The organism is uncultured Algibacter sp. (assembly GCF_947487575.1).
Taxonomy (GTDB): domain Bacteria; phylum Bacteroidota; class Bacteroidia; order Flavobacteriales; family Flavobacteriaceae; genus Algibacter_B.
Map to the genome: position 1 here is coordinate 230,685 of NZ_CANKXG010000002.1, position 57,671 is coordinate 288,355.

A 57,671-nucleotide genomic window follows, 5' to 3' on the forward strand; every position below is an offset into this window, starting at 1 on the left:
ATTATTTAGTGTATGCCTATATACAAAAAGGAGATAATTCAAGTGCTGAAGAACAATATAGTATAATAAAGAATAAAAAAGTTTTTTATCCTATGATGCTAACCGCTGTAACTTATCCTTTAACAGCTATTCCTGCAAGACTAGCCTTAGAAAACAAAAATTGGGAACGCGCTGCTCGTCTTACTTTACAAGATGTAGAACTAGATTGGGATAAATTTCCGTGGCAAAAAGCTATACATCACTTTGCAGTAGCAATGGGAGCAGTAAATACAAATGATTTTAAAACTGTTGAATCTGAAATTGAAATATTGAAAAGTTTACATAAAAACTTAATAGACCAAAATGATAAAACAAAAGCCATTCAAGTTAAACTAGTTGAAATACAAATTAAAACAACACAAGCTTGGCTAAGTTTTAGAAAAAATGATTCAAAAAGTGGCCTTGCATTAATGCAAGAAGCTACCGAAATAGAACGACACACAAGCAAACACCCTGTCACACCCGGAGATGTACTCCCAGCCATAGAATTATTGGGTGATATGCTTTTAGAAATGAATAAACCAAAAGAGGCATTAGCAGCCTATGAGGAAGATTTAAAAGGACGCCCTAACAGGTTTAATGGTATTTACGGAGCAGCAATAGCTTCAGAACAATCTGGTGATTTAGGTAAGGCAACTGGTTATTATAATCAACTTATTGAATTAACAAAAGATTCGAATAGTAATAGACCAGAAATTGAAAAGGCAAAAGCATTTATTAAAAACCATGCCATTTAATTTTTAAAATGATTTCTAAATTTTTAAACAAAAGCACGTTAACATTATTAGTTTTAGCATTTTCTTGCAATACATTTTCAAAAAAACAATTACCAGTTTATAATCCTTCAGATTTAAACCCTGAATTAGTTGACAAAAGTCTTCTAAATAAAAATGAAAATCATTCAGTAGCCAATTTCAGTTTGATTAATCAAAACGGAAACAGTATTACTCAAGAAACCTTTAAAGACAAAATATACATTGCTGATTTCTTCTTCACACGCTGCCCAAGTATTTGCCCAATTATGACGAATAATATGTTGAAAATTCAAAATGAATTTATTAACCATGATGATGTTATGCTACTATCATTATCAGTAACACCAGATATTGATAGCATTTCTGTATTAAAGGAGTATGCAAATAACAAAGGCGTTATTGATTCAAAATGGCATGTAACTACTGGAGATAAAAAACACATATACAACTTAGCTCGTAAAAGCTACTTTGCCGTTGTTGAACAAGGAGATGGTGGCTTACAAGATTTTATTCATACACCAAACTTCATTTTAATTGATAAGAAAAAGCAAATTCGAGGCATTTATGACGGCACCGATGATGATGATATTAAACGTGTTATTAACGACATTAAAATTCTAATAAAATAAGATAAACTTCCTACTTCTTGTTTCGGTCTTCCAACTTAAAAAATTATCTTTGACTATATTTCTTTTCTAAATGAACGATAGCCTTATTCTCATTATATCCATTTTAATTGCTGCTACCATTGGTGGCTATTTAGGTATGCTTTTCACAAAACTTAAAACTAAAAGTGAACAAAGTACACTTGAAGAACGCCAAAACCAAATGCAATTAACTATTGAAGAGTTAAAGCAAAATTTAACTAAAATTGAAAATGAACGTGAAGACATTCGTCGCGAAAAAGACTTTTTAAATACAGAATTAGCAAGAAAAAATTCTGAATACGAAAACCTTCAAGAACTCAATCTAAAACGTGATGCAGAACTTGAAGAACGCCAAGAACAACTTCGTAAAGATTTTGAGTTGTTAGCCACTAAAATACTAGATGAAAAGTCTGAAAAATTTACACTTCAGAATAAAGAAAACATTAAAAACATATTAAATCCGCTTCAAGAAAAAATTAAAACTTTTGAAGAAAAAGTTGATTTAACTCAAAAGGAAAGCATCAGTATGCATTCGGCTTTAAAAGAGCAATTATTAGGTTTAAAAGACTTAAACCAACAAATGACAAAGGAAGCTACAAACCTCACAAGGGCATTAAAAGGTGATAGTAAAATGCAAGGAAATTGGGGAGAATTAGTTTTAGAACGCGTTTTAGAAAAATCTGGTTTAGAGAAAGATAGAGAATATTTTGTGCAACAAAGTTTCACAAGAGATGATGGGTCTCGTGTTTTACCAGATGTTGTTTTGAATCTTCCTGATGGTAAAAAAATGATTATTGACAGTAAAGTGTCTTTAACTGATTATGAGCGTTTGGCAAATGCTGAGGAGGATGACAAACAGCAATTTCTAAAAGCCCATGTTAATTCTATTAGAAAACATGTAGATCAACTTTCAGATAAAAATTATCAGGATTTATATGATATAGAATCGCCAGATTTTGTACTCATGTTCATCCCTATAGAGCCCGCTTTTGCCATAGTTGTAAATGAAGACAATTCAATTTACAACAAGGCGTTTGAAAAGAATATTGTAATTGTCACGCCTTCTACATTATTAGCTACATTACGTACTATAGACAGCATGTGGAATAACGAAAAACAACAACGTAATGCTATTGAAATTGCGCGACAAGCAGGAGCGCTTTACGATAAATTTGAAGGCTTAGTAAGTGATTTAACTGGTGTTGGAAAAAAGATAGATGCTGCTAAAAACGATTATTCTTCAGCAATGAATAAATTAGTTGACGGCAGAGGAAATCTCATAACAAGTGTTGAAAAACTTAAAAAGATGGGAGCTAAAGCAAAAAAATCACTCCCCGAGGCTATTATTAAACGTGCAGAAGAGGACGAATAAAATAACATTCTATCTCACTTTTAATTTACCTGTTGTTATTTTAACAGTTCCATCCAGAATATTTATTAAAATTACTTTTTTTTACAAAATATTTCATAACTCAATAAAAATAAATAAAGCACTAAAGTGGACATAAAATATATTACTACATTAGGGCTCATTTGTAGTTTGTTTCATTTTTAAAATAAAGGCTCATGTTTAAGCACGCCAAAGACTCTCAAGTATCTATTACAGAACTCATGTTACCATCACATTCAAATTTTAGCGGAAAAATTCATGGCGGTCACATTTTAAATTTAATGGATCAAATAGCATTTGCTTGTGCTTCAAAACACTCCAGGAATTATTGCGTAACAGCATCTGTAAATAAAGTTGATTTTTTAAACCCTATTGAAGTTGGTGAATTAGTAACTCTTAAAGCATCAGTTAACTATACCGGAAGAACCTCTATGGTTGTTGGCTTACGAGTTGAGTCAGAAAATATTCAAACAGGAAAAATTAAACATTGTAATTCATCTTACTTCACTATGGTTGCCAAAGATAAAGATGGAAAAAATGCTAAAGTTCCAGGTTTAATTTTAGATACAGAACAAAGTGTTCGCCGTTTCGCAAGAAGTATAGCTAGACAAGAACAAGCTAGAAAAAGGTCATCAAAATTTAGGGCTTCTGAGTTTAAAATTGAAGAACATATAGAGTTTATTAAAACTCAAAATGCCAAAATTGATTTTAATCATTAACAAAAAAATTATAAAAAAAGCCGCATAAAGCGGCTTTTAATCAAATATTTTACTGAAGTATTATTTACTCAAGTACATTTTACGTCTTGAATATAAATCGTAAAACTCATCATCTTTTAAGCTATCGATAAAAAGGATACTTTCACCAGTACTTTTCATTTCTGGTCCTAAACGCTTATCTACATTCGGGAATTTGTTAAAAGAGAATACAGGTTGTTTAATTGCATAACCATCTAACTGAGGATTGAAATCAAAGTCTGTTACCTTCTTTTCACCTAACATCACTTTAGTAGCATAATTTACATAAGGCTCCTTATAAGCTTTAGCAATAAACGGAACCGTTCTAGATGCTCTTGGGTTTGCTTCAATAATATATACCGTATCATCTTTAATAGCAAACTGGATATTAATTAAACCAACTGTATTTAATGCTTTAGCAATAGTATGCGTATGATCAATGATTTGTTGCATTACTAAGTCTCCTAAATTAAAGGCTGGTAATGTTGCGTTAGAGTCACCTGAATGTACACCACATGGCTCAATATGTTCCATAATACCAATAATATACACATTACCATCAGCATCACAAATAGCATCTGCTTCAGCTTCAATAGCACCATCTAAATAATGATCTAAAAGGAGTTTATTATTTGGCATTCTTCTTAATAAATCAACAACATGCTCTATTAAGTCTTCTTTATTAATTACAATTTTCATCCCTTGACCTCCTAATACATATGATGGTCTTACCAAAATTGGAAAATCCAATTCTTCAGCTAGAACTAAAGCTTCATCTGCGTTTTCAGCAATTCCAAATTCTGGATAAGGAATATTATTTTCTTTCAACAACCTTGAAAAGCTTCCTCTATCTTCAGCTAAATCTAATGATTCAAAGCTTGTGCCTATAATTTTAATACCGTATTTAGTTAACTTTTCAGCAAGTTTTAAAGCTGTTTGTCCTCCTAACTGTACAATAACACCTTCTGGTTTTTCATGACGGATAATATCATAAATATGTTCCCAGAATACAGGCTCAAAGTATAATTTATCTGCAGTGTCAAAATCTGTAGAAACCGTTTCAGGATTACAGTTTATCATAATAGTTTCATAACCACATTCAGCAGCTGCTAATACACCGTGTACACAACAATAATCAAACTCAATACCTTGTCCAATTCTATTAGGACCAGAACCAAGTACAACAATTTTCTTTTTATCAGTTACCACACTTTCATTATGTGTGTATTGTTCTCCTGAAGCTGTTTCAACTACATTTTCAAAAGTAGAATAATAATATGGTGTTTTTGCTGTAAACTCAGCAGCGCAAGTATCAACTAATTTAAATACACGTTGTATATTAAACTCATCTCTCTTATTATAAACCTGACTTTCTAAACAACCCAACATATGAGCTATTTGGCGATCTCCATATCCTTTTTGTTTCGCCTCAAGAAGTAAATCTCTATCTATATCATCAATAGTGTAATTTGAAATCTCTTTTTGAAGTTGAAAAAGTTCTTCATATTGTTTAAGATACCACATGTCAATTTTTGTGATATCATAAATTTGACTTAATGGAATACCAATTTCAATAGCATCATAAATTGCAAAAACACGATCCCAACTTGCATGGGTAAGTTTTTCTATTATCTGGTTATAATCTGTATAACCTTTACCATCAGCACCTAAACCATTTCTTTTAATTTCTAGTGATTGCGTTGCTTTATGAAGTGCTTCTTGAAAAGAACGTCCAATACCCATAACCTCACCTACGGCTTTCATTTGAAGCCCTAATGTTCTGTCTGAACCTTCAAACTTATCAAAATTCCAACGTGGTATTTTTACAATAACATAATCTAAGGTTGGCTCGAAAAGTGCTGAAGTAGACTTAGTAATTTGATTATCTAATTCATCTAAAGTATAACCTATAGCTAATTTAGTTGCAATTTTAGCAATTGGATATCCAGTTGCTTTACTTGCTAATGCTGAAGAACGTGATACACGTGGGTTAATTTCAATAGCTATAATATCTTCTTTTTCATCTGGACTAACTGCAAACTGCACATTACAACCACCTTCAAAATCACCAATACTACGCATCATTTTTATAGCCATATCGCGCATCTTTTGATACGTTTTATCGCTTAAAGTCATTGCTGGAGCAACTGTAATAGAATCTCCTGTATGAATTCCCATAGGATCCATATTCTCGATAGAACAAATAATTACAACATTATCATTTTTATCACGAAGTAACTCTAATTCATACTCTTTCCAACCCATCATCGCTTTATCAATCATTACTTCGTGGATTGGAGAAATCTCTAATCCTCTACGTAATAATTTATCATAATCTTCTTCTTCATAAACAATTGCAGCACCAGCACCTCCAAGTGTATAAGAAGCTCTAATGCATAAAGGAAAACCAAACTCTTGAGCAATTTCTTTTCCTTTTAAGAATGATGTTGCAGTAGCTTGTGGCGCCATATCAACACCTATTTTTCCCATCAATTCTCTAAACTGCTCTCTATCTTCTGTTATGTTAATGGCATTAATATCTACACCTATTAATTCAACATCAAAGTCTTTCCAAATGCCTTTTTCATCAGCTTCAATACATAAATTTAATGCAGTTTGCCCACCCATAGTTGGTAATACCGCATCAATTTGTGGGTGTTCTTTTAAAATTTTAATAATAGATTTTGTATTCAAAGGCAATAAATAAACATGATCGGCCATTGAAGGGTCAGTCATGATTGTTGCTGGATTTGAATTTATAAGAATAGTTTCAATCCCATCTTCTCTTAAAGAACGTAAAGATTGAGATCCTGAATAATCAAATTCACATGCTTGACCTATTACTATAGGTCCTGAGCCAATAATTAGTATCGATTTTAGTTTTGGATTTTTCGGCATTTTTTACTGGTTATATGTTGTATTTAAATGTGTTGCAAAAATAGTAATCAGCAGATATAAAAAAAGGCATTACCGTTAAGTAATACCTTTTAATTATCAACAATTGTTAATCATTATTTTTTATGTCTAGTTTCTGTTGAAACAGATAATTTTTTTCTTCCTTTAGCTCTTCTACGCGCTAATACCTTTCTACCGTTAGCAGAAGCCATTCTTTCTCTGAAACCATGTTTGTTTCTTCTTTTTCTCTTTGATGGCTGAAACGTTCTTTTTGGCATTTTCTTATGTTTTTAAATCTGTGTTGTAATTTTAAAAATAGATGGCTTGTTAAAACCGAGGGCAAATATACAAACCCTTTATTACTTTGCAAATCATTTTTTAAAAAATATTTGAAATATTTTTCAAGGCTAATAAACTCACGCCAGACCTTTATTTATTTAGGATAATCAATTATTTTGTTAAATATCCTTATATCTATTTTAATAAAAATTTAGTTTCTTTGCAGTCTTAAAACTTTAAAGCGGTTTATTTCACATACAAACCGTACTTTTTATCAATTGAAATTTTAAAATATGTACAATAAAACTATAAAACTAATCATTGCGGCTGGAATAATTGCTTTTGCTATTTACCAATTTACCGAAGGCTATATTGGTAACGGCATTGCTCTTATATTTTTGTCTTTAATTTTTATATTCCTATATTTTAAAAACGAATTTATTCTTTTAGCCTTTTTAAGACTAAGAAAACAAGATTTTGAAGGCGCTAAAAAATGGTTAAACAGAATTAAGAATCCTGAAGCTGCATTAGTTACAAAACAACAAGGTTATTACAACTATTTACATGGCATTATGGTCTCTCAAGACAATATGAATGAAGCCGAGAAATATTTCAAAAAAGCTCTTTCATTAGGTTTATCAATGGATCACGACGTAGCTATGGCTAAGTTGAATTTAGCAGGCATTGCTTTTTCTAAGCGTAGAAAGCAAGAAGCGCAAAAATTATTATCTGAAGCCCAAAAATTAGACAAACAAGGCATGCTAACCGATCAGATAAAAATGATGAAACAAAACATGAAACAGGCCGCAGGACCTAATCAACATTACGGCGCAGGAGGTTCTGTAAGATCTCAAAAAAGACGCGGCAGGTAATAGAATATGGGTGTTACCCAGAAAAAGGGTCGGGCTTTCACCACTCGCTTCCTCCTACATAGGCAAGCTAAAAAGGCCATTCAATCCATAACGCACTCACTCATATGGCTTACTCAATATTTAATAGATACTTAGCACTTAGCATTTAGCAGAAAAAGTAAAATTATGTTACCTTTTTCAGTAAAGGACAGAGCTTGTGCAACGGTTACCAGTGTTGTGCGTAGTTCCTATTCGTACAGATTATAGTATGCGTGAACTAAAGGCATTCCACCAGTATGTATAAAAACTATTGTTTCATCTTTTTTTATTTTATTCTCTTTAATATATTCAATTAATCCAGCCATTGCTTTACTCGTATATACAGGACAAAGAAAAAGTCCTTCTAATTCGGCTAACATTTTAATTGCTTTAACTCCATTTTCTGAAGGAACTCCATATGCTTTCCCTACAAATTTGGTATTTAACTCGAAATCAATAGTTGTGTCAAATTTTGGTTTAACATTTTCAATTATTTCGTTTGTTAGTTATTTACAACGTTTTCAATTGTCAGGTCTTTGTGTAACACACTAAAACCAATCACTTTTGTTGAAGTTTTGGCAATAGCAAAACCAGCGATAAGCCCTGCCATTGTTCCACCACTACCGGTTGGTGTTATAACATAGTCAGGCACTGTTCCTTCTACGTTTTGAAATTGTTCAATAATTTCATTGGCACAATCAAAGTAACCTAAAGAGCCTAATAAGTTTGAACCACCAAAAGGAATTAAATAAGCTTTGTTTCCTTTTTTGTTTACATTATCAGCAATTTTTTTCATTTCAATTTAAAAGTCATCTTCTGCGTCAATAGTAATTATATTAGCATTCATTAACTTCATCAAGAGAGCATTCCCATTTTGATTGAAGGTTGTGTTCTGTTCAGGAATCATTGCTTTACAAACAACAATTGATTTTAACCCAAGTTGACAAGCTGCTCCAACAAGTGCACGAGCAGCATTAGATTGAAAGTGTCCCGCAATTATTAATGTATCTGCTTTTTTGTTAATTGCATCTGCTATAATTCGTTCATATTTTCTTAATTTATTTCCACCACCTCCGCGACCACTTTCATCATCTCTTTTGATATAAATTTTTGGACCTAATTTATTTGATAAATTTGGCAGGAATTCCAAAGAAGATTGCCTGTTTAGTAATTTGACTTTATTTTTCATTGATTTTTTTCGGAATTACAGATAACGTTCTGCATGGTTAGTTGCGTGTTTCAGTAACTAATTTAACAAACATTCATGAACCAGAGGAATTTCCGAAGGAAATTTCGAGTAAACTTGAGCCAAGCAATTAATTATATACGCGCTAGAATTAGTAAGATAGGTAATCAGAAACTTCGGAATTTATTATTTATGTGCAGTTTTAATGCTTGTAAATATAATAAAGCATGTCAAGAAATATATGAGTGATTAGTAACCAAAGTAAAGAGTAAAAAATAGCACTAATAGCGGTTTGTAATAAGCTTTTAAAACAGGCTTTTGCAATAGCTAAATCAGGATTAATATATGATGATTCTTACAGAAGTGCTTTAGTGAAAAATTAATGAGTTTTTACTTGTTTCTTACCACAGTACTTTGTTTGCACACGTTTTTATTCCACTTTTTTATATTCATAATGCTTGTCAAAAAGTCCGCCTTTATTTTTATAAATCAGTTTGTTTTTGTCAATTTCGACTATGATATAATTCCGATTTCCAATAGTCAGAATTGAGTCAGTCAATTTATAAGTCGAGTTATACTCGTTTCCCTTTTGGTTAATAAAAATTGATTTGTCGATATTAAAAGTCAGAGTAGTTTCCGATTCCGTTTTTTCGTCCGATTCCGATTCCGATTCCGAGTTATTTTCCGTTAGTGGCTCAATATCGTCAGGAAGAGAGTCCGATTCTGCAATTAAAATCCATTTTCCGATTAGTTTTTTTTCAGATTCAGATTGAGCTGTGCAAGAATTAATTCCTAAAATCAAAGACAGAATTATTAATGTTCTCATAATAGTTTTTTATTATCAACTTTTGGTGTAAAAACCCCAAACACAATTAGAAAATTCGCCAGCAACAAATTCAATTTTTTTATTAGGTAATTCAATCCAAAACTTATTGAATGATTTTGTTTCCCCATAATTTGGGTCTTTAACTATTACTGTCTCATAGTCAGATTTCCATTTGTATTCCCAAACATTTATTCCTTCAATTTCGCAATAATCTCCATCATAGGCAGTTTTAAAATGTTTCCAATCGTTGTTCATTCTCAAATGTTTGCTAACGTGTTTGTGTATGATTTCGTTGCGTGTTTCAGCAACTAATTTAGCAAATACAAACCAAATAGAAAATCCGCGAGGATTTTCGTAAGTAGGCGAGTACTAGCAATGAATTATACACGTTGTTAGGGCAAGTTTTTTTTATTCATTTTCATCGTTAATCTATTTCCATCTTCCGCAACAAGTCCTTCTAGATTTATTCCATATTTGTCATAAATAATATCCATAAATATTTCTCCGTTTGCCTCTTTAATTACTTCCGCTTTGTTTAAATTTATTGCTGGACAAAAAAGAACTCCAAATTTTCCTTCGGGAAAGTGTATTGCTATTGCTGGTTTAAGAAGGTTAAATGACCTCATATATAAAGCAAGAAAAGCACCTTTCTCTGGTCCTCCAAATGGGATGATTTGACTTTGATTGTTTTTAGAAATTGTTATTGTTCCTGGTCGAAATGATACGTCAGCATTCATTTCATAAATGAAACACTGTTTTTTTACGTTTTCTTGATAAACCGTTTCTATTGACAAGCAAAAATCGGCAACATCTTCAATTCTCTCATTTTTAATTACTGATTTAAACGCACTATTTATTTTGGAAGATTCTTTTTTATCAGATTCAGTAGAGTGATAATATTCTTGGAATTTGTTAAATGCTAATTGATTTCCTATCCAAGCATTTTGTTGATTTTGTTGAGCAGTTTTATTCGAAATCTTGATAATTACTGGATTTCCGTTTTCAAGAGAAGCAATTATAAAATCAGTTTCGTTATTAGATTCAATATTTGCTTTTAAACACTCAAGGACTAATTGTTGCAGATTTGCGATTTTATTCGAATAGAATAATTCAAGAATTTTTTCCGCAAAATGGATGTTTCCTGCGAAACTTAAACTCAAATATGGATTCAGAATTAATGATTTCAGATTTCCTGCAAGCGGATTATTTCGTACAGCATTTTTATCGGTAACTTTTGAATCAGATACGATATAAATTTTTTCCTTTATTTGACGACATATGATTAAAGTCACTCGGTTTCTCTCAAATTTGCCCTAACTAGTTATACAATAACTTCTATTCATTATATCCCATAAATAAATCGGGATAAGGTACCTTTTCGCAGATATTATCCCGCAATATATTTTTCATCTTTCTATCAAAATAAAAAAACGTTTATTTCTCTAATTATAATACCCTTCTTTAGGAATCTCAACTAAATAAGCCTTTCTTGATTTATTATTAAGATGTGGCTCACGTAACCAAGGGTTGTGAAGTTTTAATAGTTTATAATTTATTCCAAAACGTTGTGCAAACTTAGTAAAGTCTGTTACCGCAGTATCCACCTCAACTTTATATGTTGGGATGTTGGTATATAAATCTTTATCTCTAAAATTGAAACCGTATTTTTTTGGGTTTGATAAAATCTCTTTTAAAGCCACAATTCTAAATAAATAGCGCCCCGTTTCTTCGCCTAAAAGCAAATCGTAATACTCAGAAACGCCCTGTTCTTTTAAACGTCTTGAAACTCCTGCATTACCCGCATTGTAAGCAGCTGCAGCCAATGTCCATGACCCCAATTTGTTTTTAGCCTCTAATAAGTACTTGCAAGCCACCTCGGTAGCTTTTTCTAAATTATAACGCTCATCTACATTTTTGTTTACTTCTAAACCATTCTCTCTACCAGTTGCTGGCATAATTTGCCAAACACCCCTTGCTCCTGCTGGAGACACCGCATTTGTTAAACCACTTTCAATAACTGCTAAATATTTAAAATCGTCAGGAACACCGTGTTTAGCCAAAATAGGTTCAATAACTGGGAAATATTTTTTTGCTCGTTTAAACATTAACAATCCATTTGATTGCCAATATGTGTTAACCAATAACTCTCTATCCATACGTTCTAAAATATCTGGATTTTCAAGCGGCATAGCCTCGCCAGCAAAATTCAAATTGTCTGGAACTTGTAGCGCATAAACGTTATAATCATTTATTAATTTTGTTTCGAAATTTTCATCTGTAGGTGCATCTTGTAGGGCATAAATAAATAAGGTGCATAAACTTAATAGTCCCACAAACGCCAATGCTTTCTGTATAATCTTCATTTTAATAAGTTTTTTTATAAAATTAAAAAAAATAGCTTACTTACCTAAAATTAGCTTAGGTAAATTTTCGTTAAACCATTTATATTTATTGATAATTGCAATATGAGTGCCGTTTTTTAAAACAATAGGGTTTTTAATATATTTTATTGGAAACACGGGGTCCTTATCGCCATGAATATGAATTATATCGGGCAAAATTTCTGTCTGTTCCCAACATACCATTTGTTTTATTGCCCAGCTCAAATATTTACTATCGTTAACAGATAAATACTTTTTATAGAGTTCTAAACGCTTGGTCATAGTTGCACCAAAAGCATATTTCTCAAAAACATCAATTTTACTTGCCAATTGTGTTGGCACCAAGGCATATGCTTTGGTAGTTTTAGCCAAAAGCATCTTTTTTGGCAACTCACCCATAGACTTTACACTAGATACAATAATAAGTTTTTTGACTCTAACATGCTTACTCATTTCTTGCACCATAACACCACCAAATGACACACCTAATAAAACAATATCATCATGTTTTATAATTTTAGATAATCTTAGCGCATAGTCACTTAAACTTTCATTATCTAAGGGAATTATCCATTCAAGCAAATGAATTTTAAACTGATTTTCAGGCAATTTAATATGCTCAAAAATTTTAGGACTTGCAGCCATTCCTGGCATTAAATAAACATGTATTATCTCTTGAACCATAAGGCATTAACCTTAAATTTACTTTAATCTAACAATTATTTTTTGTATTTTTGCACAAAGTTAGAGAAATAGTACTCACTATTTTTAATTTCCTAAGAATTAAAACAAAAATAACATGGTTGAAGCTGCAGAATTAATTGACAATGATTTTCTACGTCAATTTGAAATTAAAGTTGATGATGATTTAGCAATAATTGAATACTCTTTACAGGAAAGAAAGATTTTTTTAACCAAACTAATTATTCCAGAAAGTATTACAGATGAAGATTTTAAAAAAGAATTTTTATCTCTTGTTTTTGAAGAAATAGCATCACGCAACTTAAGTGTTATGCCTACTTCTCCTTCAATAGCAAAATTTGTAAGAAGTAATAGAAAATATAAACGCATGCTACCTGTAGGGGTTAGAATATAGTTTTCTTTCAATAAAATATAAAAGCCAAAACTTTAAAGTTTTGGCTTTTATATTTTATTAGATTTTTTTTATTGTTTAATGTAAACTAAAGTTAAATCTTTCGTTGTTATCACTTGAGTTAAATTTTCATTATAAATTTTAATTCTATCTTCAAATACAAAAGAAATTTGATTGCCTTCAATTTGTGCTTGACTCTCACCGATTATAATAATAGAATCATTTACGGTATAAGATGTTGCCAAACTTATTATACCCTCATCACAAGACACATTAAAACTATATTCACTTGTCGAATTGTCTAATACAGAAATATCTAAATCAGGATTAAATGTTGTGTTTAATGATACCACTCCTTTATTATCAAAAAATAGCGTTTCATTTCTTGAACAATCTATTTCATTTAAAAGATTAGTACTTATTGTTCCATCATTATTAATATCGAAACCTTCTTCAACATGCCAAGCAGTCAGTTTCCAAACACCAGTAATAGATGAGTCATTTGAATCTATTGAATCGTCTGTAGAACAACTAGAAAAACACACTAGCGCAAACGCAAAACATAGGTTAATAAATATTTTATTCATATTGGGGCATGATTTAATCTATGCTAAAGTATATGCAGAAGCTTAATTCCACACAATAAATAAGTTAAAAGACTAAATTTCAGGGTTTATTCGTCGAAAATTAGAATTAACTACCTTGAAAAACTTCTAAAAATTCAAACCTCACTATGCCATCATTGTCAATTTGAGAAAGTTCAACGTGATGTAATGTATTTACCAAATTAGGATTCCAAGGTGTTTTAACTTTAACATAATTTTCAGTAAAACCATGAATATAACCTTCTTTATTTTCGCTTTCAAATAAAACGGTTCGAGCTGTTCCTATTTGACTTTCGTAAAAAGCGCGACGTTTCTTAACGGATAAGCCTCGTAACATTTTACTTCGTTTACTTCTCACATTTTTAGGTACTACACCATCCATATTTGTAGCTTCAGTATTATCACGCTCTGAATATGTAAAAACGTGTAGATATGAAATATCTAATGCGTTCAAGAAATTATACGATTCTAAAAAGTGAGCATCTGTTTCTCCGGGAAAACCTACAATAACATCCACACCAATACAGGCATGAGGCATTACCTCCTTTATTTTGGCAATCCTATCTACATACAATTCGCGCATATATCTACGCTTCATTTTTTTAAGAATATGGTTACTTCCAGATTGTAAAGGAATATGAAAATGTGGAACAAAAGCTCTAGATTTTGACACCAAATCTATCGTTTCATTTTTTAAAAGATTAGGCTCTATAGATGAAATTCTTAATCTTTCAATACCATCCACATTATCTAATTGAGTAACTAAATCTAAAAAGGTGTGTTCGTGCTTTTTGTTGCCAAACTCGCCTTTACCGTAATCTCCAATATTAACTCCTGTTAAAACAATTTCTTTAATGTTTTGTTTTGAAATAGCTTGAGCATTTTCTAAAACATTTTTCATGGTATCACTTCTTGAAATACCACGCGCTAGAGGTATTGTGCAATAGGTACATTTGTAATCGCAACCATCTTGTACTTTTAAAAATGCACGAGTCCTGTCTCCTATGGAGTAACTACCAACATAAAAATCAGCATCTTCAATTTCGCAGGAATGAACTTCTCCAAAATCATTTTTGGAAAGGTCATTTAAATAGTCAGTAATCTTAAATTTCTCAGTCGCCCCTAACACCAAATCTACGCCATTAACATCGGCCAACTCTTGTGGTTTCAATTGGGCATAACAACCAACCGCTGCAACAAAAGCATCAGGATTAGCTTTTTGCGCTTGCTTTACAATTGTTTTAAATCGCTTGTCTGCATTTTCGGTAACCGAACAGGTATTAATCACATAAATATCTGCATTTTCAGAGAAATCGACTCTATCAAAACCTTCAGCATTAAAATTTCTGGCAATGGTAGAAGTTTCTGAAAAATTCAGTTTACAACCTAATGTATAAAATGCGACTTTTTTATTCATTGTACTTTCATTTCCGTGAAGACGGAAATCTCATTATATTTACCTTCTTTGACTAAAAGATTGCAAATTTACAACTAATAAGTTACATGATAAAACCAATTTCAAGACAAATAATTAGCTATTTATCAATTAGTTGTATGTTTTTTTTGTTTTTTTCTTGTGAAAATAATTCAAACAACAATAGAGACCATCTTGTTTTTCGATACAACGAATTTGCGAACATAAACACTTTAGACCCTGCCTTTTCTAGAACACTTCAAGACAATTCGGTTTGTAATCAGTTATTTAATGGATTAGTGCAACTGGATAGCGATTTAAATATATTACCTTCTATTGCTAAAAATTGGACTATATCTGAAAGCGGGCTTACATACACTTTTAATTTACGAAACGATGTTTACTTCCATAAACACAAATTATTTGGTAAAGACTCAACTAGAACTGTGGTTGCTAATGATTTTACATACAGCCTAAACCGCTTAAGAGACGATAAAATTGCAGCCCCTGGTAGCTGGGTTTTAAACAAAGTTGATAGTTTTAAAGCTGTTAACGATACTATCTTTAAAATTACTTTAAAACAACCTTTTCCTGCTTTTATTGGTTTATTAAGTATGAAGTATTGCTCTGTCGTTCCCAAGGAGGTTGTGGATTATTATGGAACTGATTTTAGAGCAAATCCTATTGGAACAGGTCCTTTTAAATTTAAGCGTTGGGAAGAAAATATCAAGCTTGTTTTTAGGAGAAACAATCAATACTTTGAGAAAGATGATACTGGAAAATCACTGCCATATTTAGAAGCGATAGCATTAACATTTTTGCCAGATAAACAAAGTGAATTTTTACAATTTGCCCAAGGTAATATTGATTACTTACAAGGCCTTGACGCCTCTTACAAAGATGAATTACTGACTGCTGACGGTAAACTTAGGAGTAAATATGCTGAAACAGTTGATATGATTCGAGGGCCATATTTAAATACGGAATATTTAGGATTTTATTTAGATTCTGAGACACCAGAAATACAATCTCCATTAATACGAAAAGCTATAAATTATGGTTTTGACCGAAAGAAAATGATGATTTATTTACGAAATGGTATTGGGAATCCCGCCAATGGTGGTTTTATTCCAAAAGGACTTCCTGGTCATGATACATCTATTGGATTTAGTTACCAACCAGAAAAAGCAAAACGATTAGTTGAACAGTTTAAAAATGAAAGCGGTATAGCAAACCCTGAAATTACCTTAGTAACATCGAGTAATTATTTAAGTTTTTGTGAATTTATACAGCGTGAACTTGAAAAAACAGGTTTAACAATTAATGTTGATGTCATGCCTGAAGCGACGTTAAGGTCTGCCAGATCAAACGGGAAAGTTGATATGTTTAGAAGCTCTTGGGTTGCTGATTATTTAGATGCCGAGAATTACTTATCTATTTTTTATAGCAAAAATTTTGCGCCTGGTGGCTCGAATTATTTCCATTACAAAAGCCCAGTATTTGATAGTTTATATAACAAAGCGTTTACGGTTACAAATATTGAAGAACGCAAACATTTATATACCACCATGGACTCTTTAGCTATGCAAAAAACAATTATGGTGCCTTTGTTTTATGATGAAGTGGTGCGGTTTACTCAGAAAAATGTAAAAGGCTTAGGTACAAATCCGATTAATTTATTGGATTTAAGATATGTGAGGAAGGATTAATTTTCTTCTATGTTTTTGCCTATATCTTGGATTTCGTCTTTTATAACTACAACAGATTTTTTCCAATTTTTTTCCAATAAAATATAAAAACCCCAAACACCTAACAGACCTAATGGTAAAGCCAATAAGTTTATTCCATAGGTGCTTTCCCAATTGAAACCCCAATCGAAAACATAAATATCTAAAATAACAATTAGCGCAAGAAAAACATTTCCGATAACGTAATAGGTTACAACCCCTAAAATAGCATAAAGCCATTTGTTTTTGCTGTAATCAACAGATAAGTCGTAAAATCGTTTTCCTATAAAGTAGATTAATAATATTCCTAACATAATTTTTTTGTTTTTATAAACTATAAAATGGCTTTAGTACACTAGCGTTGTTTTACTATTTTAACCTTAAAAACCGCGGGTTAGCGCGTTAGGGATTGAAGCGGCATCCTTTTTTGCCATTAAAAGCAAAAAAGATATAGCGAAAAAGCCCGACCCTTGTGGTAACGCCAAAATTTTAATCTCTTCTGTACTGTTTAGTCTGTTCGAAAATATGTTCTAGTATGGCTTTATCTTGATCCGAAAATTCAATTTTGCGCCTTGCCATAACCACTTGGGCAACCTCGAATGCTTTTTTGGTTAAGTATGTTGTAAAGCCACCGTTACCACCCCAACTAAAACTAGGCACAAAATTGCGCGGAAAACCGCTACCAAAAACATTAGCGCTTACACCAATTACGGTACCTGTATTAAACATGGTGTTTATGCCACATTTACTGTGGTCGCCCATCATGAGGCCACAAAACTGTAAGCTAGTTTTTGCAAAACCCTCTGTTTGATAATCCCATAAACGGACTTCAGCATAGTTGTTTTTTAGGTTTGAAGTGTTAGTATCTGCACCTAAATTACACCATTCGCCTAATACAGAATTACCTAAAAAACCGTCATGCCCTTTATTGGAGTAACCAAAAATAACTGAGTTATTTACTTCGCCTCCAACTTTACTATACGGCCCTACGGTTGTTGGCCCATAAATTTTGGCACCTAATTTTATAGTTGCGCTTTCGCAAAGTGCAAATGGACCACGAATAATAGCGCCTTCCATAATTTCGGCATCTTTACCAATATATATAGATCCATTGCTAGCATTAAGTGTTGCGAATTCTAATTTTGCTCCCTCTTCAAGAAATATATTTTCTGGCGCTATAATATTATTGCTTGCTGGAATAGCTTGAGATATTTTTCCTTTTGTGATAAGTAAAAAATCTTCTTGAATAGCTTCTCCATTTTTAGAGAAAATGTCCCAGGTGTTTTCTACTTTAATAATATCTTGAGGGAACTCAATAGCTTGGTAGTTTTCAAAATTAATATCGTCTTGTGCTTCTTTTGTAAAAAACGCTATTACGTCTTCATCTTTAAAAATGGCTTGATTCTCTTTTAAGTTTCTTATCATTTCTACCAACTCTAAATTGGGAAGATAAGATGCATTAATCATAATGTTTTCATCCATTTCAACCATAGGGTATTTATCTGATAAATAATCCTCGGTAACTGTTGTTGTGGTCGTTTTTAAAAAAGTTTCCCACTTTTCTCTAATGGTTAAAATACCAACTCGAATATCGGCAACCGGCCTTGTAAAAGTAAAGGGTAATAAATTATTTCGTGATGGACCATCAAAAAGAATGTAATTCATAAAAAAGTTAAAAGTTAAAAGTTAAAAGTTAAAAGTTTTGATACCCTTATCTTAAACTTTAGATTAACAAATAGATTATTGTAAAAATAAAAAAGCCTTTCTATAGTAGAAAGGCTTTTTTTAAATATCTTTTGTACTAAATTATTTTTTAAACTTAGCGTATTTAGTTTTAAACTTATCAATACGACCAGCTGTATCTACTAATTTAGATTTACCAGTATAGTATGGATGAGATGTTCTAGAAATCTCCATTTTTACTAATGGGTATTCAACACCATCAACTTCAAGAGTTTCATTAGTATCTGCAGTAGATTTTGTTAAAAACACATCGTCGTTAGACATATCTTTAAACGCTACTAATCTATAATTTTCTGGATGTATACCTTTTCTCATCTCTAAATGCTTTTTATTACTTTCAATTTTGGAAGTGCAAATTTAAGTATTTTTTATAAATGCGCAATACTTTTTATTATTTTTTATTACGATTCCCATTTCTAGAAAAAAGCAATTAAAACAGAAACTTCAAGACAGTATTTTGAAGAATTCTTTTTAAATATATAATGTAACGTTTTCTTATCTTTGGTTACTAACTAAGCAACTAACAAATTAATTAAAATATTATGGAAAAATCTTTAAAATCTATTGCTACAAATTACGGTCTTTATTTAGGTATCACATTAGCTTTAATAACTGTAGTTGCCTACGCTGTTAATCTAGATTTATACACTAAAATATGGTTTGGCCTTTGTTTAATGGCCGCGATAATTGTTTTTGGAATCATTTCTGTTGTAAATACTAAAAAAGCTAACGGAGGGTTTTTAAGTTTCAAAAATGCTTTTACCTCTTATTTCATAACTATCTTGATTGGAATTGTTATTAGTACGATAGTTAGTCTTATTATTTTTAATGTTATAGACCCTGATGCTGCTGCAGAACTGCAAGTAAAAGTGATTGACTCACAGTTAGCAAGACTGGAAGCTTATAACGTTCCTACTGAAGTTATTGATGAAACTATGAAGAAAATGGAAGCACAAGGCAACATGTTTGCTATTGGTAACGTATTACAATCTTTAGTTTTTCAATTAATTGGATTTAGTGTAGTTGGATTAATTGTTGCTGCTGTTATGAAAAAAAATAACCCAGACGAAGCATAAATTCAGTATTTTTGAATATTATTTTGAAACTATTCTAAATGCATATATCTGTAGTTATACCACTACTAAACGAGGAAGAATCTTTAACCGAATTACATGATTGGATTGCTAAAGTTATGCAGTCCAATCATTTTTCGTATGAAATTATTTTTATAGATGATGGTAGTACAGATGATTCATGGCAAACCATATCGAGGTTATCAAGCCAAAATGAATCAGTAAAGGGTATTCGCTTTTTAAGGAATTTTGGTAAATCTCAAGCACTTCACGCTGGTTTTGAAAAAGCGCAGGGCAATGTAGTAATTACTATGGATGCTGATTTACAAGATAGCCCGGATGAAATTCCAGAACTTTATAACATGGTTATAAAAGACCATTACGATTTGGTTTCTGGTTGGAAAAAGAAACGCTATGACTCTGTTTTAAGTAAAAATCTGCCATCAAAATTATTTAATTGGGCTGCAAGAAGAACTTCAGGCGTTAAGCTACATGATTTTAATTGCGGTCTTAAAGCGTACAAATTAAATGTTGTAAAAAATATTGATGTTAATGGCGAAATGCATCGTTATATCCCAGTATTATCAAAAAATGCAGGTTTTAGTAAAATTGGCGAAAAAGTTGTGCAACATCAAGCTAGAAAATATGGAGAAACAAAATTTGGTATGAACAGATTTATACACGGTTTTTTAGATTTAATTACCATCTGGTTTTTATCGCATTTTGGCAAACGTCCAATGCACTTGTTTGGTACCTTAGGTTTTATTATGTTTGCTATAGGCTTTATATTTGCTACATACTTAGGTATTGATAAATTATATTTAAACCCAACGGGTAGACTTATAACGCAGCGTCCACAATTCTACATTGCGCTTTCTACAATGATTATAGGAACTCAGTTTTTTGTTGCTGGTTTTTTAGGTGAATTAATTTTACGCAATAAAACAGACAAAAAAAGGTATTCAATTAAAGATGAATTAAATTTTAATTAGAATACTTTAAAGGGCTTCATTTATTTCAAAATGGCAACTTTTTGAAAGCTATTATTTTACAATTGATTACTTTTGTAATCTACTTTTTTATAAAACTTATGATACACATTGAACCAAAAATTTTAGAAAGAATAAATGCATGGTTAACACCTGCTTTTGATGAAGACACGCAAACTATTATAAAAAATAGTATAGCCAACAATCCAAAAGATATTCAAGAAAGCTTTTATAAAGACTTAGAATTCGGAACTGGTGGTATGCGAGGTATAATGGGTGTTGGAACTAATCGTATAAATAAATATACATTAGGAAAAAGTACTCAGGGTTTAAGTGATTATTTACACAAACAATTTCCAAATGAAACACCAAAAGCAGTTATTGCTTATGACTGTAGGCACAATAGTAAAACACTTGCTAAGGTAGTTGCTGATGTGTTTTCAGCAAATGGAATCGAGGTCTATTTATTTGAAGATTTGCGTGCTACTCCAGAATTATCATTCGCGGTAAAACATTTAAATTGCCATTGCGGTATCGTTTTAACTGCATCTCATAACCCACCTGAATATAATGGTTACAAGGTGTATTGGCAAGATGGTGGTCAATTAGTTCCTCCACATGATGGAGCAGTAATTAATTTAATTAATGATTTGGATTATGCAGATATTAAATTTGAAGCGAACAATAATCTTATTAATTATATAGGAAAAGATGTTGATGATGCTTTTATAGATGCCTCGGTAGAAAATGGATGTGTTGGTGCTACACAGATGGCAAAAGATAATTTAACGATTGTATTCACATCACTTCACGGAACATCAATTACTGCAGTTCCTGAAACGCTAAAACGTGCAGGTTATAAAAATGTACACATTGTAAAAGAACAAGAGGTTCCAGATGGTGGTTTTCCAACAGTAAAATCTCCAAACCCAGAAGAACCAGCGGCTTTAAAAATGGCTTTAGAATTAGCTGAAAAAGTAAATGCCGATATTGTAATTGGTACTGACCCTGACTGTGACAGATTAGGTGTTGCTGTTAGAAATTCCGATGGAGAATTACAACTTCTTAACGGAAATCAAACCATGTTGATGATGACCGATTTCTTATTAAAACAATGGAAAGCAGAAGGTAAAATTAAAGGTAAAGAGTTTATTGCTTCAACTATTGTTTCTACGCCAATGCTAACCAAACTGGCAGCGGCTTATGGCGTTGATAGTAAAATTGTTTTAACTGGTTTTAAATGGATAGCTAAACTTATTAAAGATTTTCCAGAATTAGATTTTGTTGGTGGCGGAGAAGAAAGCTTTGGCTTTATGGTAGGCGATTTTGTAAGAGATAAAGATGCTGTAACCTCTACCCTACTAGCTTGTGAGATAGCAGCAATTACTAAAGCAAACGGAAGTTCATTTTTTAATGAATTAATTAAACTTTATACTGAACATGGTTTTTATAAAGAAAAATTAATCTCATTAACTAAAAAAGGCATAGAAGGCGCAGAAGAAATCAAACAAATGATGACCGATGCTCGTAAAAACCCTCTTAAAATTGTAAACGGATCTAAAGTTGTGAAAATTGAAGATTACGAATCAGCTACTTCAATGGATATGGCAACAGGTAAAACAACGTCTCTAGACATACCAAAATCTAACGTTATTATTTATTATACTGAAGATGGAAGCCAAATTGCCTTAAGACCGAGTGGTACAGAACCTAAAATAAAATTTTATGTAAGTGTGAATTCTAAATTAGATTCAGTTGAAAATTTTAAAGCTACTGAAGCTGCTCTAGATACTAAAGCCGAAACCATCTTAAAAGATATGAACCTCATTTAATGAGTCATTTCACTAATATATTAAAATACGCTAAACCTTATAAAAAGTATGCTTTAGGACACATTATTTCTAATGTGTTTTATGCTTTATTTGGTACACTTTCTTTTGTAGCATTAATGCCCATGCTAGATGTGATTTTTGACAATACAAAACAACCTCCAGAATCTATTCCTGAATTTACGGGTCTAGATAACATCAAGGAGTTTGCACAAGACTTTCTATCCTTCAAAATGAATGAATTTACAGGGGGAGATAAGGCTAAATCTCTTGTTTTTGTAATTGTATTAATAGTCATAATGTTTTTACTTAAAAACATTGCTGCATATTTAGCCAGTTATTTCATGGTTTTTTTGCGTAACGGTGTTATTAGAGATATTAGAAATAAAGTTTATAAAAAAACTGTAGAGCTACCACTATCTTTCTTTTCAGAACAAAGAAAAGGAGACATTATAGCTCGGGTAACTGGTGATGTTAATGCTTTACAATACTCTTTTCTACCGGTCTTAGAACTTATTGTAAGAGAACCATTAACTATAATATTTACATTGGCTACAATGCTTTTAATAAGTCCTCAATTGACACTGTTTGTTTTTATATTTATCCCTATAATGGGTTTTATTATTTCAAGAATTGGAAAAAGTTTAAAACGAAAATCAGGTCGAGTTCAAAAAGAACAAGGTGTATTTATATCTACTTTAGAAGAAACATTAACAGGCTTGCGCATCATCAAAGGGTTTAATGCAGAAAGTGTTTTTAATGATAGGTTTCAAAAATCTACAAATCGATTTTATAACTATTCAAATAAATTATTAAATCGCCAAAATTTAGCTTCACCAACTAGTGAGATTTTGGGTATTATAATGGTTTCGGGCATTCTATGGTACGGAGGAAACTTAGTGCTTAGCGGAGTTCCTGGTTCGTCTCTAGACGGAAGTGCTTTTTTAGTTTATATGACACTTTCATATCAAATACTAACACCAGCAAAAGCTATAACGCGTGGTATTTATAACATTAAAAAAGGTGGTGCCGCGGCAGAACGTATAGAGGAAATTATCGACACCCCAAACCCTGTAAAAGATAAACCAAATGCTATTGACATAGAAGGGTTTAATAGCCAAATGGAGTTTAAAAACATTTCATTTAAGTATAAAGATGATTATGTGCTAAAAAACTTCTCGTTAACAATTCCCAAAGGTAAAACAGTGGCATTGGTTGGTCAATCTGGTAGTGGAAAGTCTACCATTGCCAATCTAATAACTCGATTTTATCATGTTAATAAAGGTGACATCCTAATTGATGGACAAAACATTAACGATATTACAACAAGTTCTTTAAGACAGCAACTAGGTATTGTTACTCAAGATGCGATTCTATTTAATGATAGTATTATCAATAATTTAAAACTAGGTAACCAAGATGCAACTGAAGAAGAAGTTATTGAAGCTTTAAAGGTTGCTAATGCATGGGAATTTGTTAAGGATTTACCCGAAGGCATAAATACCAATATTGGAGATGCGGGCGGAAAACTTTCTGGAGGACAAAAACAACGTTTAAGCATTGCTCGAGCAGTTTTAAAAAGTCCACCAATTATGGTTTTAGACGAAGCAACATCTGCATTAGACACGGAAAGCGAACGTGTTGTGCAAGTAGCTTTAGAAAATATGATGAAAAACAGAACGTCTATAGTTATAGCTCACAGGCTTTCAACCATCCAAAATGCTGATAATATTGTGGTCTTAAAAAAAGGAGAGATTGTTGAACAAGGAAAGCACGAGGAACTTATTAATATAAACGGTGTTTATAAAAAATTAGTAGACATGCAAAGCTTTGAATAGAGCTTAATAGTTTATAAAATATAAAAAGGATAGAGATTTGGGTTTCTATCCTTTTTTTTGGTTTTTGCTAGACTTGGGGAAGACTAACAACATAAGTAGGTTTCTGTTACAAATATAAAACACAAAAACTAATCCTACAAGAAAAAATACATTTAATCGTATTTTATTTACACTTAATCGATTATTTAACATTAATCATCTAAAAAACAGCAGAATACGTTTTTGAGATAAAAATGATTTTTTACACTTTAAACTTTTAGTATATTTATTAGTCTAAAGTCTAAACAATTGTTTGTGATTGACGAAGCACAATTATTAGAACAACTAAAATCTGAGACGTATAAAAATAAAGCCTTTAAAGCATTACTTTCGCTTTACAAGGAGCGGTTGTATTGGCATATTCGTAGTATTGTAAAATCTCATGATGATGCCGATGATGTGCTTCAAAATACTTTTATAAAAATTTTCAAGAATATTGATAAGTTTAAAGGCGATAGTAAATTATTCTCATGGATGTATCGTATCGCAACAAACGAATCAATAACATTTATAAACAAAAAAGCAAAACGATTGCAGGTCAGTAATGAAGAAGTCCAGAACTTAGCCATTAATAACTTACCATCGGATGTATACTTTGAAGGTAATGAAATTCAATTAAAGTTACAGAGAGCAATTGCAACCTTACCAGAAAAACAACAATTAGTATTTAACATGAAATATTTTGAAGATTTGAAATATAAAGACATGTCAGAAATATTAGAAACAAGCGAAGGCGCCTTAAAAGCATCATACCATATCGCAGTAAAAAAAATTGAAGCCTATTTAACTCATAATTAAACCTTTTCGATATATTCTGGTCAAATATGTAGAATTTAAAAAAATGAAAAATAAAAATATCCCAAATATTAAATCAACAGGTTTTAAACTACCTAATGATTATTTTGAGTCTTTTGATGAAAAAATATTTAGTAAATTAAATATTGAAAATAAATTAGATTCAATTAGAAAACCAGGGTTTAAAGTTCCTGATAATTATTTTGAATCTCTAGATAACAAGATTTTAAATAATACTTTAAACACAAATGAACCAAAAGTTGTTCAGCTTTTTAGTAAAAGAAATTTAATTTATATTTCCTCGATTGCTGCAGCTATCTTATTATTGTTTAACCTTTCTGTTTTTGAAAACAAACCCTCATTTGACAACTTAGATATTGAAACCGTGCAAAACTATATTGAAGATGAAAACATTAGTTCTTATGAGATTGCTGCGCTATTTATTGATGAGCATATAGAAGAAGACAATTTTATTGAACATAATTTTAACGAAGATAATATAGAAGAATACCTATTAGATAATGCCGATATTGAGGTTTTAATGATAGAATAATAATATATACAATGAAAAAACTACTCCCATTACTACTGCTACTGGTATCATTAAATATTTCAGGGCAACAAAACAAAAGAGAACGCATAAAAGCTCTTAAAGTATCCTTTATAACTGAGAAATTAGATTTAACTACTCAAGAAGCTCAAAAATTTTGGCCTGTTTATAATGCCCACGAAAAAGAAATGTTCGCAATTAGATTTAAAGAGATGAGGGACATTAGAAAAGAAATAAAAAATAATATTGATACCATGACTGATGAAAAGGCTAACACCCTTTTAACAAGACTCAATACTGCAGAAATTAAAGCGCATAAGATTAAAGTGGAACTCGTTAAAAACCTATCTAGTATTTTGTCTCCTAAAAAAATAATTCTTCTCAAAGTAGCTGAAGAAGATTTTAAAAGGAAAATACTCGATGAATTTAAAAAAAGAAGAAAAGAGAAAAATTAATTTTCTCTTTTCTTCTTATTCAGTAAACGTCAATTTAGAAATTCTTCCTGTACCAGCTGCATAAGCCGTAGAATCATTTAAAAAACGAATAGTATAGAAACCTTCATCACTTAGATGCGTCCAAGTACTTCCCGAATCATTACTAAAGTCGATACCTTTAAAACCAATAGTCACAAGCTCCTTCCCTTCTCTATTTGGAATATATTGCACACAACTTCTGTATCCTGGATTTTGATTTTGCGCAACTAGCTTCCATGTTTTCCCACCATCTCGGGTTCTAATTTTATTAGCTTTATTATTATCTGGCTTGGTGTAATCGCCTCCAATGGCGAACCCGTTTAACTCATCATAAAAGTCTATAGAATAAATGCCTTCAGTATCTTTTTCTTTTACTATTGGTGTATCAAAAACTTCCCAAGTATCTCCTTTATTTGGAGAATAATAAACTCGGCCTGCAGTAGTGGCAACCCAAGTATTATCTCCAATTATAGCTATATTAGTATCGCTTGCCGCAAAAGCACCTTCATTTTCTGTACCTTTTGGTAGTTCATCACATACCAATTTTCTCCAAGTATTTCCTCCATCACGAGTAATTATGATACTTAAACAACCATCTGTACTATCTCCAATTGCAATACCTTCTTGGTCGTTCCAGAAATCCATGGAATCGTAAAATGCTTTTGGGTGATTTTCTTGGTAGACTATTATTTTCTCATCGTTTTTAATTCTATATAATCTTGCAGGTGACCCTATTGAAAGCGCAAAACCATATCTATTAGTTGACGCAAATGCTCTAAAATTATTACTCACACTATCATGAGCCATTGGAACTGGAAAAATCACATTCGTTTTTTTATCATATTCACTGTAATAAATCACTCCTCCAAACCCATTAGAAGTTAGAAAAAAAATATTATCATCGCTAGTCCTTTCTATAGCTCGAATACTTAAAGTTGAATCTAAAGCATGTGTTTTAATTACAATATTTTTAAAAACTCTAGATACAGGAGCATCCTTTCTTTTACAAGAAAATAAAAACACAATCAATAAAAATATTAGTCCAAACCGTTTCATAATTTTCAAATTTCTATAAAAGTAAAAAAGCTTCATGAATAAACCACGAAGCTTTTTATCAAAAAATCAATCAAATCAAACCTCTTGTTTTAAAATTTTTATATGTCGTTTTAAACGTTCAATGTCAATTTCTAAAGTACCATTATAAACACCACGTATATATCCTTCTTTATCGACTAAAACAAAGTTTTCAGTATGAATGAAATTGCTTTCGTCTTGTGTTTTAGTGAAGTCTTCATCAGCGAAATAGCCTTTTCTTGCCATGCTATAAAGTTCGTCTTTATCACCCGTAACTAAATGCCATTTATCAGGATTCACATTATTTTCTAAACCATATTCTTTTAATAAAGGAACTGAATCTCGCCATGGCATTACTGTATGAGATAGCAATAAAATCTCATTATCGTTTTTATAAGTCTCTTGAAGTTCACTCATATTTTTGGTAAGCTTTGGACAAATCCCTGGGCAGCTTGTAAAGAAAAAATCTGCTATGTATATGTTGTTTTCAAAAGTGGAATTGGTAACAATCTCTCCATTTTGGTTTACAAAAGAGAATGATGGTATTTTATGCTTTGGCGCATCCCATTCTGGTGTGAAATCTGCAGAATTAAAATAAGGTAAAGATGTAATTGGATGCATACCTTTCTTTTCTTTACACGACCAAAAAATCATCAATATAAAAAAACCTATAAGTTTCAAATTAATATTCATCATTCTTTTAAAAATCTATTTAACCTCATTGCTATTAACTGTTACGGTATAGCACTTTTTTAAACCAATTAAGCCAAAACGTTCGCCATTTATCACCTCATAATTTGCTTTAAGAGTGCCATCATTTTTCCACATACGCTGACTTCCTAATTCTTTTCCAGCTACATAATTAAAGTCTCTAAAAATCTGACCTGATTTATACCATTCTTTCACAACACCGTGAAACTCCCCCTTTTCATTAAAATGATATTCAAACTTAGGAGTTCCATCTTCCCACCATGACTTATGTATACCTGTTTTAAATCCTTCTTTATAAAATCTTTCTATAGACTTACTTCCATTTTTATACCATTGCTTTTCATAACCGTGCTTCTTACCATTAACATATTCAATTTTAGATTTTACTTTTTCAGCTTCAAAATAAGAAACTAAAATACCTTCAAAATGAATTTCATTATAAAGTAAAACACCATTATCTAACTTCAGGTTCTCATCCAAAGCATCTACCATTTTTGAACCTGAAGATGTATTGCAACTCAAAGTTATTAAACAAATAATGACGATATATAAATGCTTTAATTTCAATTAACGAGAAATATTTCCTTGTGTTCCAAAATAGCCATTACCGTTTATATATGGGTCTTCGCTTGTAATATGATAATGATAAATCTCGTCAGGAAAGTCCGGAGTTACTCCAGTATGCCCATGATAAACATCTAAATCACTATTCGTTATGATAACTCCATTTTCTACAGGACCATAAACTGGAAATCCGTCAGCCAATAATCCTAAAAAGGCATCATCTCCAAATTGATCTGTTAAATATGTAGGTTCTATATGATAATGATACTGACTTCTGCCTGTTGGATGTCCTAAATACTGATCGAAAGAATTAATTTCATTAGTTAAAGGCTGATCTGGACCAGCATACTGATTAAAAAATACTACGCCATTTCTTGAAATACCAATTGGCCCAAGCGGTGTTGCTTGTTTATTTGTGGCTTCTTCTGGATTTAAGGTTATGGTAAAAACAATGTTTTGTTCTGCTATTTCATTCGGGTTTTGACGAAAGCTTAAATTTGTACCATTATAGTCTTCATAAAGTGGATTATCGGTTGGCCAATACGGGCTTGTATGATTTGGCAGATCTGCTGTCGTGAATGTTACAATATTTCCATTAACTGCATAAGATAATCCTGTGCCTTCAAATTTTGACAGTATACTGCTAATATCATAATCTGTTTCATCCATAACCTCTTCTTGCTCCTCTACTTTCATGGTGTCAGAATCATCATTACTACTGCAAGACATAACAAAAAATAGCATTAACATAAAAGTACTTGATAATAGTACTGTTGATTTTATTAACTTTTTCATGGGTTTCTTTTTCTTTAAATTTTGTTTTTAAACAATCCTATTTATTAAAACACAAATAAATCATTAAAATATTTAATCCTAAAATAACAACAACTATGACTAAAAGTAGCTTTAACAATCTTTTTTGTTTTGAATTCATGCTTATATATTTGGGCTATTTATTTAGATGCTCCTTTTTTAAAAAACTTGCGAAAAAAATCAAAAATTATTCTCTTCGTCTTTGAATTCGATTTAATCTAGACATATTTTCTAACTCAGATTGGACTAAAAAACCGTCATTATTATTATCTATTTTTGAAAATTGAGATGCTAATGGCCCTCTTATTTCGGCTTTAGAAATTTTTTCATCATTATTTGAATTCATGCGCTCAAATAACTGAGTAATAGTTAGTCTACCTTTGCGCTCTTCTTGAATAACTTCTCCCATCAAACATCTACTTACATAAGGAAATTCATTAGTAACTAAATACATATACTTTCCATCAATAGCAATGCCGTTGCATTCATCTAAATCTCCTAAACCATCAACATATTCATAATCTGAAGTGTAGGTGCCATCATGATGTCCATCAACTGAAATATCTCTTACATTTCGTCTCGTCTCATAAGTACAGGCCTCCCCCTTACGAGAACCTCCAATTAATTCATAACTAGGCTTATACGCACCAATTTTAGAAAAATACATTGGAAAACCATCATGAGCAAAACCAATATGAACCAAATCATTTCCTGAATCAAATTTTTCTATCACCGAAGTTGGTGCACCGTGGTAATGATACGCGCCTGTGGGCTGTACGTGTGCATTATTAAAATCTAACCCTAAATTAATCAACTCTTGGAAAGCCTCAACACGATAATTCTCTCCGGTATCGCATGCCACAACCTCAGCAGTTCCAGGTTCAAATTTTACACCGTTTAATGCTACTCCTGGTTCTCTAACCCATTTAGGATTTCCAGTAAATTTTGGGTTTACAGGAAAACTATACGTTCGTTTTTGAGCAGAAATAGTATTTGGATTTCCTTTTCTTGGATATTCACCTGTTTTATGATTTGGCAACGCATTAGTAACCATTTTTCGTGTTTTATCATTTACAATTACAGTTGTTTTAGTTCCAAAGTTTTCATCATTTAAACTATAGTCTCCAAAATAACCACTCAACTTTACCTCCTTTTTTTTGGAATGCGAATGTGAATTTGCGCCATGATAGTGCATGTCTTGGCTTTCGTGTGTATGTGCATTTGAACCTTTAAAACTATTGCAACTTAGTACAACGATTATGGTAAAAACACTAAATATTACATATATTTTTTTCACGATTTATTATAATTAGTTTCTACTTTGAGGTTTTCTTCTTTTACTTTCAGATAAAAACACCTTCAACTCTTCTAAACTAATTTGGCTATTCATATCTGTATCAATAGCTTTAAAATTCTTTAATATATGACGATTACGTTTAGAACTTAACTCTTCTTCGCTTAATAGTCCATCATCATTTTTATCTGCTTTTTTTATGATTTTTTCAGGTGAAACTTTTTTAGATTTCCCTTTCTCAAAGAAGGTTTCTAATTCTTCTAAAACTAAAAACCCATCATCATTTACATCGATTATATCAAAATTATCAGATAATTTACCTCTTTTAGCTTTACTCGCTTCTTCTTTACTAATCTTATCATCATCATTAGTATCTAACATTGCTAATATTCTGGATGCATCAGGTTTTTCGCGTTGTTGCTGTCCGCCTCTTTGGCCTCCATCTCTATTACCTTGCCCGTCTCTTAGTGGCCCTCCTTGTCTTTGAGCAAAAACACCTAGACATAAAAACATTGCAAACGCACTAATTACTATTTTAAAATTTTTGTTTATCATGGTATTACTTTTTTACATTATATTTTTTTAGATGCTTTAATTTGATAAAAACTTGCGTTCTATAAATAAAAAGCCTCGTGATTTAAACTAAGCTTTTTTTAAAACCTACTAAATCTAACTATTACTCATTCATTTAAATATGCATTTACTGCAGAAGTACGAGAAGACACATGGGTTTTCAACTGATTAATCGCTACTTGAAAATCTGAACTAGAATTTAAAAACGTATACCCATCAATTTCAGATATTGCATAAGGCTCGATTAAAGCGGCATACAAATCGTAAAGTACTTGAACACTACTAACATTAAAAGCACCATCAACAACCTCTTGAAGGTAGTTTTTGTATTTAGCTTTATATACTTCATCTTGATACATATTACCAATTATTGGCCATTCTGTAGTGTTTAAATCTGAAAAATCTAAGGCTAATGAACCTCCTCTTTTTCCATCTTGAAGTGCTTCATTATTATCCCAAGGAATCCAAGTTAATTTGCTAGTATCTGGGTTATTGTAAAGAAAATAATTATGTGTCATACGTCCATAAGTATCCCAATTTTGAATGACAGTATTAACTGCTAAGTATTTTAAAAACACATCGGTATCAAAAACAGTTTCTAGATTTGCTCTCCAAGTATCAGCATCAGTGGTTCTTAAATCATCATTTATAATATTTAATAGTGCTTGAACATCTGAAAAATCAGCTTCATCCTCATTCGTTTTCTTAACATATTCATCTTCACTAAAAGTTCCTGCCGCAAAACTGGCTGCATCGCCATCTGGCTTGTACAAATTGCCGTCATCATCAGCAAATTGTTCATCTATAACAGTATCATCAACTTCTTCAACCAAGGTATACAATCCAAAATATTGAGGACCATCACCATAATCAACATAAAGTGTATAAAATGCCGTATGCGAACCAACAAGCCCAGCATTTCTAAAAACATCGCCAGCAACTTTTTCGCGCAACATAGATCTATCATCATAATTATTTTTAAGGCTTAATTTTTTAAATCCATAAAAACGTTGATTATCAATTTGTGGATAATCATCTTCAAACTCATCAAAATCTAATTTGAATGATAATTTTAAAATACCATTTCTCCAACTCGATTGTAAACTTGAGTTGCCTTTAAAACGAACGCCTACTCTATACCATTGTTTATCGTTATAAAACACCTCTGCTGGAACAAAAATTGGGTTTTCATCGGTTTCAACTAAACCTCCTCCGGGGCGGCCACCACCTGCACCAAAAGCGCCATAATTTGCTGCCATATCATCCAACATACTTTGCCAACGCGTTTCTGTGATGACTATGTCTAGTCTTTTTACTGCATGGTCTTCAAAAACTTCATTAAAATTAGGATCTACATCTTTAGTGTGTGTTTCCGTTGTCCAATCCGTGGCTTCAAAATCTGTATCATCAATAGTAACTTCTTCCTGCTCTTCTTCCTCTTCCATTATTTCCTGTTCTGCTGTGTCGTCATTACTACACCCAATAATCCATAATGCGAGAAATAGAAATATGGATGCTTTAACTACCGTTTTAATTGAATTTATTGTTTTCATATTTTTAGTTTTTTAATATTATTTTCTTATTTGTTTTCAGACTATTCAAAAGATTTTTTCGACATAAATCGCATGACTGCAGAAACTAATACTGTTGTTTTAAACCCTTTATTCATTTTTTTATTTTTTATTGTTATGAACTTTTAGATGCGTTCTCTTTTTTAAACTTGTGCATCATTTTGTTAAATAAAAGCCAAAAAAAAGCCTCATGAAAATTCACGAGGCTTATATTATTTAAACAAATTACTTATTGCCTAATATCAATTAGTTTCGAAGTTAAATTATCCTTTACTGCACTGTTTTCATCACTTAAAGGCAATTGATTTGTATTTAATAAATTGGGAGCTTCAAGAGGATTTACACTCAGATTGTAAAACGCTTCAGACCCATCATCAAAAAGAATATACTTATGCGTGGTGTTTCTAATCGTATAATCAGAAGCTATATCGCTACCTATTTCGGTATAGGCATATTCCCTTGAGTTAGTTGAACTGGCACTGGTAAACAGCTCTTTAAAACTGTTACTATCATTAATGGTTGTTGAACTTACACCAGCAATGTTTGATATTGTAGCAAACAAATCTGTTGTACTAATAAGAGCATCTTCTGTTTGGTTCATTCTTGTCACATTTTTTCCTGCAATTATCATCGGTACATTAACACCTCCTTGATAGACTGAGCCTTTAGCTCTACGAGAAGGGTAATCTTGAACAACCTTATTAGGCGTACCATTATCACCAATAAAAATAATAATGGTATTATCTCTTTCTGCTTCAGTCATTGAATTAATAAGTCTGCCTATTTCGGTATCCATAGCTTCAATCATAGCCATGTAATAAGGTAAAGGGTTAGCATCTACACTTGCCTGATCTGATGGTAAGCCATCTTGATTATGCAAATCGTTTGGAGGCAAATGGAATGGTGTATGCGGCGCATTATATGCTAACCATAAAAACCAAGGCTGTACTTGCTTACCTACCCAATCAATAGCCAAATCAGTAAATTTTGATGTTGTATACGCATTAGAAGATGCCGTGACACCATTCTCGGTTAAACTCCAATTGGAATATGATCGCACACCTCCGCCTAGTATACCTGCATAATAGCCAACTCCCATATTAGTAGGGTGATTAGCATCATTAGACAAATGCCATTTACCTATTACAGCGTGGCTATATCCAGTAGCGTTATTATCCAAGTGTTTTTGTAATGAGGTTTCAGAAATAGACATCCTATCATCAACATTCAACACATTTGTTCTAAAACCATATTTTCCTGTTAGTATAGTTCCTCTTGTTGGTGTGCATACTGGGTTAGACCACACATTATTAAACGTTATGCCTGTATTAATTAAATGCTGCAAATTGGGCATATTAGGTTTAACAGTACCTAAATTATATCCTGGCGTAGCATCTAATCCCATATCATCAGCAATAATCAACAAAATATTTGGAGAATCACTATGCTGAGACATCTCATCATCTTTATCAGAATCCATTGATTCAACGTCATCATTTGCACATGAAAATGAAATACTAAAAATTAATAAGTAAGCAATTTTAATTTTAAGGTTCATAAGGAGTTATAATTTAGTTTCTGTTTTTGACCTTGATTATTCCAAAAAGTTTAATCAATTAATTGAATAAAATGAATTTCTAATATCTAGGCGGTCGATTTCCATTTGGTCTATCTGGATGTTGCGGTCTATCTCTATTAGGTCTTCCTTCTGGCGGCGGTCCTTGTTCCCTTGAACCATGCCTTAACGCATCCTTTATAATTTTACTAAATTTTTCTTTTTGCTGGTCATTACATAACTCCCGAACTTGCTTAAAATGACGTAACACTTCTAAATCCTTAGCGGCCTCACTTTGTCCAATTAAATAAGCAAGAGCTTCTGTGTCTATATCCGTTAAAGAATCATCAGATAACCCTTTAAACAAATCATCTTTCCAACCACGAATATCATCAGAAATACCACGCATTTTTCTACGATGTGTTCTAGTCAAAGCTCTAAACTCCTCTTTTTGCGCATCATCAAAACCAAGTTCCTTTCCCAAAAAAGCTATAGGAGGTTTCCGTTCTTGTAGCTCTTGTTCCTGTTCTCCACGTCCTAAATAATTATAGAGAAAAAAACCATTCACAACAATTAAAAAGACAAGTAAAATATATAAGAGTAAATTTTTATTCATGAGATAGTTTTTATTATTTTTCAATGGACTCATGTAACATCCAATTATTATTAGTGCTTAAATTTTGAGTTTTTAACTTTGTATGTTTCATGTTAAATTAATTTAAAATTGATGTCTCATCATTATAAATTGATAATCCATAAGACTCAGCAAACTCACTCACATTTTCATCGTAAGAAGATGAGTCGTCAAGCTTAGTAAACGCAATCACATTTAAAACAACTACGCAAACTAAAGTTGCTAATTGCAATTTAGGAGTAAACCAATTCCAAACTGTGCTTGCTTCTTCTTTTTCTGCAAATAAACGCTGCATGGTTTTATCCTTAAAAAAAGGAGACACGCTTACAGTTTCAATAGTATCCATGGCACTTAGCGTGCTATCTATTTTACTTTGTATGTTTTTATTTTTGTCCATTTTATGGTGTTATATTATTTTAGATGCATTTTTTTTTTAAAACTTGCGTTACTTTTCACTTTTATAAAATTTCTCTAAAGAAACCTGTAAATTCTTTTTTGCTCGAAACATTAATGATTCTACAGACGATAAACTCCTCTCGGTAATATCACAAATTTCCTGATAACTCATCCCATCCACTTTGCTTAATGTAAATACCACTTTCTGCGCTTCTGGTAGCCTATTAATAGCCCTAAAAAGCGTTTCACTTTTCTCTTTATTCTCCAATAAAACCCCAGGATGGTTCATTTCTGTAAAATATTTGGTTTTATCCATCGGTATTTCATTTCCCATTATAGATTGCAAAAATGCAAAACGCTTTTTTGTATTCCGTTTTCTAATAAACTCTAAACACTTGTTAGTTGCAATTCTATAAATCCAAGTCGATAATTTCGAATTACCCTTAAATTTCCCAATCGAATTAAACACCTCCAAAAACACCTCCTGCGCAACATCTTCCGCATCCTCGGTATTAGGCACAAACGAAATACAAGTCGCAAACACTTTCTGCTGAAAATCATCCAACAACTTACCATACGCATTAGCGTTATGATTTTTCAATCCCTCAATAAATTCGTTTTCAGTCAAATAATCGGTGTTAAACTTAATAGATTCGCGCCTTCGCGAGAATAACAATTTCAAATGATGCATCAAAGCTAAGCTTTGATGAAAACTTTTCTAGTTTAGATGCTAAAAAAAATTAAAACTTGCGTTTAAAAATTATTTGGGCGTTACCCCTCCTATGGTCGGGGTCAGGCTTTCCGTTCCAAGTCCTCACACCTCCTACGTCGGGCTGCGGGCTATCCACTGCTATCCTTAACGCAAAAACCTCCCCTAGCCCCTCCAAAGGAGGGGAAACTATACGGAGTAAGCAATGTACAGAAATAAATTACAAACTTAAAAACCCACCCCTTAATCCCCTCCTTGGAGGGGGAAAACTCATTCTTGATATGATTTTAGAAAAAAAAAGGAAATAAGAATTAAACCAAACCCTAACATATAAATCAACACCCCATTCAATTCGCAGAATAGATTTAAAAAGCTCCGAGAACAAGAAGCGCATTCTAAAAAAGAATGAATAAATGCCGCTGGCTTAAACATGATTTTTTGGTTTTAGTATTTAGCTTGAAATACCTCCCAGACATTTCAAGCTAAATAGTCTATCAAAGCAAAATGAACAGAAGAAAAACACAATATCGAACGTTAGTAAAACAATAAATCACAGAACAATACAAAGAGCTGTCTCCTAACGTAGGTATAACAAACAGCCCACCATTTAAACCCATAAACAAATCCACAATTAAACAATTTTAAACCGTACCTTTGCATCCTTATAATTTATAAAGTTCAAATTCAGTTTAATGTCAATGACTGCTTACTGAATACTGAACACTGAGAACTAAAAAATGCGATTACACAGAAACCTCTGCTTTGCAGTTATAGACGGCCTAACCCTAATCTTCAACGAAGGCAAGTACGCCGACAAGGTTATACAACAACTATTAAAACGCGATAAACGTTGGGGTTCACGCGATAGAGGTTTTGTTGCCGAAACCACTTACGATATGGTACGTTGGAAACGTTTATACGCAGAAATTGCAGAAGTAAAAGAACCCTATGATCGTGATAATCTATGGCGTATGTTTGCCGTTTGGGCAACATTAAAAGGCATAAAATTACCCGATTGGAAATATTTTGAAGGCACACCATTACGTAAAATAAAAGGACGTTATGACGAGCTTTCAAAAAACAGAAAGTTTAAAGAATCTATCCCAGATTGGATGGACGAAATTGGGGTAAAAGAATTAGGAAAAGACCTTTGGAGCAAAGAAATTGCTGCACTAAATGAGCAAGCCGATGTAATTTTAAGAGTAAACACCCTTAAAACCACTAAAGAAAAACTGCAAACCACGCTATTCGATTTAGATATAGAAACCGAATTTTTAAAAGAGCATCCAAGTGCGTTAAAATTACAAGAACGCGCCAATGTGTTTTCAACCGAAGCTTTTAAAAACGGACACTTTGAGGTTCAAGATGCAAACTCGCAATTAGTAGCCGAATTTTTAAATGTAAAACCTGGTATGCGTGTTGTAGACACTTGCGCAGGTGCAGGTGGAAAAACATTGCATTTAGCCGCTTTAATGGAAAACAAAGGGCAAATTATTGCTATGGATATTTATGGCAATAAATTAAACGAATTAAAACGTCGTGCAAAACGAAACGGAGCGCATAACATTGAAAACCGTGTTATTGAATCTACAAAGCCCGTTAAAAAATTATACGATAAAGCCGACCGTGTTTTAATTGATGCGCCGTGTTCTGGATTAGGTGTTTTACGCAGAAACCCAGACGCCAAATGGAAACTGCAACCCGAATTTATTGATAAAATAAAAAAAACACAGCAAAACATTTTACAACAATATTCAAGAATGGTTAAAGCTGGTGGTCAAATGGTGTACGCAACCTGTTCCGTATTACCATCTGAAAATCAAGAGCAAGTTAAAACCTTTTTAGCCTCAGAAGCTGGTGCCAATTTCAAATTATTAAAAGACAAAAAACTATTATCGCATAAATCTGGGTTTGATGGCTTTTATATGGCATTGTTGGAGCGTAAAGCTTAATTTCTTGTCACACTGAGCGCAGTCGAAGTGCTGTTTTAAAATCTCATTATTATCATAAAAAGCATTGAAAAAATCCTGATAGAAAACTATCAGGATTTTTTGGTTTTGTTTGTAGGAAAAATTAATTATATTTACGTGATGATAATGACCAAAAATTAACTTTATCCTGACTAATTCAGGGGATATGAGTCATAAAAGTAGTTGTATAACGAGTTGTGCCACATTTGAAAAACGCTCTATATGGAGAAAAAGACTTTTGAATTATTACAGGAAGCTAGTAAAAATCCTGTAAATCAATCTGATTATAAATCGACTGTTTCTAACCGAGAGCAAAGAGCTTCTGACGGCGAAAAACAACAGAGATTAAGCTATCTATTAAGTCAAGGTCTTGTATCTCACACAAAGGACATTTATATAATTAATGAATATGGTTATCACGTTGCTCAATTTAAAAGTTGGGATGATTACCTTATTCATAAAAAATCATTATTTGACAAGAAACTGCAAAAAGAAAAATACGATTTACACATTTCTTGGTTTCAGTCTAAAACTGGTTGGCTTCCTTATTTGGTTTCAGTTGTTGGACTTGTTTTTTCTGTTTATGCATACAATAATTCTAAAGATAAAACTCATAATAAAGAATCAGACCAACACCATAATACATCAAACCATAAGCGCATAAAAGATATAGATTCATCCACCAAAAATACTCTGAATGAAAAGGCTGTAAATAAGGATACTTTTCATTTAAAGAATCTAAATAATCAATAACCGAATAAAAAACGTGGCACAACAATGTATATAAAAAATTGCTATTTCTGTTCTTTTCTCTATGTTCCATCTTTTCTGTTTTGTTTGTTTTTTAAACCGAAAAGTGACGCACATTAACACGCAACTTTTCATATACTAAACCGTTACCACACATATGAGAAAAACGCTAATATCAATATTCACACTTTCGATTTTGACCATGTTTTTCTGGAATTGCAAAGAAGAAAAAGCTATTAGTGAAAGTGAATTTGAACAAACCGTTTTCTACGAAATATTTCCTGCAATCTTAGATTCAATCTACTACGAGAAAAGACTAGCCCCACCACCACCGCCACCACCCGAATTTTTCCAAAAAGAAGAATATAAAAACGACATTGACAAAGGAATTCAGGACTATAAACAAACTGACAAGTATAAAAACGATATTAAAAAATGGGAAAGAAAAAAAGACTCTCTGGAAAGAGATAATGCTTTAATATATTTAGTCATTTCTGATTCTATTGGTGGATTTGAAAAATATAAAATTGACCTTAATAGACTGAAATCAAACAATGAAAAGTTTAAATTCAAATATCGCTCGGAATTCCCAAATGGACGTGAATTTTGGCGAACTGAATATGACTTTTTTATTGCAGCAATCATTCAGTTTGGTGGAATAATATTTGACAAAACTAAAAATTCAGGCGTGCTGAATGGAGGTTATAATATGGGAATTTTAAACGGAAGCGGCTTTAAAATTTTTATCAAAAAAAATGACAACGGAAAATGGATAATAGATAAAATTGAGGGAACTTGGATTTCGTAAATAAAATACGTGTGGTAACAACGTGTATAATTAATTGCTTTGGCAAGTGATTATTTGGAAAATTCCTTCGGAATTTTCTTGCGTTCGTTTTTGTTTACTAAATTAGTTGCTTAAACACGCAACTAACCATACACAAACCCGCTGCCAGTAATTATGAAAAAGCTTTTTGCAATCATTTTAACTTCATTAATAATTTCTTGTTCTGGAAAGGTTTCAGACTGCGAAAAACACTCTTCTGCTTACTGGACTACAACTATATTTGGCAAACCTCATAATACAAGAATTGAAGGAGAGAATTTTACAATCCGAAAAGCATTTGCTGAAATCAAGAAATCGGAAAATAATATTGAGCCAAAAAATGGATTTATAACATTAAGATTGCATTTAGATAAGTACGGGAGTTTTTGTAATCAAGAGAATTTTCAAATTAACACAAACTACCAACCTATCGAGTTTAACGATGGTAAACTGATAAAGAAGCTTGAGAAAGTATCAAGTAAACTTAATAAATGGAAAAATGATACAGAAACAAAAACTTACTATTTGATAAGGTTCACAATAAAAGACGGGAGAATTGAAGAAATTTTTTAAAATAGCAGGAATCGTAATTGGCATCATATTGATTTTAATAATCTGTATTGGAATCTATGGACATTTCAAAGGGAAAGAAATGATTGAAACTGCTAAAGAAAAATCTCATAGAATCGAAAATTTTGAATCAGGATATAGTGATGAATATATGGAATATTCAGTTGTAAAATTTAACAAAGCTGGGGATTTTCATACTGGTTTTAAATACCTCAATAAAGCAGTAGAATTAAATCCTTCATCTCATCTAGGTTATAGGGGATGGATAAGATTAAGAAAAATAAGAGATTATGACAATGCTCTCATTGATTTTGACCGACTTGACAGTCTAACACCAAATTTTGTAGACGCTCCTTTGGGGGAAGATATTGACTTTTTGCGAGGAGAGTGCTATTTCGGAAAAAAGGACTATCAAAAAGCGATTGAATTATTTAATCGTAATATTAAGAACCAAAAAGAGGATTGGGCTGATATTCATAGTTTCGTTTATCTCGGACTTTGTGAATACAAACTTGGGAATTATGAAAAAGCAATTACCGAATTTCAGCGAGCATTAAAGCAAACCGAAAGTATTCCTGAATCCTATTTTGGAATAGCTAAAGCTCAACAAAGACTAGGGCAAACCGAAAAAGCAAAAGAGAATATTATAAAAGCAGAAAATAGTATGCATTATAAAAGAGATGATCTATACAATGAGTTTCTTAACGAAATTTATTTGTCTGAAATATTGGAATTTAAGCAAAAACTGAATAATAAATAACTGGTTACAACAATGACTATAAGTAATTGCTCGTTATTACCTATTTTGGAAATTCCCCTCTACAGCTAAGCTCGACTTAGGGGCGTTACAATTAACAAATGATATAAACATTTAAGCATTCTGTCATTCCTGCGAAGGCAGGAATCTAATTAATAGAAATTTAAAAAAATGGATTCCTGCCTTCGCAGGAATGACAAAAACACGGGTTGAGTAATGCCCCCCCGCTCCCGCTAGTTTTCAAAACTAGTAGCGGTAAGAATAAGTAAGGAATAGTTATAACAAAAAGTAATATTACCGCCAATAAGTATAACTTAGCGGTAGCCTTTAGGACTTCTAAAAAGTTTATCTTGAGTACCCCGAAAGAGTAAAATACTTGTTGAAAATACTGTTAATAACAGCTTCTGGTTTCATAAAAAAAACAACTTTGAATCGTGAAAAAAGTGTATTTTTGCACTTTCTTTAAACACTCACAAATTAAGACCTAATGATTCATTTCTTTGGAAACGTAACCGGCAAAGTATTTGCTGTTCAAACAACAAAAGAATTATCTACCGAAAGTATTTCGAAATTAACGTGGCTTTTTGGCAACCAGCCTAAAATTGAGCAAGCATCATTGGATGCTTTTTTTGTTGGCCCGCGTGCAGCAATGATTACGCCTTGGAGTACCAATGCAGTTGAGATTACCCAAAATATGGGAATTCAAGACATCATCAGGATTGAGGAATTTAAAGCGGTTGCAGACGATTATACCGATTTCGACCCGATGATTTCGGAGAAATTTGATGGTTTAAATCAAGACTCTTTTACGATAGATATTAAACCTGAACCAATTTTAAATATTGACGATATTGCGGCTTATAACCAACAGGAGGGTTTATCGTTAAGTGATGAGGAGGTTGATTATTTGGATGGTGTGGCGAAGAAAATTGGCAGACCCTTAACCGACTCTGAAGTGTTTGGGTTTTCGCAAGTAAACTCGGAACATTGTAGACATAAAATTTTTAACGGGACGTTTGTAATTGATGGAGAGGAAAAACCAACGTCGCTTTTCAAATTAATTAAAGAAACATCGAAACAACATCCTAACGACATTGTTTCGGCTTATAAAGATAATGTGGCTTTTATTAAAGGCCCAATAGTGGAACAGTTTGCGCCAAAACGTGCGGATGTTCCTGATTATTACACTACTGAAGATTTTGATTCTGTGATTTCGCTTAAAGCTGAAACACACAACTTCCCTACTACCGTTGAGCCTTTTAACGGTGCTGCAACTGGTGCTGGTGGCGAAATTAGAGATAGACTTGCTGGTGGAAAAGGATCCTTGCCTTTAGCAGGAACTGCGGTTTATATGACCAGTTATTCGCGTTTGGAAGAAAACAGGCCTTGGGAGCAAAAATTTGAGGCTAGAAAATGGTTGTATCAGACACCCATAGATATTTTAATTAAAGCATCAAACGGTGCATCTGATTTTGGAAACAAGTTTGGGCAGCCGCTTATTTGTGGTTCTGTTTTAACTTTTGAGCATAATGAGAACCCGTCTTCTAGCGACTCAAAAGCAAGAAAATTAGGTTTCGATAAAGTGATTATGCAGGCTGGAGGTATTGGTTACGGAAAGGCTGAACAGGCTTTAAAAGATACACCAAAAACTGGCGATAAAATTGTAATTCTTGGTGGCGAAAATTACCGTATAGGTATGGGTGGTGCTGCGGTATCATCAGCTGATACTGGGGCGTTTGCTTCTGGAATTGAATTAAATGCCGTACAACGTTCTAACCCAGAAATGCAAAAACGTGCTGCAAATGCGGTTCGTGGTATGGTAGAAAGTGATGAGAATTTTATTGTTTCTATTCATGACCATGGTGCTGGTGGCCATTTAAATTGTTTATCTGAATTGGTTGAAGATACTGGCGGAAAAATTGATTTGGATGCACTTCCTGTTGGAGACCCAACTTTATCTGATAAAGAAATAATCGGTAATGAATCGCAAGAACGTATGGGCTTAGTGATTGCCGAAAAACATGTGGAGACACTTAATAAAATAGCTAACCGAGAGCGTTCGCCAATGTACACTGTTGGAGATGTTACTGGCGATGACCGTTTTACGTTTCAATCTAAAACCAAAGGCAACAAGCCTATGGATTTAGCAATGGAAGATATGTTTGGGAGTTCGCCAAAAACAGTTTTAACGGATAATACGATTGTTAGAAATTATAAAAACCCAAGATATAAAACCAAAAACTTAAGCATCTATTTAAATCAAGTGTTACAACTTGAGGCTGTGGCTTGTAAAGATTGGTTAACTAATAAAGTAGACCGTTGTGTTGGTGGTAAAGTTGCTAAACAACAATGTGTTGGACCTTTACAAATTCCGTTGAATAACGTTGGTGTTATGGCACTAGATTTTAAAGGAAAAGAAGGTGTAGCAACATCTATTGGGCACTCGCCTATTTCTGGATTAATTAATCCGGTTGCAGGAAGCAGAAACTCAATTACTGAAGCTTTAACTAACTTGATTTGGGCGCCTTTAAAAGATGGTTTACAATCGGTTTCTTTATCTGCAAACTGGATGTGGCCTTGTAAAAATGAAGGTGAAGATGCGCGTTTATACGAAGCTGTTCAAGCCATTTCTGAATTTTCTATAGATTTAGGCATTAATGTGCCTACAGGAAAGGATTCCCTTTCTATGAAACAGAAATACCCAAATGAGGATGTAATTTCCCCTGGCACTGTTATTATTTCAGCTGGCGCTAACTGTAATGATATTTCTAAAGTTGTAGAACCTGTTTTCAAACAAGAAGGGGGTAATATTTACTATATTAATGTTTCGCGGGATGAATTTAAATTGGGCGGAAGTTCTTTCAACCAAGTTTTAAATACCATTGGAAATGATGCGCCAAATGTTAAAGATGCGGGATATGTTAAGACTGTTTTCAATACGATACAATCTTTAATTGTTGATGATAAAATTGTTGCAGGACATGATGTGGCTTCTGGTGGATTAATTACAACGCTTTTAGAATTGTGTTTTGCTGATGTAGATTTAGGTGCTGATTTAGATATTTCTAAATTGAGCGAAGAAGATGATTCTATAAAAGTTTTATTTGCTGAAAATTCAGGACTTGTTTTTCAAGCTGATGCTTCAATAGAAGCTATTTTATCTAAAAATAATATCGAATTTTTCAATATTGGTTCAGTAAATAACTCTGGAAACTTAAATATTAAAAATGGCGATGACACTTTCGCTTTTGATGTTGCTGAAATGCGAGATGTTTGGTATAAAACCTCTTTCTTATTAGATAACAAACAAACTGCAAATGGATTAGCAAAAGACCGATTTGACAATTATAAAAAACAACCTTTACAATATACATTCCCAAAACATTTTACTGGAAAGTTACCTGTTATTGGAAACACAAGACCAAAAGCAGCTATTCTTCGTGAAAAAGGAAGTAACTCTGAACGTGAAATGGCAAATGCTATGTATTTAGCTGGTTTTGATGTGAAAGATGTACACATGACCGATTTAATTTCTGGTCGTGAAACCCTAGAAGATATTCAGTTTTTAGGAGCCGTTGGTGGTTTCTCTAATTCTGATGTATTAGGTTCTGCTAAAGGTTGGGCAGGCGCTATTAAATACAACGAAAAAGCAAATAAAGCCATCAAGAATTTCTTTGATAGAAAAGACACGTTGTCTGTTGGAATATGTAATGGTTGTCAGTTATTCATGGAATTAGAGGAAATTAATCCAGACCATGAAATCCACGGTAAGATGCATCATAACGATTCGCATAAACATGAAAGCTCTTTCACTTCTGTAAAAATTCAAGAGAATAATTCAGTTATGTTATCTAGTCTAGCAGGTACAGAATTAGGGGTTTGGATTTCGCATGGCGAAGGAAAATTTAGTTTACCATACTCAGAAGACAAATATCATATTGTTGCTAAATACGGTTACGAAGGGTATCCTAATAACCCTAATGGTTCAGATTTTAACACCGCTATGATGAGTGATAAAACAGGCCGTCATTTAGTAACGATGCCACACATTGAGCGTTCTACGTTCCAATGGAATTGGGCTAATTACCCTGATGGACGTAAAGATGAAGTATCGCCTTGGTTAGAGGCTTTTGTTAATGCAAAATTGTGGATTGAGAAACAATAATTATAGATAAAAAGCCCTAAAATGAATATCCATTTCGGGGCTTTTTGACCAATACAAACAATACTAAAAAAAATATTTTTAAGCAAATTTCAACTTCTCGTCTGCTTCTTTTTCCTCTTTTCTATACGCTTTCACTACAGTACGCTTCATTAATAAAGACACCAATAACGCAATAACAAATAACCCAGCAAAGACCTTAAGTGTTGTATCTAAAGAACCTGTTGCATTTTTAACCATGTCGTAAATAGTTGGCCCTACTACACCTGCTAAGCCCCATGCTGCTAATACCATACCGTGGATTGCTCCTAATTGTTTAGTACCAAACAAGTCTCCTAAAAAGGCTGGTAAGGTTGCAAAACCACCACCATACATCGTTATTACAGTAAACAAGACTATTAAAAATGCTAGTTCCATACTTATTTGTGGTAAGAAATAGAAGGCTAAAATTTGGAATACAAAGAATATGATATACGTATTTGCACGTCCTAAATAATCTGATAATGTAGACCACATAATTCTGCCTAATCCATTAAATACACCTATTAAACCTACAATTCCCGCCGCTTCCATGGGTGTGTAATTCAATTTCTCTTGCATCATTGGGCTTGCTGCTGAAATAATTGCAATACCACATGCAATATTTATAAACATCATAACCCAGATGTAGTAAAAACGAGGTGTTTTCAAAGCTTCATTAGCCGTAATATTTGCCATATCTTTTTTAATAGTTTTACCTTCTCCTGGTTTAAAACCATCTGGTAAATAGCCCTCTGGCGGTCTTTCAATATATCTTGCAGAAGATAAAATAAGCACCATATAAATTAATCCTAAAATGTAAAAGGCATTTGAAACACCAACAGAATCAAAAAGTGACTGCATAACAGGTCCAAATATTAAAGCTGCAAAACCAAAGCCCATAATCGCCATTCCTGTGGCTAAACCACGTCTGTCTGGAAACCATTTTACCAAAGTACTAACCGGCGTAATATATCCTAGACCTAAACCAATACCACCAATAACACCATAGCATAAATAAAATAGCCATAGCGATTCTAATTGAACTGCTAATCCTGAACCTAAAATACCTAAACCATAAAATATACCTGCGGTTGTTCCGCTAACTTTGGGTCCTACTTTTTCTACCCATCTTCCTAAAAATGCTGCTGATAAACCTAATAATAAAATGGCAATTTTAAATGCCCATTTAATGACACTTCCATCAACATCAAATATATCTTTTACTGGGTTTGTCATTACCGAATAGGCATATACAGACCCTATAGAAATATGTATTCCCACAGCTGATGCTGCTATTAACCAACGATTTTTTAATTTTTGTGTACTCATAATTATTTGTTATTTGAGTTTTGCTATAAAGCACTCAATTAATTCACTCTTACTTCCTTAAAATATTGTTTCAAAATTGCTACAGCTGCATCAATTTCCTCTGGCGAATTTTCTCTGGCATCTTTTAACTGATAATCCCATTCTAAAGCATCCCATTTATGGACACCTAACTTATGATAGGGCTGTAATTCTATTTTTTCAATAGTATTATAATCTTTAAAATGTTCGCCCATGGCATGAAGCAACTCAGGTGTATTAGTTATTTCAGGAATTAATACATAGCGTAACCACATTTTTTTACCTGAAGCTTCTCTATGCTTTGCGAAATTGAATGTTGTTTCTTTGTTTTTTTGACCTGTGATGTATTCGTAACCTTCCTCATTCATGTGCTTAATATCTAGCATCACTAAATCGGCATACTTATCTAATAACTCTTCAGAAAAATGATTTAAAACCCTTCCGTTAGTATCAATATTAGTATGAATATCTTCTTCTTTTAATCTTTTGAAAAAAGGCACCAACTCTTTGGATTGTAATAAAGGTTCTCCACCAGAAACAGTAACGCCTCCTCTTTTTCCAAAATAAGGTTTCTCCTTGATTGCCATTTGAACTAATTCTTCAATGTGATACTCTTTTCCGCCATGCGTATCAATAGTATCAGGATTGTGGCAATACAAACATTTTAGTTTGCATCCTTGTAAAAATATTACCATTCTTACACCAGGGCCATCATGCGTTCCAAAGGATTCAATGGAATGCACTCTTAATATGTTATCTTTATGTTTGATGATTTGTCTCTTTAAAAATTAGCATCTGAAAAGAAAGCTTTTCACACTCCCTCTTCAGATGCATACAAAATATAAATAGAGTGTTTAGATTGACTCGTGGAAAGATCTAGTAATCACTTCCATTTGTTGTTCTTTTGTTAATCTCACGAAGTTTACCGCGTATCCAGAAACTCTAATGGTTAACTGTGGGTATTCTTCTGGATGTTCCATAGCATCTAGTAAGGTTTCTTTATCTAAAACATTCACGTTAACGTGTTGTGCGTTTTTAGAGAAATAGCCATCTAAAATACATGACAGGTTTTCAATGCGTTCTTCTGAATCAGTTCCTAAAGATTTTGGAACTATCGAGAATGTATTTGAAATACCATCCTGAGAATCTTTATAATCTATTTTAGCAACAGAATTTAATGACGCAATTGCGCCTTGAGAATCTCTACCGTGCATTGGGTTTGCCCCTGGTGCAAACGGAATTCCTTTTGCTCTACCATCTGGTGTTGCTCCTGTTTTCTTACCATATACCACATTTGATGTGATTGTTAACACAGACATTGTAGGTTCTGCATTTTTATATACTGGTAATTTTTTCAATTCATCATTAAAATCAGCAACCGCATTTGCAGCTAATGTATCCACACGATCATCATCATTACCATAGCAAGGAAATTCGCCTTCAATTTTAAAATCTACAGTTAAACCGTCTTCATTTCTAATTGGTTTTACTGTAGCATATTTAATTGCTGACAATGAATCTGCTACAATTGATAACCCAGCGATTCCATAAGCAATATTAATACTTGGATTAGTATCAATTAAAGCCATTTGCGCTTTTTCGTAGTAATACTTATCGTGCATGTAGTGGATAATATTCATAGAATCGTTATACACACGTGCTACTTCTTTCATAGCAATTTTAAAGTTAGCCATGACTTTATCAAAATCTAATGTCTCACAATTACAAGGCTCAATGCCATCAACCATTTGTGTTCCTGTGATTTCACACTTACCACCATTAATAGCCAATAACAATGTTTTAGCTAAGTTAGTACGTGCTCCAAAGAACTGAATAGCTTTACCTAAAGCTTGATAAGACACACAACATGCAATACCATAATCATCAGAACCTCTGTTAGTTCGCATCATTTCGTCATTTTCAAATTGAATTGAAGAGGTGTCAATGGCTACTTTAGAACAAAAATCTTTAAAATTCTGTGGTAAATCTTTAGACCATAGCACCGTCATATTTGGTTCTGGCGAAGCTCCTAAATTGTAAAGTGTATTTAAGAAACGGAAAGACGTTTTAGTGACCTTGGTTCTTCCATCATCAAACATACCGCCAATAGCCTCAGTTACCCATGTAGGATCTCCAGCAAAAATTTCATCATAAGCACTCATTCTTAAATGACGTACCATTCTCAATTTCATGACGAATTGATCAATAAATTCTTGAGCTTCTTCTTCAGTAATTAATCCTTCTTGTAAATCGTTTTCAATATATACATCTAAGAATGTAGATACATTACCAAGCGACATTGCAGCACCATCTTGCTCTTTTACAGCAGCTAAATACCCCATGTATGTCCATTGTACCGCCTCTCTTGCAGTTTCTGCAGGACGATTCAATTCTAAGTCATATTTATTACCTAAAGTAATAATTTCCTTGAGGGCTTTAATCTGATCTGATACTTCTTCACGTAAACGAATAACAGCATCTGTCATTGGTCCACCAATATTTGCTAAATCTTGTTTCTTAGTTTCAATTAAAAAATCAATACCATAAAGTGCTACACGACGGTAATCTCCAATAACTCTACCACGTGCATAGTTATCTGGTAAACCTGTTAAAAATCCTAAAGAACGGAATTTTTTAATCTCTGCATTATATGCTGAAAACACACCATCATTATGTGTTTTTACATATTTAGAAAACAACTCAGTTAGGTTATCGTTTGGTTTTACACCTTGTTCTGCCAATGCTTTTTGTACCACTTTAAAACCTCCAAAAGGTTTCATGGTACGTTTTAATAACTCATCAGTCTGTAACCCAACAATAACTTCATTTTTCTTATCAATATATCCTGCATTAAATGCACTAACTGTTGAGATTGTTTCAGTATCTAAAGCAAGAACACCATTGTTTTTGAGTTCTTCTTTTGTCGCGGCTTTACATATATCCCATAAACTTTTAGTTTTTACACTTGGGCCAACTAAAAATTCATCTGTACCGTAATAAGGTGTTACATTATTGATTACAAAATCTCTAACGTTAATACCTTCATTCCAAATTCCTGGTTTAAACTGTTTTACTTTCATCTCTATTTTGTATTTATATTTTGTAAAATCTATGTCTTTATTTGACTATCCAAAGATAAAAACAGGCTATTTTAAAAAACATGACAATTATCATTAAACCCAACAAATCAGAGATTTACTTATAGATATTATTCACGAAAACGTTTGAATTAAAGCCTAAAAAAATAAGAATTATTCAACATTTAATTTCAACCTCTAAAGAATAATTAACGAAAAAGTGTTTTCATAATAAAAAAGTATTCTGAGTTTATAATTTTCAACACTTATTCGTAAAAAGAAAATATGCTACACTCTTTTTTTTGAATTATTTTGAAAATAAACTGAACGTCCTTTAAAATGTATTATTTGAAAATCATTATTTATTCCCTATTTTGCATTATTGCTTTTAAAAATTCCCTATGAAAGAGATTACAAGATTATTTGATTTTCCGTACCACCAATTAAACAATCATCCTTTAGAAGCCTCACTTGTGACTAAGTATAAAGGTAATTGGGTTAAAACTTCAACTGCTGAATATCTTGACAAGGCTAATGCAATAAGTAGAGCTTTATTAAAATTAGGGATTAATAAAAATGATAAAATAGCTGTTATTTCTTCTACTAACAGAACAGAGTGGAATATTGTAGATATTGGAATTTTGCAAGTTGGAGCACAAAACATTCCTATTTATCCAACTATTAGTGCAGAAGATTATGAGTATGTTTTAAATCATAGCGAATCTACATACTGTTTTGTGTCTTGTGAAGAAGTTCTTGAAAAAATTAATAAAGTAAAAGAAAGCACTAGTATTAAAGACGTTTATTCTTTTGATCATATAAAAGGATGTAAGCATTATTCTGAATTGCTAGAACTTGGTAAAGATGATGCAAATCAAAATGAAGTTGAAAAACGAAAGCATAATGTCAAACCTGAGGAACTAGCAACTATCATATATACTTCTGGAACCACAGGAAAACCAAAAGGTGTTATGTTATCTCATAATAATATTGTTTCTAATGTGATTTCTGCTAGTAATAGATTTCCACTAGAGCCAAATGCAAGAGCTTTGAGCTTTCTACCTATATGTCATATTTTCGAACGTGTTTTTACATACTTATACCAGTATAGAAGTATTGAAACTTATTATGCTGAATCTATTGATAAAATAGGTGATAATGCTAAAGATATAAAACCCCATACCATGACAGTTGTTCCTAGGCTTATAGAAAAAGTCTACGACAAAATTATGGACAAGGGTGCTGATTTAACTGGTTTTAAAAAGAAACTATTCTTTTGGGCAGTAGAATTAGGAGCTCAATTTAAACCCTATAAACAAAATGGGTTCTTATATGGTTTAAAATTATCAATAGCACGAAAACTAATTTTTAGTAAATGGCAAGCTGCCCTTGGTGGAAATATTATATTTATGGCATCTGGTAGTGCAGCACTTCAACCTAGGTTAGGAAGAATTTTTGGTGCAGCAGATATGTCAATTATGGAATGCTACGGACTTACAGAAACTTCACCCGGAGTTTCTGCTAGTGATAGAAGAAACGGAGGTTGGAAAATTAGCCATGTTGGAAGAGTAATTGACGATGTTGAAGTTAAAATTGCTGAAGATGGTGAGATTTTAATTAAAGGTCCCAACGTAATGATGGGCTATTATAAAGATCCTGAAAAAACAGCTAGCGTCATGACTGGTAATTATTTTCATACAGGAGATAAAGGTGAAATTGATGCCGATGGTTTCTTAAAAATTACAGGACGTAAAAAGGAAATGTTCAAAACCTCTGGTGGAAAATATATTATTCCTACGCTTCTTGAAAATGATTTGAAACAATCCCGTTTTATTGAACAAATAATGGTTATTGGTGAAGGTGAAAAAATGCCTGCCGCTTTAATTCAGCCTAATTTTGAATTTGTACAAGAATGGATTGAACGTAAAAATCACCCTGTCGGAACTTCTTTTGAGGATATTGCAAAATCTGAAATTGTTCAGAAACGCATCCAAAGAGAAGTTGATAAATGCAATAAGAAATTTGGTAAATGGGAACAGATTAAAAAGTTTGAAATTACTCCTGAAGAATGGTCAATAAATTCAGGTCATCTTACACCAACAATGAAAATGAAAAGAGATGTTATCAAAAAAATGTATGCACATTTAATTGAACAAATTTATCGCCCTTCTTAGAACACAATCTCTTTTAATAAAACCACTTTAAATAACCCGTAATTCAATGACATTTAATAAGTTAATCAATTTTTAGTATATTTAGACATAACCAATTAAAACTAATAAAATGAAAACTAAAAATTTCTTAGTATCGGGTATTGCGGGAGGTATTGTTGATTTCCTTTTAGGATGGCTCTTTTATGGTATCATTTTTAAAGATGTTTTTCCTCAACCAGAAGAAAGCGGAAGTACAATGCTATTTATCTTTCTTGGCTGCATTACTTTTGGATTGTTTGTTGCTTACATTTATACAAAATGGGCACAAATAACAACAGCTGCTACTGGAGCTAAAGCAGGTGCCATTATAGGGCTCTTTATTGGATTATTTTACAATTTCTTTAATATGGCTATGATTCCTGGAGCGGAGTTACAATTAGCTGCTTTAGATGTTGGTATATCAGTTGTTATGACTACCATTATTGGTGCAGTAATAGCCGCTATCAATGGTAAATTAGGCGATTAAACAAATTATTTCTCTTTATTTAAGTAAAGTAAATACAATTTACTAAAAAATACTATGCACGCATAGTATTTTTTTATTATATTTGGTCTCACCAATCAACAAACATGAAAGACAAAACCATTGATTATGTACTAAGAACTACTTGGTTAACTGTTCAAAAAATGTACAATGAAGAAGCTTCAAAATTTGGAAGCACCATGGCAACAGGCTTCACCTTATTAAGTATAGATCCCGAAAAAGGAACACCCTCTACTGCATTAGGTCCAAAAATGGGAATGGAAGCTACTAGTTTATCTAGAACTCTGAAGACTATGGAAAAGAAAGGTTTAATAACCAGAAAACCTAACCCAAATGATGGACGAGGCGTTATTATATCGCTCACAGATTTTGGAATTGAAAAAAGAGAGTATTCAAAAGAAAAGGTGTTATTATTTAATGAAACCATACGGAAAAATATTTCTGAAGAGCAATTAAATAGTTTCTATGAAGTTGCAGAAGTTATTAATGATATGGTTTGTAATAAAAAAATATACAATCAATCTGATAGTTAAAATAAAATGAGTAAAAGAAGAATTAAAAAAATAGCCATTATTGGCTCTGGTATTATGGGAAGTGGTATTGCTTGTCATTTTGCTAATATTGGTGTTGACGTACTATTGTTAGATATTGTGCCCCGAGATTTAAGCGACAAGGAAAAGGCAAAAGGTTTAACACTCAAAGATAAAGTTGTTAGAAATAGATTGGTAAATGATGCTCTAACTAACTCTTTAAAATCGAAGCCTTCTCCTATCTACCATCAAAAATTCGCCAATAGAATTACTACTGGAAACTTAGAAGATGATATTGCAAAAGTTGCTGATGTTGATTGGATTATGGAAGTGGTTGTTGAACGCTTAGATATTAAACAACAAGTCTTTGAAAAACTAGAAAAGTACAGAACACTAGGTACTTTAATCACAAGTAACACATCTGGTATTCCTATTAAGTTTATGAGCGAAGGCAGAAGTGAAGATTTTCAAAAGCATTTTTGTGGTACGCACTTTTTCAACCCAGCTCGTTACTTAAAGCTATTTGAAATAATTCCAGGACCAAAAACAGATACATCAGTTTTAGAATTCTTAAATGGCTATGGTGAGCAATTTCTTGGAAAGACCTCAGTAATTGCAAAAGACACGCCTGCATTTATTGGAAATAGAATTGGAATTTTTAGTATTCAAAGTTTATTTCATTGCGTTAAAGATTTAGATTTAACAATTGAAGAAGTTGATAAATTATCAGGACCAGTTATTGGTCGTCCAAAGTCAGCTACGTTTAGAACGGTTGATGTTGTAGGTTTAGACACCTTAGTTCACGTTGCAAATGGTATTGCCGATAACTGTAAAAATGATGAGCGTTTAGAATTGTTTAGATTACCAGACTTCATCAATACCATGATGGAAAATAAATGGTTAGGAAGCAAGACGGGACAAGGATTTTATAAAAAACAAGTTTCAGCTGATGGTAAAAAGGAAATTTTATCATTAGACTTAAATACATTGGAATATCGTTCGGCAAAACGCGCAAAATTTGCCACGTTAGAATTAACAAAATCGGTTGATAAAGTTGTTGATCGTTTCAAAGTCTTAGTAAAAGGAAAAGATAAAGCTGGTGAATTCTATCGTAAGAGCTTCGCGGCTTTATTTGCTTATGTTTCAAATAGAATTCCAGAAATCACAGACGATTTATATAAAATTGATGATGCCATGAAAGCTGGATTTGGTTGGGAACATGGTCCTTTCCAAATCTGGGATGCTATTGGCGTAGAGGCTGGAATAGAAATCATGAAAGCTGAAGGATTAGAACCGAATTCTTGGGTAAGTGAAATGCTTGCTTCAGGAAGTTCTTCTTTCTACACAGTGAAAGATGGTGCTTCTTATGCTTATGATATTCCAAAGAAAACACATAAAAAAATACCTGGACAAGATGCTTTCATTATACTTGATAATATTAGAAAATCGAATGAAGTATTTAAGAATTCAGGTGTTGTTGTTGAAGATTTAGGTGATGGTATTTTAAATGTAGAATTCCAATCTAAAATGAATACTATTGGTGGTGATGTACTTGCAGGGCTAAACAAAGCTATTGATTTAGCTGAAAAAGATTTTGCAGGATTAGTTGTTGGTAACCAAGGTGCAAACTTCTCGGTTGGTGCTAATATTGGTATGATTTTCATGATGGCCGCTGAACAAGAATATGATGAACTGAATGGCGCTATTAAGTACTTCCAAGATACGATGATGCGCATGCGTTATTCATCAATTCCAACTATATCTGCTCCTCATGGCATGTCTTTAGGTGGTGCATGTGAATTGTCTATGCACGCTGATAAAGTGGTTGCTGCTGCAGAAACGTATATGGGACTTGTAGAATTTGGAGTTGGCGTTATTCCTGGCGGAGCGGGTTCTAAAGAAATGGCTTTAAGAGCATCGGATACGTTTAGAAAAGGAGATGTTCAATTAAACACATTACAAGAATACTTCCTAACAATTGGTATGGCTAAAGTATCAACTTCTGCATATGAAGCTTTTGATTTAGGAGTGCTTCAAAAAGGGAAAGATATTGTAGTTGTAAACAAAGACCGTCAAATAGCAGTTGCAAAACAACATGCAAAACTCATGGCAGATATTGGATACACACAACCTGTAAAACGCACCGATGTAAAAGTTCTAGGTAAACAAGCTTTAGGTATGTTTTTAGTAGGAACAGATGCCATGAAAGACTCAAACTATATTAGCGAGCACGACATGAAAATTGCAAATAAACTAGCCTACGTCATGGCTGGTGGCGATTTATCTGAACCAACTTTAGTAAGTGAACAATATTTATTGGATTTAGAACGCGAAGCTTTCCTTTCGCTTTGTACAGAACGTAAAACTTTGGAAAGAATCCAACACATGTTAACCAAAGGAAAACCTTTAAGAAACTAAGAAAAATGAAAACAGCATATATAGTAAAAGCATATAGAACCGCGGTTGGCAAAGCACCAAAAGGGGTATTTCGCTTTAAAAGAACGGATGAATTGGCAGCAGAAACCATCAAATACATGATGAAAGAATTGCCAAATTTGGACCCAAAACGCATTGATGATGTTATTGTTGGTAATGCCATGCCAGAAGGTTCTCAAGGTTTAAATATGGCGCGTCTAATCTCTTTAATGGGATTGGAAGTTATTGATGTTCCTGGTGTAACTGTTAACCGTTTTTGTTCTTCTGGAGTAGAAACTATAGGAATGGCAACTGCAAAGATTCAAGCGGGAATGGCAGATTGTATTATTGCAGGTGGTGCAGAAAGTATGAGTAGCGTACCTATGACTGGATTTAAGCCAGAATTAAATTACGATGCGATTGTAAAAGCTGGTCATGAAGATTATTACTGGGGCATGGGTAACACTGCTGAAGCCGTGGCAAACCAGTTTAAAGTGTCTCGTGAAGATCAAGATGAATTCGCTTATAATTCGCATATGAAAGCATTAAGAGCGCAAGCTGAAAATCGTTTTCAAGATCAAATTGTACCAATTGACATTGAACAAACATTTATTGATGCTAACGGAAAAAAGGCAACAAAAAAATATACAGTAACTAAAGATGAAGGTCCAAGAAAAGGCACTAACAAAGAAGCTTTAGCAAAACTAAGAGCTGTATTTGCTGCAGGTGGTAGTGTTACTGCTGGTAACTCATCTCAAATGAGTGATGGTGCTGCATTTGTAATGGTTATGAGTGAGGATATGGTTAAAGAGTTAAATCTTGAACCCATAGCACGTATGGTAAATTATGCTGCTGCAGGTGTAGAACCTCGCATTATGGGAATTGGTCCAGTAAAGGCGATTCCAAAAGCATTAAAACAAGCAGGCTTAAAACAAGATGATTTATCGCTTATTGAATTGAATGAAGCATTTGCTTCTCAATCTTTAGCTGTAATCCGCGAATTAGATTTAAATCCAGATATCATAAACGTTAATGGTGGTGCAATTGCACTTGGGCATCCACTTGGATGTACAGGAGCTAAATTATCTGTACAACTATTTGATGAAATGCGTAAGCGTGACATGAAAGGTAAGTATGGAGCAGTAACTATGTGTGTTGGTACTGGTCAAGGTGCATGTGGTGTATTCGAATTTTTAAATTAAAAAACTAAAATAAAGTAAAAGCAATGGAAAAAGACATTTTACGTGGTGGTCAATTCTTAGTGAAAGATATAGATTGTGAAGATATTTTCACTCCCGAAGATTTCAATGAAGATCAGCTTATGATGAAAGAAGCTGTAACCGAATTCGTTGACAGAGAAATTTGGTCTAAAAAAGCACAATTTGAAAAGAAAGATTATGCCTTAACAGAATCTTGTATGCGTCAAGCAGGAGAACTTGGTTTTTTAAGTGTTTCTGTTCCTGAAGAATATGGCGGAATGGGTATGGGTTTTGTTGACACCGCTTTAGTTTGCGATTATATATCTGGTGCAACAGGTTCATTCAGTACAGCATTTGGCGCGCATACTGGAATTGGAACTATGCCAATTACTTTATATGGCAACGAAGAGCAAAAACAAAAATATGTCCCAAAATTAGCTTCTGGAGAATGGTTTGGATCTTATTGCTTAACTGAGCCTAGTGCGGGTAGTGATGCTAATTCTGGAAAAACAAAAGCGGTTTTATCTGCTGATGGAAAAACATATAGTATCACAGGACAAAAAATGTGGATTTCAAATGCAGGTTTCTGTACTATCATGATTGTTTTTGCACGTATTGAAGACGATAAAAACATCACTGGTTTTATTGTTGAATACGATAAAGAAAATCCTAACGGAATTACAATGGGTGAAGAAGAGCATAAACTTGGGATTCGTGCTTCCTCTACCCGACAAGTATTCTTCAACGATACAGTTGTACCTGTTGAAAACATGCTTTCCACTAGAGGTAACGGTTTTAAAATTGCTATGAATGCACTTAACGTTGGTAGAATCAAATTAGCTGCTGCTTGTTTAGATGCTCAACGTCGTGTAATTTCTGTTTCTGTTAATTATGCAAACGAGCGTATTCAATTTAAAACACCTATCTCTAGCTTTGGAGCTATTCGTCAAAAAATAGCAGAAATGGCAACGAATTGTTGGGTTGGTGAAGCGGCAACTTATCGTGCAGCAAAAAATATTGAAGATAGAATTACTATTCGTCAAAATAATGGTAAAGACACACATCAAGAAGCTGAATTAAAAGGTGTAGAAGAATACGCCATTGAATGTTCTATACTTAAAGTAGCTGTTTCAGAGCATGTACAAAATTCTACAGATGAAGGCATCCAAATTTTTGGAGGTATGGGGTTCTCTGAAGAAACTCCTGTAGAATCTGCTTGGAGAGATGCCAGAATCGCTAGAATTTATGAAGGCACTAATGAAA

General features: G+C 32.7%; 53 protein-coding genes and 2 pseudogenes (2 of these 55 cut by a window edge). 27 read left to right on the forward strand and 28 right to left on the reverse strand.

The annotated features are described in order from the left end of the window. From Q0870_RS03190 to Q0870_RS03205, 4 genes are all read left to right on the forward strand, one after another. Positions 1–776: the end of a hypothetical protein gene (locus Q0870_RS03190; RefSeq protein ID WP_298551020.1), read on the forward strand. Its footprint begins 907 nt before the window's first position; only the last 776 of its 1,683 coding nucleotides appear in the window; the start codon falls outside the window, past its left edge; the stop codon is at positions 774–776. A gap of 8 nt (positions 777–784) precedes the next feature. Continuing rightward, a complete protein-coding gene (locus Q0870_RS03195) occupies positions 785–1,423 on the forward strand; it encodes an SCO family protein (protein ID WP_298551022.1) in 639 nt (212 codons plus the stop codon). Positions 1,424–1,493: 70 nt separating this feature from the next. Beyond that, on the forward strand, positions 1,494–2,813 hold the full coding sequence (rmuC, locus tag Q0870_RS03200; protein WP_298551024.1) for a DNA recombination protein RmuC: 1,320 nt from the start codon (positions 1,494–1,496) through the stop codon (positions 2,811–2,813). Between the two features lie 194 nt (positions 2,814–3,007). After that, positions 3,008–3,550: an acyl-CoA thioesterase gene (locus Q0870_RS03205; RefSeq protein WP_298551026.1), complete on the forward strand. Its 543-nt coding sequence runs from the start codon at positions 3,008–3,010 to the stop codon at positions 3,548–3,550. Between the two features lie 60 nt (positions 3,551–3,610). Here Q0870_RS03205 and carB read toward each other — a convergent pair whose 3' ends face one another. Then, positions 3,611–6,466 (reverse strand): carbamoyl-phosphate synthase large subunit, encoded by a 2,856-nt coding sequence (gene carB / locus Q0870_RS03210; protein WP_298551028.1) that lies wholly within the window; start codon positions 6,464–6,466, stop codon positions 3,611–3,613. Between the two features lie 113 nt (positions 6,467–6,579). Beyond that, the gene (gene rpmH, locus Q0870_RS03215) at positions 6,580–6,741 is read right to left on the reverse strand and encodes a 50S ribosomal protein L34 (RefSeq protein WP_034059443.1); all 162 of its coding nucleotides are present in this window, start codon (positions 6,739–6,741) and stop codon (positions 6,580–6,582) included. 294 nt (positions 6,742–7,035) lie between these two features. Here rpmH and Q0870_RS03220 point away from each other — a divergent pair, with 294 nt between their 5' ends. Beyond that, a complete protein-coding gene (locus Q0870_RS03220; RefSeq protein WP_298551030.1) occupies positions 7,036–7,614 on the forward strand; it encodes a DUF2892 domain-containing protein in 579 nt (192 codons plus the stop codon). Positions 7,615–7,841: 227 nt separating this feature from the next. On the opposite strand, the gene Q0870_RS03225 is transcribed toward Q0870_RS03220, so the two are convergent. Together Q0870_RS03225 and Q0870_RS03230 are read right to left on the reverse strand one after the other, a co-directional pair. Then, positions 7,842–8,126 (reverse strand): pyridoxal-phosphate dependent enzyme, encoded by a 285-nt coding sequence (locus Q0870_RS03225; protein ID WP_363317917.1) that lies wholly within the window; start codon positions 8,124–8,126, stop codon positions 7,842–7,844. A gap of 8 nt (positions 8,127–8,134) precedes the next feature. Further along, positions 8,135–8,821: pseudogene (locus tag Q0870_RS03230) on the reverse strand (pyridoxal-phosphate dependent enzyme). Between the two features lie 141 nt (positions 8,822–8,962). On the opposite strand from Q0870_RS03230, the pseudogene Q0870_RS03235 reads away from it, so the two are divergent. Then, positions 8,963–9,201, forward strand: a pseudogene (locus Q0870_RS03235) (IS110 family transposase); the annotation flags it as partial. Positions 9,202–9,248: 47 nt separating this feature from the next. On the opposite strand, the gene Q0870_RS03240 reads toward Q0870_RS03235, so the two are convergent. The 5 genes from Q0870_RS03240 to Q0870_RS03260 all read right to left on the reverse strand — a co-directional run bounded on the left by Q0870_RS03240 (position 9,249) and on the right by Q0870_RS03260 (position 12,709). Continuing rightward, positions 9,249–9,644: a hypothetical protein gene (locus tag Q0870_RS03240; RefSeq protein WP_298551032.1), complete on the reverse strand. Its 396-nt coding sequence runs from the start codon at positions 9,642–9,644 to the stop codon at positions 9,249–9,251. A 15-nt stretch (positions 9,645–9,659) separates the two neighbouring features. Further along, positions 9,660–9,899, reverse strand: coding sequence for a hypothetical protein (locus Q0870_RS03245; RefSeq protein ID WP_298551034.1), 240 nt, complete (start codon positions 9,897–9,899; stop codon positions 9,660–9,662). A 137-nt stretch (positions 9,900–10,036) separates the two neighbouring features. Continuing rightward, positions 10,037–10,936 carry a hypothetical protein gene (locus tag Q0870_RS03250; protein WP_298551036.1) on the reverse strand — a complete coding sequence of 300 codons (900 nt, stop codon included), beginning with the start codon at positions 10,934–10,936 and terminating at the stop codon, positions 10,037–10,039. 150 nt (positions 10,937–11,086) lie between these two features. Then, on the reverse strand, positions 11,087–12,007 hold the full coding sequence (locus Q0870_RS03255) for a lytic transglycosylase domain-containing protein (RefSeq protein WP_298551038.1): 921 nt from the start codon (positions 12,005–12,007) through the stop codon (positions 11,087–11,089). 36 nt (positions 12,008–12,043) lie between these two features. Next, entirely contained in the window at positions 12,044–12,709 is a 666-nt protein-coding gene (locus Q0870_RS03260; RefSeq protein ID WP_298551040.1) for an alpha/beta hydrolase, read from the reverse strand. 115 nt (positions 12,710–12,824) lie between these two features. On the opposite strand from Q0870_RS03260, the gene Q0870_RS03265 reads away from it, so the two are divergent. After that, positions 12,825–13,121 carry an N-acetyltransferase gene (locus tag Q0870_RS03265; protein WP_298551042.1) on the forward strand — a complete coding sequence of 99 codons (297 nt, stop codon included), beginning with the start codon at positions 12,825–12,827 and terminating at the stop codon, positions 13,119–13,121. Positions 13,122–13,189: 68 nt separating this feature from the next. Here the strand turns inward: Q0870_RS03265 and Q0870_RS03270 are convergent, their stop codons facing one another. Together Q0870_RS03270 and mtaB are read right to left on the reverse strand one after the other, a co-directional pair. Next, positions 13,190–13,705 (reverse strand): hypothetical protein, encoded by a 516-nt coding sequence (locus tag Q0870_RS03270; protein WP_298551044.1) that lies wholly within the window; start codon positions 13,703–13,705, stop codon positions 13,190–13,192. Positions 13,706–13,811: 106 nt separating this feature from the next. Continuing rightward, entirely contained in the window at positions 13,812–15,140 is a 1,329-nt protein-coding gene (gene mtaB / locus Q0870_RS03275; protein ID WP_298551045.1) for a tRNA (N(6)-L-threonylcarbamoyladenosine(37)-C(2))-methylthiotransferase MtaB, read from the reverse strand. Positions 15,141–15,226: 86 nt separating this feature from the next. On the opposite strand from mtaB, the gene Q0870_RS03280 reads away from it, so the two are divergent. Continuing rightward, positions 15,227–16,846: an ABC transporter substrate-binding protein gene (locus Q0870_RS03280; protein ID WP_298551047.1), complete on the forward strand. Its 1,620-nt coding sequence runs from the start codon at positions 15,227–15,229 to the stop codon at positions 16,844–16,846. Here Q0870_RS03280 and Q0870_RS03285 read toward each other — a convergent pair. From Q0870_RS03285 to Q0870_RS03295, 3 genes are all read right to left on the reverse strand, one after another. Then, complete coding sequence (locus Q0870_RS03285; RefSeq protein ID WP_298551048.1) at positions 16,843–17,178, reverse strand: hypothetical protein; 336 nt, start codon at positions 17,176–17,178, stop codon at positions 16,843–16,845. The two genes, Q0870_RS03280 and Q0870_RS03285, sit on opposite strands and share 4 nt — an antisense overlap. Before the next feature lie 175 nt (positions 17,179–17,353). Beyond that, the gene (locus Q0870_RS03290) at positions 17,354–18,529 is read right to left on the reverse strand and encodes a GlmU family protein (RefSeq protein WP_298551049.1); all 1,176 of its coding nucleotides are present in this window, start codon (positions 18,527–18,529) and stop codon (positions 17,354–17,356) included. Between the two features lie 141 nt (positions 18,530–18,670). Beyond that, complete coding sequence (locus Q0870_RS03295) at positions 18,671–18,922, reverse strand: type B 50S ribosomal protein L31 (RefSeq protein WP_135876988.1); 252 nt, start codon at positions 18,920–18,922, stop codon at positions 18,671–18,673. Between the two features lie 227 nt (positions 18,923–19,149). On the opposite strand from Q0870_RS03295, the gene Q0870_RS03300 reads away from it, so the two are divergent. The 7 genes from Q0870_RS03300 (at position 19,150) to Q0870_RS03330 (ending at position 26,175) form a co-directional block, all read left to right on the forward strand. Beyond that, complete coding sequence (locus Q0870_RS03300; RefSeq protein ID WP_298551050.1) at positions 19,150–19,683, forward strand: DUF4199 domain-containing protein; 534 nt, start codon at positions 19,150–19,152, stop codon at positions 19,681–19,683. Between the two features lie 38 nt (positions 19,684–19,721). Beyond that, the gene (locus Q0870_RS03305; RefSeq protein WP_298551052.1) at positions 19,722–20,672 is read left to right on the forward strand and encodes a glycosyltransferase family 2 protein; all 951 of its coding nucleotides are present in this window, start codon (positions 19,722–19,724) and stop codon (positions 20,670–20,672) included. Between the two features lie 98 nt (positions 20,673–20,770). Further along, positions 20,771–22,501, forward strand: a complete 1,731-nt coding sequence (locus Q0870_RS03310; protein WP_298551054.1) for a phospho-sugar mutase — start codon at positions 20,771–20,773, stop codon at positions 22,499–22,501. Then, on the forward strand, positions 22,501–24,336 hold the full coding sequence (locus Q0870_RS03315) for an ABC transporter ATP-binding protein (RefSeq protein WP_298551056.1): 1,836 nt from the start codon (positions 22,501–22,503) through the stop codon (positions 24,334–24,336). Before Q0870_RS03310 ends, Q0870_RS03315 begins: the two co-directional genes overlap by 1 nt. A 294-nt stretch (positions 24,337–24,630) precedes the next feature. Next, complete coding sequence (locus Q0870_RS03320) at positions 24,631–25,173, forward strand: RNA polymerase sigma factor (RefSeq protein ID WP_298551058.1); 543 nt, start codon at positions 24,631–24,633, stop codon at positions 25,171–25,173. 43 nt (positions 25,174–25,216) lie between these two features. Continuing rightward, the gene (locus Q0870_RS03325) at positions 25,217–25,723 is read left to right on the forward strand and encodes a hypothetical protein (RefSeq protein WP_298551060.1); all 507 of its coding nucleotides are present in this window, start codon (positions 25,217–25,219) and stop codon (positions 25,721–25,723) included. A gap of 11 nt (positions 25,724–25,734) precedes the next feature. Continuing rightward, on the forward strand, positions 25,735–26,175 hold the full coding sequence (locus Q0870_RS03330; protein WP_298551063.1) for a sensor of ECF-type sigma factor: 441 nt from the start codon (positions 25,735–25,737) through the stop codon (positions 26,173–26,175). Positions 26,176–26,190: 15 nt separating this feature from the next. On the opposite strand, the gene Q0870_RS03335 is transcribed toward Q0870_RS03330, so the two are convergent. The 11 genes from Q0870_RS03335 to Q0870_RS03385 form a co-directional block, all read right to left on the reverse strand. Beyond that, a complete protein-coding gene (locus Q0870_RS03335; RefSeq protein ID WP_298551065.1) occupies positions 26,191–27,249 on the reverse strand; it encodes an oxidoreductase in 1,059 nt (352 codons plus the stop codon). A gap of 75 nt (positions 27,250–27,324) precedes the next feature. Then, entirely contained in the window at positions 27,325–27,963 is a 639-nt protein-coding gene (locus tag Q0870_RS03340; protein ID WP_298551067.1) for an SCO family protein, read from the reverse strand. Positions 27,964–27,975: 12 nt separating this feature from the next. Next, positions 27,976–28,500, reverse strand: a complete 525-nt coding sequence (locus Q0870_RS03345; RefSeq protein WP_298551069.1) for a hypothetical protein — start codon at positions 28,498–28,500, stop codon at positions 27,976–27,978. 45 nt (positions 28,501–28,545) lie between these two features. Continuing rightward, on the reverse strand, positions 28,546–29,337 hold the full coding sequence (locus Q0870_RS03350; RefSeq protein ID WP_298551071.1) for a YHYH protein: 792 nt from the start codon (positions 29,335–29,337) through the stop codon (positions 28,546–28,548). Between the two features lie 205 nt (positions 29,338–29,542). Further along, entirely contained in the window at positions 29,543–30,652 is a 1,110-nt protein-coding gene (locus Q0870_RS03355; protein ID WP_298551073.1) for a YHYH protein, read from the reverse strand. A gap of 12 nt (positions 30,653–30,664) precedes the next feature. Beyond that, on the reverse strand, positions 30,665–31,204 hold the full coding sequence (locus Q0870_RS03360) for an EF-hand domain-containing protein (RefSeq protein WP_298551074.1): 540 nt from the start codon (positions 31,202–31,204) through the stop codon (positions 30,665–30,667). 125 nt (positions 31,205–31,329) lie between these two features. Next, a complete protein-coding gene (locus tag Q0870_RS03365) occupies positions 31,330–32,775 on the reverse strand; it encodes a CotH kinase family protein (protein ID WP_298551076.1) in 1,446 nt (481 codons plus the stop codon). Positions 32,776–33,022: 247 nt separating this feature from the next. Next, positions 33,023–34,351 (reverse strand): sulfatase-like hydrolase/transferase, encoded by a 1,329-nt coding sequence (locus Q0870_RS03370; RefSeq protein ID WP_298551078.1) that lies wholly within the window; start codon positions 34,349–34,351, stop codon positions 33,023–33,025. Positions 34,352–34,430: 79 nt separating this feature from the next. Then, positions 34,431–34,964, reverse strand: a complete 534-nt coding sequence (locus Q0870_RS03375; protein ID WP_298551080.1) for a hypothetical protein — start codon at positions 34,962–34,964, stop codon at positions 34,431–34,433. Between the two features lie 97 nt (positions 34,965–35,061). Continuing rightward, the gene (locus Q0870_RS03380) at positions 35,062–35,379 is read right to left on the reverse strand and encodes a hypothetical protein (protein ID WP_298551082.1); all 318 of its coding nucleotides are present in this window, start codon (positions 35,377–35,379) and stop codon (positions 35,062–35,064) included. A 48-nt stretch (positions 35,380–35,427) separates the two neighbouring features. Next, on the reverse strand, positions 35,428–36,006 hold the full coding sequence (locus Q0870_RS03385; RefSeq protein ID WP_298551084.1) for an RNA polymerase sigma factor: 579 nt from the start codon (positions 36,004–36,006) through the stop codon (positions 35,428–35,430). An 818-nt stretch (positions 36,007–36,824) separates the two neighbouring features. Between Q0870_RS03385 and Q0870_RS03390 the strand changes: the two genes are divergently transcribed. The 6 genes from Q0870_RS03390 (at position 36,825) to purL (ending at position 45,125) form a co-directional block, all read left to right on the forward strand. Further along, positions 36,825–38,039 (forward strand): RsmB/NOP family class I SAM-dependent RNA methyltransferase, encoded by a 1,215-nt coding sequence (locus Q0870_RS03390; protein WP_298551086.1) that lies wholly within the window; start codon positions 36,825–36,827, stop codon positions 38,037–38,039. 240 nt (positions 38,040–38,279) lie between these two features. Continuing rightward, complete coding sequence (locus Q0870_RS03395) at positions 38,280–38,810, forward strand: hypothetical protein (RefSeq protein WP_298551088.1); 531 nt, start codon at positions 38,280–38,282, stop codon at positions 38,808–38,810. Between the two features lie 154 nt (positions 38,811–38,964). Further along, positions 38,965–39,615, forward strand: coding sequence for a hypothetical protein (locus tag Q0870_RS03400; RefSeq protein ID WP_298551090.1), 651 nt, complete (start codon positions 38,965–38,967; stop codon positions 39,613–39,615). 153 nt (positions 39,616–39,768) lie between these two features. Further along, positions 39,769–40,206 carry a hypothetical protein gene (locus Q0870_RS03405; RefSeq protein WP_298551092.1) on the forward strand — a complete coding sequence of 146 codons (438 nt, stop codon included), beginning with the start codon at positions 39,769–39,771 and terminating at the stop codon, positions 40,204–40,206. Further along, positions 40,190–40,963 carry a tetratricopeptide repeat protein gene (locus tag Q0870_RS03410; protein ID WP_298551094.1) on the forward strand — a complete coding sequence of 258 codons (774 nt, stop codon included), beginning with the start codon at positions 40,190–40,192 and terminating at the stop codon, positions 40,961–40,963. The genes Q0870_RS03405 and Q0870_RS03410 overlap by 17 nt, the downstream gene beginning before the upstream one ends. A 484-nt stretch (positions 40,964–41,447) precedes the next feature. Beyond that, positions 41,448–45,125 carry a phosphoribosylformylglycinamidine synthase gene (gene purL, locus Q0870_RS03415; protein WP_298551096.1) on the forward strand — a complete coding sequence of 1,226 codons (3,678 nt, stop codon included), beginning with the start codon at positions 41,448–41,450 and terminating at the stop codon, positions 45,123–45,125. A 78-nt stretch (positions 45,126–45,203) separates the two neighbouring features. On the opposite strand, the gene Q0870_RS03420 is transcribed toward purL, so the two are convergent. The 3 genes from Q0870_RS03420 to pflB form a co-directional block, all read right to left on the reverse strand. Further along, positions 45,204–46,472, reverse strand: coding sequence for an OFA family MFS transporter (locus tag Q0870_RS03420; protein ID WP_298551098.1), 1,269 nt, complete (start codon positions 46,470–46,472; stop codon positions 45,204–45,206). Positions 46,473–46,510: 38 nt separating this feature from the next. After that, on the reverse strand, positions 46,511–47,233 hold the full coding sequence (gene pflA / locus Q0870_RS03425; RefSeq protein ID WP_298551099.1) for a pyruvate formate-lyase-activating protein: 723 nt from the start codon (positions 47,231–47,233) through the stop codon (positions 46,511–46,513). 111 nt (positions 47,234–47,344) lie between these two features. Then, a complete protein-coding gene (pflB, locus tag Q0870_RS03430) occupies positions 47,345–49,570 on the reverse strand; it encodes a formate C-acetyltransferase (RefSeq protein WP_298551100.1) in 2,226 nt (741 codons plus the stop codon). A gap of 398 nt (positions 49,571–49,968) precedes the next feature. Here pflB and Q0870_RS03435 point away from each other — a divergent pair, with 398 nt between their 5' ends. The 6 genes from Q0870_RS03435 to Q0870_RS03460 all read left to right on the forward strand — a co-directional run. Further along, positions 49,969–51,741 carry a long-chain fatty acid--CoA ligase gene (locus tag Q0870_RS03435; protein WP_298551102.1) on the forward strand — a complete coding sequence of 591 codons (1,773 nt, stop codon included), beginning with the start codon at positions 49,969–49,971 and terminating at the stop codon, positions 51,739–51,741. A gap of 109 nt (positions 51,742–51,850) precedes the next feature. Then, positions 51,851–52,246, forward strand: a complete 396-nt coding sequence (locus Q0870_RS03440; RefSeq protein ID WP_298551104.1) for a DUF1761 family protein — start codon at positions 51,851–51,853, stop codon at positions 52,244–52,246. 104 nt (positions 52,247–52,350) lie between these two features. Beyond that, positions 52,351–52,797 carry a MarR family transcriptional regulator gene (locus tag Q0870_RS03445; protein ID WP_298551106.1) on the forward strand — a complete coding sequence of 149 codons (447 nt, stop codon included), beginning with the start codon at positions 52,351–52,353 and terminating at the stop codon, positions 52,795–52,797. 6 nt (positions 52,798–52,803) lie between these two features. Next, positions 52,804–55,212, forward strand: a complete 2,409-nt coding sequence (locus Q0870_RS03450; RefSeq protein WP_298551107.1) for a 3-hydroxyacyl-CoA dehydrogenase/enoyl-CoA hydratase family protein — start codon at positions 52,804–52,806, stop codon at positions 55,210–55,212. Between the two features lie 5 nt (positions 55,213–55,217). Beyond that, positions 55,218–56,411 (forward strand): acetyl-CoA C-acyltransferase, encoded by a 1,194-nt coding sequence (locus Q0870_RS03455; protein ID WP_298551108.1) that lies wholly within the window; start codon positions 55,218–55,220, stop codon positions 56,409–56,411. A 23-nt stretch (positions 56,412–56,434) separates the two neighbouring features. Then, positions 56,435–57,671: the 5' portion of an acyl-CoA dehydrogenase family protein gene (locus tag Q0870_RS03460; RefSeq protein WP_298551110.1), read on the forward strand. 566 nt of this gene lie beyond the right edge of the window; 1,237 of the gene's 1,803 nt are visible here — the first part of the coding sequence; its start codon is at positions 56,435–56,437; the stop codon falls past the right edge of the window.

What these genes read in the sequence shown, in the direction of transcription:
- Q0870_RS03195 (WP_298551022.1), top strand. Translation starts at nt 785, where the DNA reads ATGATTTCTAAATTTTTAAACAAAAGCACGTTAACATTATTAGTTTTA.
- rmuC (WP_298551024.1), top strand. Translation starts at nt 1,494, where the DNA reads ATGAACGATAGCCTTATTCTCATTATATCCATTTTAATTGCTGCTACC.
- Q0870_RS03205 (WP_298551026.1), top strand. Translation starts at nt 3,008, where the DNA reads ATGTTTAAGCACGCCAAAGACTCTCAAGTATCTATTACAGAACTCATG.
- carB (WP_298551028.1), bottom strand. Translation starts at nt 6,466, where the DNA reads ATGCCGAAAAATCCAAAACTAAAATCGATACTAATTATTGGCTCAGGA.
- rpmH (WP_034059443.1), bottom strand. Translation starts at nt 6,741, where the DNA reads ATGCCAAAAAGAACGTTTCAGCCATCAAAGAGAAAAAGAAGAAACAAA.
- Q0870_RS03220 (WP_298551030.1), top strand. Translation starts at nt 7,036, where the DNA reads ATGTACAATAAAACTATAAAACTAATCATTGCGGCTGGAATAATTGCT.
- Q0870_RS03240 (WP_298551032.1), bottom strand. Translation starts at nt 9,644, where the DNA reads ATGAGAACATTAATAATTCTGTCTTTGATTTTAGGAATTAATTCTTGC.
- Q0870_RS03245 (WP_298551034.1), bottom strand. Translation starts at nt 9,899, where the DNA reads ATGAACAACGATTGGAAACATTTTAAAACTGCCTATGATGGAGATTAT.
- Q0870_RS03255 (WP_298551038.1), bottom strand. Translation starts at nt 12,007, where the DNA reads ATGAAGATTATACAGAAAGCATTGGCGTTTGTGGGACTATTAAGTTTA.
- Q0870_RS03260 (WP_298551040.1), bottom strand. Translation starts at nt 12,709, where the DNA reads ATGGTTCAAGAGATAATACATGTTTATTTAATGCCAGGAATGGCTGCA.
- Q0870_RS03265 (WP_298551042.1), top strand. Translation starts at nt 12,825, where the DNA reads ATGGTTGAAGCTGCAGAATTAATTGACAATGATTTTCTACGTCAATTT.
- Q0870_RS03270 (WP_298551044.1), bottom strand. Translation starts at nt 13,705, where the DNA reads ATGAATAAAATATTTATTAACCTATGTTTTGCGTTTGCGCTAGTGTGT.
- mtaB (WP_298551045.1), bottom strand. Translation starts at nt 15,140, where the DNA reads ATGAATAAAAAAGTCGCATTTTATACATTAGGTTGTAAACTGAATTTT.
- Q0870_RS03280 (WP_298551047.1), top strand. Translation starts at nt 15,227, where the DNA reads ATGATAAAACCAATTTCAAGACAAATAATTAGCTATTTATCAATTAGT.
- Q0870_RS03285 (WP_298551048.1), bottom strand. Translation starts at nt 17,178, where the DNA reads ATGTTAGGAATATTATTAATCTACTTTATAGGAAAACGATTTTACGAC.
- Q0870_RS03290 (WP_298551049.1), bottom strand. Translation starts at nt 18,529, where the DNA reads ATGAATTACATTCTTTTTGATGGTCCATCACGAAATAATTTATTACCC.
- Q0870_RS03295 (WP_135876988.1), bottom strand. Translation starts at nt 18,922, where the DNA reads ATGAGAAAAGGTATACATCCAGAAAATTATAGATTAGTAGCGTTTAAA.
- Q0870_RS03300 (WP_298551050.1), top strand. Translation starts at nt 19,150, where the DNA reads ATGGAAAAATCTTTAAAATCTATTGCTACAAATTACGGTCTTTATTTA.
- Q0870_RS03305 (WP_298551052.1), top strand. Translation starts at nt 19,722, where the DNA reads ATGCATATATCTGTAGTTATACCACTACTAAACGAGGAAGAATCTTTA.
- Q0870_RS03310 (WP_298551054.1), top strand. Translation starts at nt 20,771, where the DNA reads ATGATACACATTGAACCAAAAATTTTAGAAAGAATAAATGCATGGTTA.
- Q0870_RS03315 (WP_298551056.1), top strand. Translation starts at nt 22,501, where the DNA reads ATGAGTCATTTCACTAATATATTAAAATACGCTAAACCTTATAAAAAG.
- Q0870_RS03325 (WP_298551060.1), top strand. Translation starts at nt 25,217, where the DNA reads ATGAAAAATAAAAATATCCCAAATATTAAATCAACAGGTTTTAAACTA.
- Q0870_RS03330 (WP_298551063.1), top strand. Translation starts at nt 25,735, where the DNA reads ATGAAAAAACTACTCCCATTACTACTGCTACTGGTATCATTAAATATT.
- Q0870_RS03335 (WP_298551065.1), bottom strand. Translation starts at nt 27,249, where the DNA reads ATGAAACGGTTTGGACTAATATTTTTATTGATTGTGTTTTTATTTTCT.
- Q0870_RS03340 (WP_298551067.1), bottom strand. Translation starts at nt 27,963, where the DNA reads ATGATGAATATTAATTTGAAACTTATAGGTTTTTTTATATTGATGATT.
- Q0870_RS03350 (WP_298551071.1), bottom strand. Translation starts at nt 29,337, where the DNA reads ATGAAAAAGTTAATAAAATCAACAGTACTATTATCAAGTACTTTTATG.
- Q0870_RS03360 (WP_298551074.1), bottom strand. Translation starts at nt 31,204, where the DNA reads ATGATAAACAAAAATTTTAAAATAGTAATTAGTGCGTTTGCAATGTTT.
- Q0870_RS03365 (WP_298551076.1), bottom strand. Translation starts at nt 32,775, where the DNA reads ATGAAAACAATAAATTCAATTAAAACGGTAGTTAAAGCATCCATATTT.
- Q0870_RS03370 (WP_298551078.1), bottom strand. Translation starts at nt 34,351, where the DNA reads ATGAACCTTAAAATTAAAATTGCTTACTTATTAATTTTTAGTATTTCA.
- Q0870_RS03375 (WP_298551080.1), bottom strand. Translation starts at nt 34,964, where the DNA reads ATGAATAAAAATTTACTCTTATATATTTTACTTGTCTTTTTAATTGTT.
- Q0870_RS03380 (WP_298551082.1), bottom strand. Translation starts at nt 35,379, where the DNA reads ATGGACAAAAATAAAAACATACAAAGTAAAATAGATAGCACGCTAAGT.
- Q0870_RS03390 (WP_298551086.1), top strand. Translation starts at nt 36,825, where the DNA reads ATGCGATTACACAGAAACCTCTGCTTTGCAGTTATAGACGGCCTAACC.
- Q0870_RS03395 (WP_298551088.1), top strand. Translation starts at nt 38,280, where the DNA reads ATGGAGAAAAAGACTTTTGAATTATTACAGGAAGCTAGTAAAAATCCT.
- Q0870_RS03400 (WP_298551090.1), top strand. Translation starts at nt 38,965, where the DNA reads ATGAGAAAAACGCTAATATCAATATTCACACTTTCGATTTTGACCATG.
- Q0870_RS03405 (WP_298551092.1), top strand. Translation starts at nt 39,769, where the DNA reads ATGAAAAAGCTTTTTGCAATCATTTTAACTTCATTAATAATTTCTTGT.
- purL (WP_298551096.1), top strand. Translation starts at nt 41,448, where the DNA reads ATGATTCATTTCTTTGGAAACGTAACCGGCAAAGTATTTGCTGTTCAA.
- Q0870_RS03420 (WP_298551098.1), bottom strand. Translation starts at nt 46,472, where the DNA reads ATGAGTACACAAAAATTAAAAAATCGTTGGTTAATAGCAGCATCAGCT.
- pflB (WP_298551100.1), bottom strand. Translation starts at nt 49,570, where the DNA reads ATGAAAGTAAAACAGTTTAAACCAGGAATTTGGAATGAAGGTATTAAC.
- Q0870_RS03435 (WP_298551102.1), top strand. Translation starts at nt 49,969, where the DNA reads ATGAAAGAGATTACAAGATTATTTGATTTTCCGTACCACCAATTAAAC.
- Q0870_RS03440 (WP_298551104.1), top strand. Translation starts at nt 51,851, where the DNA reads ATGAAAACTAAAAATTTCTTAGTATCGGGTATTGCGGGAGGTATTGTT.
- Q0870_RS03445 (WP_298551106.1), top strand. Translation starts at nt 52,351, where the DNA reads ATGAAAGACAAAACCATTGATTATGTACTAAGAACTACTTGGTTAACT.
- Q0870_RS03450 (WP_298551107.1), top strand. Translation starts at nt 52,804, where the DNA reads ATGAGTAAAAGAAGAATTAAAAAAATAGCCATTATTGGCTCTGGTATT.
- Q0870_RS03455 (WP_298551108.1), top strand. Translation starts at nt 55,218, where the DNA reads ATGAAAACAGCATATATAGTAAAAGCATATAGAACCGCGGTTGGCAAA.